Origin of the sequence: Pelagibius litoralis, assembly GCF_011683915.1 — a bacterium.
In the GTDB taxonomy this organism is placed as follows: Bacteria; Pseudomonadota; Alphaproteobacteria; order Kiloniellales; family Kiloniellaceae; genus Pelagibius; species Pelagibius litoralis.
This window is the reverse complement of the sequence record NZ_JAAQPH010000030.1, coordinates 1-50,238: the sequence shown is the minus strand read 5'-3', so window position 1 is coordinate 50,238 and position 50,238 is coordinate 1. Positions and strand designations below refer to the sequence as shown.

Genomic DNA, 50,238 nt, shown 5'->3' with positions numbered 1-50,238 from the left:
GCCAGCGGCGACGACGTGGTGGCGGGCGATGCCCAGGCGATCTCCACCGGCGGCGGCAAGGCGACGTCCCAGGCGACCAACGGCAACGACTCCGTGGTCGGCTCGGTCGGCAACGACATCATCTCCACCGGTGGCTTCGACAATGCCAACGGCCAAGGCGACCTGGTGGCCGGCGACTCCATGGCCGTGAGCACCGAGGACGGCGGTACGGCCGATGCCTATGGCGACAATACCGCCTGGAACGCGACAACGGCCGGCAACGACAGCATCACCGCCGGCGAAGGTAACGACACCATCTCCGGTGGTGCCCTGGCGACGGCGGCGGCGGCGGCCCTGGCGGTTCAGACCAATCTTGCCGAATTCGGCGGTTCCGCCGGCAACGACACGATCAATGCCGACAGCGGCACCGGCGGTTACGGCGACGAAGTCGCGGGCGATGCCATGGCACGCTCGGAATCCGCCCACGCCCAGGCCAATGCGGTGAACACCGCCGGCCTTCAGGGTCAGGGCGGCTCCGCCGGCAACGACAAGATTGATCTCGGCTCCGGCGCCAACAAGGCTGCCGGCGACGCCATGGCGGTGAGCGAGACGGGCACGGCGACGGCCGATGTCGACAACACCGCCTTTGATCCGAGCGCGGTGGCCGGCGACGACACCATCAACGGCGGTTCCGACGGCGACATTCTCGGCGGCGGCAGCCAGGCGCGGGCGCTGGGCACTGGCGCGGATGCCGGCATGGCCACGGCGATCACCGACAACCTGGCCTATGGTGATGAAGCCCGGGCCGGCAACGACGTCATCAATGCCTTCGAGGGCGCCGACACCATCGCCGGCGATGCCCATGCGCTGTCCTTCGGCGGCGACGCCACGGCGACCGGCACCAACACCGCCGGCGACGGCGGCGAGGGCGGCGACTCCTTCAACCAGGCCGGCAACGACCTGATCGTCACCACCGATGGCGGCGAAGGCGCCGGGGATATCATCTCCGGTGGCGCCCAGGCGGGTGCCGCGGGTTTAGCCTATGCCGAGCAGACCAACCTGGCCCTGGGCGGCGAAGGCTTCGGCGTCAACAACAAGGCCGGCAACGACACCATCTTTGCGGCCGGCGGCGACAACACCGTGGCCGGCGATGCCCAGGCCATCGGCCTGGCCGACGGTGCAATGGCGCAAGCCTACTCGGTCAACACCGCCGAAGGCGGCGAGGGCAACCTGGCCGGCAACGACACGATCTCCGCCCTTGAGGGTGCCGACATCATCGCCGGCGACGCCCAGGCGATCTCCGACGGCGATGCCTACGCGAAGACCAACAACTCGGCCATCAACGGCTTCCTGAACCGGGCCGGCAACGACACCATCACCTCCGGCGATGCCGGCGACTATGGCGATCTGGTGGCCGGCGAGAGCCAGGCGATCAGCGCCAGCGGTATGGCTGAGGCCTACGGCGACAACGTTGCCACCGGCGACATTGTCGATGCGGGCAACGACTCCATCACCACGGGCAGCGGGGATGACACCATTTCCGGCGGTGCCCAGGCGATTGGCGAGACCTCGGCCTTCGCCAAGCTGGTGAACATGGCGACCGGTTTCTTCGCCCGCTCCGGCAATGACTCCATCCAGGCCGGTGAAGGCGAGAACTATGTGGCCGGTGAGGCCCAGGCCATCGCCAACAACGGCGATGCCACGGCGGTCGGCGAGAACACGGCCAACACGGCCAACAGCTTCGCCGGTAACGACACCATCGTGGCCGGTGATGACAACGACAGCATCTCCGGCGGCGCCCAGGCGGTTGCCAGCGGTGCGGCGACGGCGACCAACACCAACCTTGCCTTCGGCGGCGGCGTGGCCGGCGACGACGACATCACCTCCGACGGCGACGCCAGCGGCGACGACGTGGTGGCGGGCGATGCCCAGGCGATCTCCACCGGCGGCGGCAAGGCGACGTCCCAGGCGACCAACGGCAACGACTCCGTGGTCGGCTCGGTCGGCAACGACATCATCTCCACCGGTGGCTTCGACAATGCCAACGGCCAAGGCGACCTGGTGGCCGGCGACTCCATGGCCGTGAGCACCGAGGACGGCGGTACGGCCGATGCCTATGGCGACAATACCGCCTGGAACGCGACAACGGCCGGCAACGACAGCATCACCGCCGGCGAAGGTAACGACACCATCTCCGGTGGTGCCCTGGCGACGGCGGCGGCGGCGGCCCTGGCGGTTCAGACCAATCTTGCCGAATTCGGCGGTTCCGCCGGCAACGACACGATCAATGCCGACAGCGGCACCGGCGGTTACGGCGACGAAGTCGCGGGCGATGCCATGGCACGCTCGGAATCCGCCCACGCCCAGGCCAATGCGGTGAACACCGCCGGCCTTCAGGGTCAGGGCGGCTCCGCCGGCAACGACAAGATTGATCTCGGCTCCGGCGCCAACAAGGCTGCCGGCGACGCCATGGCGGTGAGCGAGACGGGCACGGCGACGGCCGATGTCGACAACACCGCCTTTGATCCGAGCGCGGTGGCCGGCGACGACACCATCAACGGCGGTTCCGACGGCGACATTCTCGGCGGCGGCAGCCAGGCGCGGGCGCTGGGCACTGGCGCGGATGCCGGCATGGCCACGGCGATCACCGACAACCTGGCCTATGGTGATGAAGCCCGGGCCGGCAACGACGTCATCAATGCCTTCGAGGGCGCCGACACCATCGCCGGCGATGCCCATGCGCTGTCCTTCGGCGGCGACGCCACGGCGACCGGCACCAACACCGCCGGCGACGGCGGCGAGGGCGGCGACTCCTTCAACCAGGCCGGCAACGACCTGATCGTCACCACCGATGGCGGCGAAGGCGCCGGGGATATCATCTCCGGTGGCGCCCAGGCGGGTGCCTACGGCCACGCCGCGGCGACACAGACCAACCTGGCCCTGGGCGGCGACGGCGGCGAAGGCTTCGGCTTCGGCAACAAGGCCGGCGACGACACCATCGTGGCGGCGGGCGGCGACAATATCGTCGCCGGTGACGCCCAGGCACTGGGCCTGCCCGGCGTGGCGGACACCACGGCCACGGCACTGTCCTTTAACACCGCCGACGGCGGCGAGGGCAATTCGGCCGGCAACGACACCATCTCCGCGCTGGAAGGAGCCGACATCATCGCCGGCGACGCCCAGGCGATTGCAGACAGCACGGCGATAGCTGCTGTTACCAACATGGCGACGACTGGCAACGACAATCGGGCCGGCAACGACACCATCGATGCCGGTGAAGGCAAGAACACGCTGGCCGGCGAAGCGCAGGCGATCTCCTACTCGGCCGATGCGGATGCCGACGGTATCAACACAGCGACCGGCTACGGCAATGAGACGGGTGACGACCTCATTATCTCCGGCGATGCCGACGACACAGTCTCAGGCGGCGCCCAGGCGATCGCGGCGACGGTTGCCGATGCGTTCCAGCAGAACATCGCCAACAACAGCGCCGATGCCGGCAACGACACCATCAATGGCGGCCTCACGGCCAATGGCGGCGAAAACGAGGTGGCGGGCGACGTCCAGGCGATTTCCGGCGATGTAGCGACAGCCTATGGGATCAACTTGGGCAACGGCGGCGAGGCCGGCAACGACGAGATCACGACGGGCGATCAGAACGACAGCATCTCCGGTGGGGCCCAGGCCAAGGGCGTGAACACCGCCACCGCCACGCAGAACAACACTGCGCTGGCCGGCGGCGATGCCGGCAGCGACGTGATCACTGCCGGCAATGGCGAGAACCGGATTGCCGGTGACGCCATGGCGCAGGCGACGGGTGACGGCGGCACGGCCACGGCGACGGCCAACAACATCGGTGCGGGCGCGGGCAACGACACCATCAACGGTGGCGACGACAACGACACCATCGCCGGCGACGCCCTGGCCATCGGCGACAACGTCTCCGCGACCGCCAACAACGCGGGCGGCGGCAACAATCTCATCATGGCAGGTGCCGGTACCAACAAGGGCGGCGGTAACACCTGGACGGTGGAAACCCTGGGCGGCTCCACTTCGACGACCAACAACACGGCCAACGGTGCGGCGGTCATGTCGGGCAACGACACCTATGTCGGCGGCGGCACCAACCTCTTTGCCGGCGACGCAGGCGAAGAATCGGAGGCCGGTGTGGCCAACGCCGAGACCAACAACGACGCCGACACCGGCGGCTCGGCGGGCAACGACACCATCACCACGGTCGGTGGCAACGACACGCTCTCCGGCGGCTCCCTGGCCCTCGGCGTGACCGGGGCCATTGCCTCCGTCCAAAACCTGGCAGACACGCTGGGCACGGCAGGCAACGACACCATCACCTCCGGTAACGAGACCGGTAGCGGCGGCGACGACGTGGCCGGCGATTCCTGGGCGAAGGCCGACAACGAGAACGAAGGCGACATTCTTGCCGAGGTCGACAACACGGCGGCGACCGGCGGTTCGGCGGGCGATGACTCCATCGACGCCGGCGAAGGCGACAACCGGGTTTCCGGTGAAGCCACGGCCGATGGCCCGGGTGCCGAAGCCAATGTGGAGAACACCGCGACGGGCGACGACTCCGTGAATGGCGCGACCGCCGGCAATGACAACATCGTCACCGGCAGCGGCAACGACACGGTTTCCGGCGGCGCCCTGGCGGCCGGTGCGATGGCGCTCGCCACGATCATCAACAAGGCGGCGGCCTCTCTCGGCCTGGCGTCTGCCGGCAACGACACCATCGCGGTCGGTGACGGCGCCGACAAGGTCGCGGGCGATGCCCTGGCGACGGGTGACGATGCGGTCTCCTCGGCGACCAACGAAGCCACGGTGACCGGCGACGACACGGTCGAGGCCCAGGCGGGCAACGACAGCATCGATGCCACGGTCGGCAACACCGGCGACGTGCTGGCGGGCGATGCGGCCAGCATCGGGACCGACAGCGGCAACGCCACGGTGATCAACACCGCGGACGTGGCCGACGGCAACACCGGCACGGCAACGGCGGGCAGCGACACCATCAACGCTGGTGGCGGCAACGACACCGTCTCCGGCGGCGCGCTGGCGGAAGGTGAAGACGTCCTGGGCGTCCAGGCCCGGGCCGACAACACGGCCACGGTCGGTGCCACGGGAACGGCCGGGGCCGGCAACGACGACATCAACCTCGGCGGCGGTGCCGACATCGCGGCGGGCGACGCCCTGGCGACAGGCCTTGACGGCAGGGCGGTGGCCAATAACACGGCGACCTCTTCCGGCGGCACGGCGCTGGCCGGTAACGACGATATCGATGCCCTCACAGGCAGCGACGGCGACGTTCTTGCCGGCGATGCGGCCAGCACGAATACCGGCCGCGGCAATGGCACCGGCGGCAGTGCCAACGCGAACAACAAAGCCTTCGCCAGCGACTACGGTGATGCAGCGGCCGGTGACGACACCATCCGGGCGGGCGACGGCAACGACACGATCTCCGGCGGTGCGCTGTCGGCGGGCGAAAACGGCCAGGCCAGCACTAACAATAGTGCTACCGCTGAATTCGGCGGTACGGCCTCCGCCGGCTCCGACGATATCTTCGGCGGCGCCGGCGAGGAGATCGTGGCTGGCGACGCTCTGGCGACAGGCAGCGAAGGTGGAACTCTTGCCCTTAACACTGCCACGGCCCGCGTCAGCTTCGATCGCGGCAACCTGGCCGAGGCCGGCAACGACCTGATCGACGTCAGTGACGATGAAAAAGGCGACCTTGTCGCCGGCGAAGCGGCTTCCACGAGCGATAGCAGCTTCAGCGCCCGGGCGTTCAACACGGCGGATGCAGTCTTCAACAGCAACACGGCCAGGGCCGGCAACGACACCATCCGGGCGGGTGCCGGCAGCGACACCCTCTCCGGCGGCGTGCTGGCGGCGGGTATCGCGGCGGTGGTCGGCGATGTCGTGGCCGATATCGACAATAAGGCGACGGCGAACTTCACCGGCGCGGCTGCCTCAGCCGGCGATGACTCCATCGAGGCCGGCGCCGGTGCCAACACGGTGGCGGGCGATGCACTCGCGACCGGTGAGAAGGGCAAGGCCGACGTCAATAACAACGCGGCTGCCAGGAACGGGGCCACGGCCACGGCGGGCAACGACACCATCTCCGCTGGCGACGACGACGACGTCATCGGCGCTGACGTCCTGGCGACCGGCGTCGACGGTGTGGCCGTGGTGCTGAACACATCCTCGGCCAGCTCTTTCGCTTCGGCGGGCAGCGACAGTGTCAATGCCGGTGGCGGCAACAACGTGGTGGCCGGCGATGCGGCGGCGACCGGTGTCGGCGGCACGGTGGAGCAATCCAACGTGGCAACGGCGGGCGAGGGCGAGGCCCACTCCGGCGACGACGACATCACCACCGGTGACGGCAACGACAGGATCGCCGGTGAAGCCCTGACGATCGGCAGCCTCGACGGCAGCAATTCGGCCAGCACCACCGGTGCGACCGGCGCGGCCTATGCGGGTAACGACACCATCACGGCGGGCAACGGCGAGAACACCGTCTCCGGCGGTGTGTTGAGCGAGAGCGGCGACGCCGCCATCGACAACTCGGCCGATGTGGTGATCCACGGCGGTGAAGCCTATGCCGGCGACGACGAGGTGCGTACCGGCACCGGCAACGACCTGATCGCCGGTGAGGCCATGATCACCGACCCGACGGGTGACCTGACGGCGACCGCCAACAACGACGCCAAGGCGACGGCGGGTGGGGAAGGCTTCGGCCTGGCCTCGGCCGGCAACGACCTGCTGGTCGCCGACAAGGGCGATACGGCCGGCGAGTACGGCAACGACACCGTCTCCGGTGAAGCCCTGACGGGCCCCGATGCCGGCGGCAACGGCAATGGCGCGACGGCCAACAACTCGGCCACCGCCACTCAGGGTGACGACGGCATCGCGCTGGCACTCTCCGGCAACGACAACATCGTGACCGGCTACGGCGACGATGTGGCCGCCGGCGAGGCGCTCACCATGAGCGAGCTTGGCGTTGCCCTGGCCAACAACGACGCCACGGTGAATGCCGACGGCGCCGAGGGTGCGGCGGTGGCCGCGGCCGGCAACGACATCATGGAAATGGATGACGGCAACAACACCGCCGCCGGTGACGCCATGGCCACGGGCGAGAACGGTTCCGCCCAGGCCGACAACGACGCCACGGTGGACAATGCCTTCGGTGCGGCCCTGGCCGGCAACGACATCATCCTGAACGGTGAGGACGGCAACGACACCCTCTCCGGCGATGCCCTGGCGACCGGTGCGGGCGGAACGGCCCTGGCCGACAACACGGCGAGCGTGACGGGCACCGGCGAAGGCGACATCGACTTCCTGGATCTGGGCGGTTTCGGTAGCTTCATCGGCGAGCTGGAGCCGGGCCTGGCCCTGGCCGGCAACGACGTCATCTACGGCGGCGGTTACGGCGCTGGCGACGGCGGCGAAGGCTTCGGCGGCGACCTGATCGCCGGTGACGCCCTGTCGTCCGATGCGGCCGGCGGCAATGCCGATGCCAACAACACGGCGACGGTCAGCGGCCTCAACGGCGGTGTCGGCGTGGCCCTGGCGGGCAACGACATCATCGTCACCGACTACGGCAACGACACCATCGCCGGCGATGCCCTGGCGGCGGGTGCCGATGCGGATGCCACGATCAACAACACGGCTTCGGTGATCGGCGGCGACGCCGGTGCCGTCGGCAGCCTGGCGGGTGCCGGCAACGACATCATCTTCAGCCAGAGCCTCGGTGAAGATCCGTTCGCGGGAAATGAACGTGGTGACGGCTTCGGCGGGACCGGCGATCTGATCGCGGGCGACGCCATGAGCCTGGGTGAGGACGGCGATGCCACGGCCAACAACACGGCCACCATCGACCCGACCGACAATGCCTATGCCACAGTCGCGGTGGCGGGCAGCGACCTGATCTTCGCGGGTCAGGGCAACGACACCCTCTCCGGCGGGTCCCTGGCACAGGGCGACGGCCAGACGGCGACCACCAATAACGAAGCCTCCGTGAACGGCGGTGCCGAGTTCGGCATCAACGTGGCGGTGGCCGGTGGCGACGTCATCGACTACGACGGTGGCTTTGGCGGCTTCGGCTACGACGGTGGCGAAGGCGGCGACCTGGTGGCCGGCGACGCGCTGGCGACCGGCGATGCCGAGACGGTCGAGGGCGAAGACGGCCCGACCGAGCAGGCGGCCCGGGCGGAAGCCAACAACACGGCGACAGTGACCCTCACCGGCGGCGAAGGCTACGCCTCCGCCGGCGACGACGGCATCGGCGCGGCGGCCGGCGGGCTCTTCGGGGTCGGGGGCTTCGGCCCCTACGGTAACGTCCTGGGCTATGTCCTGGATGAGATCGCCGGCATCGAAGGCGGCGAGGGCAATGACACCATCTCCGGTGACGCCCTGGCCTCCGGCGCAGACGGCGTGGCCGAGGCCAACAACATGGCCACGGTTGAGGTCACGGTGACCGACAGCGGTTTCGCCTTCGGTTCGGCCACGGCGGGCAACGACGTCATCGACGGCGGCAATGGCGACAACCTCATCGCCGGTGACGCCCTGACCTCCGACGAAGACGGCGGCGACGCCACGGTGAACAACACCGCGACGGCAACGGGCTCGGCAGACGGCGCGGAAGGCTTTGGCGACAGCGTCGCCCTGGCCGGCGCCGGCAACGACTTCATCCTCGGCGGTTTCCTCAGTGACACCATCTCCGGCGGCGCCCTGGCGGCCGGCGAGGATGCCACCGCCATGGCCAATAACTCGGCCACGGCAACGGCCCTGCCGGGCAGCGGCTTCACCTTCGAGGGGGCCGAGGCCGGCAACGACACCATCCTGGGTGACGGCGAATTCGGCTTCGGTTCCGACATCCTGGCCGGTGACGCCCTGGCGACCAACCGCAACGGCACGGCCACGGCCAACAACACGGCTATGGCGATGGCGGCGGTTCTCGGTTTTGGCGCTGTAGCCTCTGCGGCGGCGGGCAACGATGACATCAGCGGGGCCGGCGGCCAGGACACCATCGCCGGTGACGCCATGACCTCTCACGAGGACGGCGGCGATGCCACGGCCAACAACAAGGCCGATGGCGAGGGCGATACCTTGGTCTTCGCCTTTGCCGGTGACGATTCCATCGATGCGGGTTCCAGCAGCGATGAGGTGGCCGGTGACGCCCTGGCGGCGGGCGAGGGTTCAGAAGCCCTGGTCAACAACATGGCGACCGCGAGTGGTTTTGCTGTGGCCTCTGCCGGTAGTGACCAAATCGAAGGCGAAGGCAGCAATGACACCATCTCCGGCGGCGCCCTGGCGACCGGCGCGGATGGTGTGGCCAACGCCAACAACACGGCCACGGCTTCGGGTAATGGCGTTGCCCTGGCCGGCAACGACTTCATCAGTGGCGGCGACGGCGACGACCTGTTGGCCGGTGACGCCATGACCTCGAATGACGAGGGCGGCAATGCTACGGCCAACAACCTGGCGACCGCGAACGACTTTGCCGAGGCCGCGGCCGGCAACGACCTGATCTTCGGCGGTAGCTCGCAGTTCGACCAGGATAACAGCAACGACACCATCGCTGGTGACGCGCTGACGGTGGCCGATGGCACCAATGCGGAGGCCAGGAACGATGCGATCGTTAACGATCTCGGCGCCGGCGCCAAGGCGGGTGATGACACCATCTGGGCCGGCAACGGGGACAATCGCGTCGGTGGCGATGCGGTGACCCTGGGCGAGGGCGCAGTTGCGGAGGCCATCAACCAGGCCGCCGGTGCCGGCGCTTCGGCGGGCAACGACGAGATCAACGTCGGTGACAGCAGCGGCGCGGTCGAGTTGGTCCAGCCTGGCGGCGATGGCGGCGAAGGTTGCGCGGTTCCGCTCTCCAGGATCTCGGGCGATGCCCTGGCCACCGGTGACGACGGCGAAGCCTTTGCCACCAACACGGCACTGCTTCTTGCCGGTAACGAGGACGGCGATCACGAGGCCGGTAACGACACCATCAATGCCGGCAACGGCGGGCACACCATCGCGGGTGACGCGCTGGCGACCGGCGAAAACGGCAACGCGACCGCCAACAACAACTCAGGCAACCTGAATGCGGCGGCGGTGGCCATTGTCGGCAGCGACTCCATCACCTCGGGCGACGGCGATGACCTGATCTCGGGCGATGTGATGGCGACCGACGGCGGCACGGCGGCCCTGACCAGCGATGGTGACAGCGCGCCCTTCGGCTCCAGGGTCAGCTCCGACACCATCGACGGCGGTGGCGGCAACGACACCATCGCGGGCGATGCCCTGTCCATCGGCGGTCTGGCCTTCATCAACGGGGCCGGCGACGACTCCATCGACGGCGGCGCAGGCAACGATCTCATCGCCGGTGACGCCCTGGCGCTGAAGGGCGGCACGGTCCAGATGGACGACGACCAGGACGCCGGCAACGACACCATCGACGGCGGCGACGGCAACGACACCATCTACGGCGACTCCAACGACGTGAACGACGACGTCGGCGGCGACGACGTGCTCTACGGTGGTGCCGATGACGACCTGATCTACGGCGGTGCCGGCAACGACTTCCTCGACGGCGGCACAGGCAACGACGAGCTTCACGGCGGATCGGGCACCGACACTCTGGTCGGCGGAGAGGGTAGCCAAGACACCCTCTACGGCGGCGAGGATGGCGACCTGATGTACGGTGACAACCTCGGCAATGTCTTTGGTGCCAACGGCGACGACGACATCCTATTCGGCGAGGGTGGTAACGACACCATGTACGGCGGTGGCGGCAACGACACCTTCTACGGCGGTGCCGGTGACGACCTCATGTACGGTGGCGAAGGCGACGATGTCTTCTACGTCGACTCGATCTTCGACGTGGTCTACGGCGGCGGCGGCAACGACACCGTGATCAGCACCGTGAGCGTTGATCTGGGTGACTTTGACGGTGTCGAAAGCGTGATCCTCGAGGGCGTCGGCGATGCCAACATCCTCGGCGACAACGATGCCAACACCTTGGAGGGCAACGACGGTAACAACAACATCCAGGGCCTCGGCGGCAACGACACGCTGATCGGCAACGGCGGCAACGACACCCTGAACGGTGGTGCCGGTGCCGACTCCATGATCGGCGGCGACGGCGACGACTTCTACTTCGTCGACGATGCCGGCGACGATGTGGTCGAGGACTCGAACGAAGGCAACGACACCGTCAGTTCCTCGCTGGTTACCTACACGCTGACCGCCAACGTCGAGAACCTGATCCTGACCGGAGGGGCGATCCGAGGCATCGGTAACGGCGAAGACAACGTCATCACCGGCAACGGCCTGGACAATGTCCTCCAGGGCCTCGGCGGCAACGATACGCTGATCGGAAACGACGGCAACGACACCCTGGACGGCGGGACCGGCGCCGACTCCATGACCGGCGGCGACGGCGACGACTTCTACTTCGTCGACAATGCCGGCGACGTGGTGACCGAGTCCCCGAACAACGGGACGGACACCGTCTTCGTCTCGTCTATCCTCAGCTACACGCTGACGGACGACGTCGAAAACCTGACCCTGAGTTTCGTCGGCGGCACCGTCGAGGGCATCGGCAACGATCTGGACAACAAAATCTTCGGCAACGAGCTCGACAATAACCTTGAGGGCCTGGCCGGGAATGACACCATGCTCGGCAGTGGCGGCAACGACACGCTGGACGGTGGTGACGGTGACGACAGCATGAGAGGCGGGACCGGCGACGACACCTACATCGTCGACTCGGCCGGCGACACGGTGGACGAATTCTTCGGTTCGGGGACAGATCTGGTCATCAGCTCGGTTGACTTCGACCTCGATACCGATGTGTCCGGTGGTGACGTGGAGAACCTGACCCTCGTGGGGACGGCGACCACCGGCACCGGTAATGATCTCGACAACGAGATCACCGGCAACGGCGGAGACAACATCCTGATCGGTGGGGCTGGTGCCGATACCATCATCGGCGGTGGCGGCAGCGACATCATCACCGGCGGTGCCGGCGACGACACCATGACCGGTGGTTCGGGCAACGATGAGTTCATCTTCGGGCTCGATGTGGCGGCCGGCGATGTGGATACCATCACCGACTTCGCGCTCTTCCCGGGTGAGACCGACCTGCTGGATCTGGGCGAACTGCTGACCGGGGTTACCGATACCGGGGCCTTCCTGACCCAGGCTGGCGGCCACATATCGATGAACCACGATGGTACCAGCACGACGATCACCATCGACTTCGACGGCACCGGGATTGGTACCGACACGTCGACCATCGTTCTGGAAGGTGTCGACCTGAGCATCGAAATAGGTGGAACCGATGCGGACATCATCCAGGCGATGCTCAATAACGGAAACCTGGACGTTCTCTAAGAGCAGTCCAGAGCTCCACAGCCTTAAAGGGGCCCGGCGGGAAACCGCCGGGCCCTTTTTCTTGGGCGATTCGGGCCGGGCCGTCGATCTGGCCGTCGATCTGTAGGTAAGCGGACAATCATCAGGTCTGCAGCCGCACCCGGCGCTTAAGCCTTCGCTGAAAGGGTGGGCTGCGGCCCTGGTCACGCAATCTGCTGGTTTGCATCGCAGCAAACACACACATAATTCTCTAATTGTCTCATTTAGATTCCTAGCTTTTCCGGGCTGATCGCCGGAGGTTTGCACGTCGGCGTTGCAGGTTTTCCGTCCTTGGCGGAAGGCCGCTGGGTGTGTTGTGCCGCCGGCGCGTGATGAACCGTTGTTTTGGACTGGCCGTTGCGGCCGGGCGGCAGCGCTGGATGGGAGTGATAGATGAGCCTGCAAACCGACGGAACAGCTGTGTCCGCAGCCGGGGGCGCCCCGCGCCCTGAGGGCCTTGCCGATGACGCCGGCCATGCAGTCAATCCGGCCCAACCTGGTCCCGCCGTTCGGGATTCGGAGCCCGGCCCCCTGGACGCCCCCCTGCTTGTCGTCGCCGAACAGGAAGTCATCATCGCAGAGGGCGCCCTGATCATCCTGGGCCAGGCCGGCGCGGGCCAGGTTCTGACCCAGCCCGGCCCCGGCCAGGTGATTTCGATCCCCACCCGGGGCGGGGCCAACTACGTCATCGGCTTCGATCCGGCGGGCGCGCGGGTGTCGACCGAGGGCAACGACCTGATCCTGAATTTCGATGACAGCGGCGGCCGTCTGGTCTTCAGCGACTTCGCCGACGCCCTCAACAGCGGCGCCGGGCCGACCTTCCAGATCGGCGGCCTGACCCTGGCCGGACAGGCGATCTATGGGCAGGCCCTGGCGCTCACCACCCCCGACCTCAGCCTTGAGGTCGCCGCGGGCGGCGGACCCGGCCCTCTTGGTTCGGGGGGTACCTATGACGACAACCTCGGCACCATCATCGATCTTCTGGCCGGGCAGGGTGTGATCGACGCGACGGCTGGGGATTCCGAGACTGTCGTGATCCCCGAAGACGAAACGGTCGACGATGAGACCCTGCTGCTGCTTCAGGCCGCGGTAGGCCCGGAAGGCGAAGGCGTGCCGCCCAGCCTGCTGGTCAATGAGATCGGGGTTTCCGCCGCCCTGGATATTCCCGCGCTTGGGGATGATGACGCCGACACGGGGAGCGTCGTATCCCTGGCCGCCGAAGAAACCGCAATGCTCTATGACTTCGTGGAGCTGACCAACGCGACCGGCGCCGATACCGTGACCGTGGCGACCAGCCTGGAGATCCTCAATCCCGGCGGCGCGGTGGTCACGCTCGCCTTGCCCGACGGCATCACCATACCGGCGGGCGGCTTTCTGGTGCTCTATCAGGACGCGGCGGCGGGTGACGGCGGCGACGCGACGGTTGTCGGCCGGGTCTTCGATGCCGCCGGTGCCGTGGTCGACGGATTCGAGATTCCCGGCGCGGCGCCCTGGGCGCTGGGCGACGACACCGCTGCGCCTCTCGGCGTGAACCTCGTCTTTGACGCTACGGACTCGCTGGACAGCTTCGCCGCCAACCTGACGACCGCCGAGCTGGGGGTGCTTACGGCGCCGGTCTGGGCGGCGAACGGGCTGGTACCGGCAAACCTGGATCTCGGCTTTGAGACCTTCAACGGTGGCTTCACCAGCGACCACCAGGTTTTTTCCCGTGTCTTCGACCCAGCGGCCGATAGCGACAGCGAAGCCGACTGGACCACCAACGAGACGCCCACGGACGGGCAACTCAATACACTGGACGGGGCGGAGGGCAGCGGCCCGCTGGACCCCAATCCCGCCGATCCGCGGTATGACGACCTGAACCCGGGCCAAATCAACCCGGACCCGATTGCCGGGCAAACCATCCTCGCCGCTGTTGGCGATGCCGGCGAGGTGCTGGAGGGCGGGCCGGGCCCGGACTTCCTGTTCGGCGGCGCCGGCAACGACACGCTCCATGGCGGCACCGAGGCTTTGACGGCGGCGGCCGGTTACGGCGGGGAAGGCGCGTCTTTCAGCGACCACAACGACCTGCTCTCCGGCGAAGCCGGCGACGACCTGTTGTTCGGCGGCGCCGGCGGCGACTACCTGATCGGCGGTGCCGGCAAGGATTCTATCGGGGGCGGCACCGGCGACGACCGCATCTTCGGCTACGCGGCGCCCATCGGCGGTGTCGACGACGATTTCAATCCCGGTAACGGCCGCCAGACCCAGGCCGATCTGATCTCCGGTGACGCGCTGGGCAGCGACGGCGGCGAGGGCGTTCCTGTCTCCTCCGGCGCGCTCCAGCGCGGCGGTGGTGACGACACCATCGACGGCGGCCTTGGTGACGATCTGATCGCCGGCGAGGCGGCGGCCTTTGCCCAGGCTTTTGCTTTCGCCGAAGCGACCAATGAGGATCAAGCCGATCCGGCGGCCTCTGCCGGCAACGACAGTATCGCCGGCTTCGATGGTTACGACAGCATCGCCGGCGAAGCCCTGGCGGTTGCTTTGGCATCGGACGCTGGGGCCAGCGTTGAGAACAGCGCCGATCGGGGTGGTGCTGCGGGCAGCGATACCATCCAAGGCGGCGGCGCGCGCGACGTCATCGCCGGCGAGGCTCTGGCGGAAAGCGGTGCCAATACCAACAGCGTGACGGTCCTGAACACCGCAACGGATGGGCGCGCCGGGAACGACAGCCTGGAGGGTAACAGCGGTTACAACCTGATAGCGGGTGAAGCTATCCTGTCCGGCTCAAGAAGCGCTGATATGGTCGTCGAGAACCAGGCGGATGGATCGACGGCCTTTGCCGGCAACGATACCCTGACCGCGACCGAAGGCAACGACAGCATGGCCGGAGAGGCCTATGCCGCGGCTTTCGGCCTGGAGGTCGATGTCCAGAACACCGCCACCGCCGGCGGCTCCGCCGGCAACGACTCGCTTTTTGCGGGAGACGGCAACAACAAGCTTGCGGGCGAATATCTGTCCATCGGCGACCCCCGTTTTGTCGGCGATATCTTCACGACAAATACGGGAACGGACGGCGCTGCCGGGAACGACACGATCTCCAGCGGGTCCGGGCAGGATGTGATCGCCGGCGAGGTACTGGATGTCGGTCGTTTCGCAGAGACCGAAGCAACCAGTACGGCGAGCGGTGCCGCGGGCCTGGCCGGCAGCGACCGTATCTCTGATGGTGGCGGTAACGACCTCGTCGCCGGCGACAGCTTGGCCAGAAGTGTTGAAGGATCATCGGCTGAGGCGAGCGCCCGCGCGACCGATGGGGGCATTGCTTCCGCAGATCGTATCAGCGGGGGCAGCGGTAACGACAGCATGGCGGGCGATGCCCTGGCCTCTTCGACGCGCGGCACGGCGGCTGTCAGTACGACAAACGACGGTCAGGGCGGTGCTGCGGGCGGTGATACGATCCTGTCCGGAACGGGGGCGGACCTGGTGTCCGGCGACGCCCTGGCCGTCGCCTCCACGACCGCCGATGCCGTGGCGAACAATACCGCCGATGGCCCCGCCTCCGCGGCGGGCAACGACAGCCTGCGCGGGCTCGACGGCTTCGATACCGTCGTCGGTGACGCCCTGGCCGTCGGTGGCGCTGCCGCGACGGCAATGGTCGAGAACACGTCCAGCGGTGCCAGCATCGTGGAGGGTGCCGCCGGTGCGGATACCGTGCGCGGCGATGGCGCCGCCGATACGGTGTCCGGCGACGCCCTGGCCGTGGCGAAGGGTGGTAGCGCACAGGCGACTGTGGTGAATACGGCGGATGGCGGTACAGCGGGCAGCGACCTGGTCGACGGCCAGGGCGGCAACAATCTGGTATCCGGCGACGTCATGGCGGAGGGTGATGCGGCTTCGGTCGCCGAGGTCGAAAACACCGCCGACCCCAATGGTTCGGCCGGCAGCGATACCATCGTCAGCGGAGACGGGCGAGACACGATTGCCGGCGATGCGTTGGTCCGCGGTGGGGGAACGGCGCGGGTGACCAACATTGCCGTGGCGGTGGGTGCGGCGCTGGTAGGCAACGACATCATCGTCAGTGCCAATGGCCAGGATGTGATCTCCGGGGATGCCCTGGCCCTGAACGGCGGCACCGCCGAGGTCGTCAATAGTGCGGCGCCGGGCAGTACCGGCAGTGACAGCATTGCCAGCGGCGGGTCGAAGGACACCATCGCCGGCGATGCGCTGAGCGACGGTGGTATCGCCCGGGTGAGTTATGGCGGCGACGACACCATTGACGGTGGCGCGGCCGGCGACCTGATATCCGGCGATGCGCTGGCGTTGGGCGGCGGGACGACGGAATTGCGCGATGGCGGCGACGACTTGGTCTTTGGCGGTAGCGGCGCCGACACGATTTACGGCGATTCCAATGGCGACGAGACGCTTGGCGGTGACGACTCGCTCTACGGCGGCAGCGATGCAGACTACTTGGCCGGCAATTCCGGCGACGATCTGCTGGTCGGCGGCGAGGGCGACGATACCCTGATCGGTGGCTTGGGGGATGACACCCTGACCGGAGAGGCCGGCGCCGATAGTTTCGTTTTCGGTGGTGTCGGAGGACCGGCGGGGGAGGGGGACGATGTGATCACCGATCTCGCGGCCTCGGAGGATCGCCTGATCTTCGGCGATGTCGGCAACCAGGACGGCGATGGGGATATTGACCTCGACGACCTGCTGATGGCGATCACCGGCGTTGCCGACGGCGGTGCGGGCGCTGACGTTACACTCACCTTTGCCGGTGGCGGTTCCGCGACCTTCGTGGGTGTCGGCACCGGCGCCGTTACCAGCGTGGTCGATCTGGTGAGCGATGCGGCGAGCCAGATCGTGATTGTCTCGTGAGGAAACGACCGCGGGTACGATAGGCCGGCGATGGTCCCCCAGCGGTACCCGGCGCGCTGTCGCGGCTGTCCTCCTGCGCGTTCAAGGGCTGCCGCCAGGCTTCCCGGTCAAGACAATCGGCCTTGGCGACCATCGGGTTTCGGTCGAATTGCCCCATTCGTTGAAACATTCCCATGAGGCCTACGATTAGCGCCGTCGTACGGGAAATGCCCTGCTGAATGCTCGAATGCCGGTGCGGCAGTTCTTGCCATGTATGTCTACTTCGGGGGAGTTGCTTCAGTTTTCCATCAACTTGGTAAATAGCGCGCCCTATTAAGCAATTAAGTGTTCGCGGCAGCCAAATAAGTAAATTGGTGAACGCTATTTTGGGTAGATTCTATAGTTAATAGATCGCGTTAAAGATATTTTTAGATTGACTTGAACCTAACGATCCTTAGGTTCGACGCATAGCAGATCCAGGGGTGGATCACCCGGGCGTTTGGGAAAGCGCCCCCGGGACCAAAGAGGATTTTTGGGCCCGAGTTGCTGGAGTTTTGCTATGTCTGATTCCCTGCTGCCGTCGGTCGCGGCGACCGAATCGAGCGCGCTTGACGCTGCTTCCAACGAAGTTTCCACCCAGATTTCGGTGACAGAAGCGCCCGGCCTTGAGAGCACGGGTGTTGGTACGGCCGCCCTGAAAGGCCAGGCTGTGGCGCCTGTAACGCTGGCGCCCCCGGCCCCCGGTGAAACCCTGGTTGTGGCCCCGCAGGCGGGCGCAATCTATGTCCTCGATTTCATGCCCCAGGACGCCACGGTACAGAGCGATGGCGACAACCTGATCTTCGTCTTCGACGATTCAGGCGATGGCGGCGCCGATCGCCAGATCGTGTTCGAGAACCTGGCCGAGCTGACGGGCGAGGGCGAAGCGCCCACGTTCCAGATCGCCGGCACGTCGTTCTCGACCGATGTCCTTTTCAACCAGGCGCAGGTTCTGGCCGGTGTATCCGATCCGCTGGAGACTGCGATAGGTGAGGATGGCGACGCCCTGGGCGGCGGCGCGACGGCCTACAGTGACAATCTGGGCGATGTTATTGAACTGCTGACTGCACAGGGCGTCATCGCGCCGACGGAACTCCAGTTCGGCCTGGCTGCGGTTGAAGACGACGCCATCTTTCTGGCCGCCGAAGCTGAAGAGGAACTGGTGGTTCCCGACATTCTGATCAACGAGATCGGTGTCAGCCTTTTCCAGGTCGTCGAGGTGCCGCAGCCGGACGGGGGCGTCGATCCGACCGATGGTGTCCGAAGCTTCATCGAACTAAGGAACGTGACGGGAGAGGGGGCGGAAACCGCGGACTTGACCGTACAGATTATCAACCCCGACGGCGAGCTGATAAACCTCGGCATTCCGGGCGGTATCGTCATTCCGGACGGCGGCTTCCTGGTGCTTTCCCAGGTCGCCACGACCGAAGGTGAGTTGTTCATCGAGAACTCGGTCCAGGTCTTTACGGCAGATGGTCTTCTGGTCAGCGAATCCGTCTTTCCCGGCGGAACGCCCTGGAACCTCGGTGCCGATACCACGGAGCCGCTGGCGGTGAACCTGGTCTACGGGTTGGGCGGCGAGGATCAAACCGGTGTCGATACCTTCGCGGCCAATCTCGAGGCTGGCGACCTCGGCCCCCTGGCCAGCCCGAACTTTGCCGCCGTGCCGGGCGAACCCGGCCTTGGGGCACCGCCGGCCGGCTTCGGCTCGCCCCTGCTGAACCTGAACTTCGATACCTTCAACGGGCTGTTCACCGGCAACACGCAGGTCTTCTCGCGCTTCAATGCTGAGGATAGCGACAGCCAGAACGACTGGACGACCAACCAGGTTCCGGCCGACGGCAATTTGAACAACACTGATATAACCGACAGCGGGGCGCTGGTCTTGAGTGGCGCCGCCGGTAATGCGGGTATTATACACGTGAGTGGTTTCGGCGTGGTCACCTTGCTGGTGAGCGAGGCGGACGTCACGGCTGTAACCTTCGAAGCCAATGCCAGCTTCGCCGAAAGCGGAATCGCGGCTGCACCGGATGGAACCATCTATTTCACTGATGCCGTTTCCGGAGATATCCTGCGGCTGCCGCTCGGCGGCCAGGTCGAGGTCTTTGTCGAAGCAGGCGATATCACCGGCATCACCGGGGCGGGGAGCTCTGATCCGGAAGACCTGATCTTTGCACCCGATGGACAGCTATACCTGGTCGACGAGGAAACCAATTCGATCCTTCGGATCGACCCGGCGACGGGCAATGTCTCCTCTCTGACCAGTGAGAATCAGCTCATCGGCTTGGCTCCCTTCAATGCCATCGACAATCTGGGCGGACTCGTCGCCAGTGCCGACGGCACGACCCTCTACCTGGCGGTCGACGGTGATCCCGTTGACGGTATCGTCGCGATTGATGTCGCCACCGGCCTGCCGAGCATTGTGGCAGAGGGCGCGCCCTTCGATGACATTCACAGCTTCATGGCCCTGGCTCCGAACGGGGACCTGATCGTCGCTGACAATGACGGTGCGGGTGAGCTGCTTCATCGCGTCACCCCGGACGGCACCGTAACGACCTTTCTGAGTTCGGCACAGCTGATTGCCGCGACTGGTGGTGGCGTTGACCTGCAAGGAGGCTTCTGGTTCGACGCGGATGGCAACTTCTTCCTGACGGCCCTTCATACCCAGTCTATCTTTGTCTTCATCAACACCGACCCGGTCACGGGTGAAGTTAATGCCAACGGTGTTGAACTGTTTTCAACAGACGACATCATCAATGCCCTTGGCGCGGCCGACCTGCTTGGCGGGGCGGTGAACTTCCCCTTCCCGGTTGAGGCGCCGGGACTTGTCGCGGCCAACAATGCGGACCGGCTGAACGACGACCTGAACCCGCAGCAGGACAATCCCGACCCCTTGGCCGGCCAGAACTACCTGCAGGTTGCCGACCTGGAAGTCGGGGAGATTCTGGAGGGTGCCGGCGGTCCGGACTTTCTGCTCGGCGGTGCCGGCGCGGACAGCCTCTATGGCGGCAGCCAGGACCTGGTTGCCGATCAGGCGGCGAAAGTCGAGGATCAACTGACAGCAATTGCTGGCGGTGCCCTTCCCTCAGAACTTGAGCCCGGCGCCTACTTCAGCGACCACAACGATTTTCTGTTTGGCGATGCCGGCAACGACGCGCTCTACGGCGGTGCCGGCGGCGACCACCTGATCGGTGGGGAGGGTCAGGATTCAGCCGATGGCGGCAGCGGTAACGACCGTATCTTCGGCGACGGCGACCCCGACATCGGCGGCCTGCCGGAGCCGGAGGTCGGTCCCGTCCTCCTGAGCGACTACAATGACGTACTCGCCGGCGATGCCCTCAACAACCTGGACCCGGGCATTGCGGGCTTCGTCTTCGGCGGTGACGACAGCGTCTATGGCGGCCTGGGGGACGACCTGATGGCCGGCGAGGCTTTGGCCACTGGTGAGGACGCCGAGGTCTCCGTAGTCAACGAGGACATCCTTGGGTTCAGCGGTCCGCGCGGCAACGACTACCTGGACGGTGAAGAGGGCGCCAACACCATCGCCGGCGAAGCTCTGGCGATCGGTTCCGGAGAGCTTCTGGCCGAAGCGGACAATAACTCTGAGGACCCCGGGGGTGTCGGCAACGACCAGATCTTGGGTGGTCAAGGTGCGGCCACCCTGGCGGGTGAAGCCCTGGCGTCCGCGGACTCGGGTCTGGCTCAGGCCGAGGCTTCGAACAACGCAACCGCTGGCGCTGCGGGTGAGGATGTTATCTTCGGCAGCGATCAGAGTGACCGCATTGCCGGCGAAGCCCTTGCCGTCAATGACGACGGTGATGCAATCGCCTCGTTGGTGAGTTCGGCGCAGGGCCAGTTCACCAACGTCAGTGGCGATGTGATCACAGGCGGAGACGGCGCCGATACGATCGCCGGCGAGTCTTCGGCGATCACTGTTTCAGGTGCCGCTACTGCCACAGTCGGGCTCAGCAGCAGTTTTGACGGGACTGTCGGCAGTGACGACATCCAAGGTGGCAATGACGAGAGTGGAGGCGCCGGCAACGGCAACATGATCGCCGGTGAAGGTCTCGCGATCTCCGATGATGATGCGGCTTTTGCTGACGCGACCATCTTTGGTGGCCTTGGCGCAGTCGCCGGCGATGACAACATAACCGGTGCCGCTGGGACGGACTCTCTCGCTGGCGAACTGCTGGCATCGGCCGACGCGCTGGCTAGCCTTGGTTTGACAATGGACGCCGTGGACGGATCTGCCGGAAACGACAGCATCGTTGCCGGTGATGACAGCGACGTTCTTGGCGGTGAGGTGATCGCCACAGGCGGCAGCGCCGACGTGACGGTTGCTCTTGGCGGTGAAGAAGACGCCACAGTCGGCGATGACAGCCTGTTTGGCGGCGCCGGGGCGGACTCCCTCGCCGGTGAGATTTTCGTTGATGTCGATGGTGCCTTGACCGGCAGCCTCGCACAGCAATCATTGGCGGCGGGGAACAACTCGGTTGGTTCCGATGAGATCTTCGGTGGTACCGAAGGTGACGACATCGCCGGTGAAGTTCTGGCCGAGGTCGGCGCAGAGTCTGTGTTCAGTCTTTCTAACACCGGCTTAGGCGCCGGCCTTGTCGGCAGTGACAACATCTCCGGCGGTGGTGGAAACAACCTTAACCGGATCGCCGGCGAAGGTCTGGTTGTCGGTGCGCTCGCGCTTACAATCGCGAACTCCGCCGAAGCGGTCGCCGCCTTTGTCGGCAACGACACCATCGTGGCGGGCAACGGCAGCAATACCGTTGCCGGCGAAGGTCTGGGTTTCGAGCTTGACGGCGCTGCAATGACGATCACGAACACTGCCGAGGCCGGTGCCGATGCGGGCGGTGGTGGCGACCCCAACGGTTCCGCCGGTAACGACTCGATCACGCTGGGCAACGGCGGAGACGGTGATGTCGGTAACATCGTTGCGGGCGAGGGTCTGATCGAAGGCGCCGGTGCGCTGACGGTCAATAACGTCAACAACACCGCAGTTCTTGGCGTTGCGGGCAGCGATACCATCACCAGTGGCTCCAACAACGACTGGATCGCCGGTGACGGTCTGGCCACCCAAGGCGGTAATGTGACCGTGAACAACGGTAACGGCGCAGAGGTCGGTGGCGATGACAGCATCGTTGCGGGCGCTGGAGCCGACCTGATCTCCGGCGACGCTATGGTCGTCGACGGCGGCGGTACCGCCACCACCAATGACGGCGGCAGCGATACGATCGAGGGCGGGGCGGGCAATGATCGCATCGCAGGTGACACCCTGGCCCTTGGCGCCGGTAGTGTCGGCAACTCGAACTTCGGCGGGGACGACCTGATCTATGGCGACCGTTCTGACGGCGACGGCGGCGCGGGCGACCTGATCGCCGGCGACCTCCTGGTCTTGGACGGTGCTACCGGCACTTCCGACGGCGGCGGCAACGACGTCATTTACGGCGGGGCCGGCAATGACACGATCTTCGGCGACACCAATGCCACTGATATTGATGGCGGCAACGACACCATCTTTGGCGGCGACGGCGACGATGAAATCTTCGGCAACAGTGGCGATGATGATCTGGACGGCGATGACGGCAACGATACCATCTTCGGAGACGCCGGCAACGATACGCTTCTTGGGGGCGTCGGTGGCGACAGCCTTTTCGGCGGCGACGGCAACGATGAGCTCAATGGCGGCGCTGGCGAAGACTTCCTGGACGGTGGCATCGGCAACGACTCCCTGTTTGGTGGCAGTGGTGCCGATGATCTTCTCGGCGGTGCCGGTAACGATACCCTTAGCGGCGGCAACGGCGTTGACAATCTGAGTGACGGTATAGGTTCGGATCTGATCCGCGGGGGAGGGGATGGCGACATCATCGATCTTGCGGCCGATGGTTCGACAGATACCATCAGCTTCTTCGATATCGACGACGCCGGCGACGTGGTAACGGGTTTCGATGCTGGGGACCCGGCGGCCGGCGGCGATGTCCTCGACCTGATCGAATTGCTGAGCAACAATAGCGACTTCGTTGGGGTTGACCTTGGTGCTGCAATTGGCGGCGGTTACGTTGAGCTCATCGACAACAATGGAAACGCGGAGGTCTATGTCGATCTCGACGGGAACGGTGGGTTGGACGTCCCGGTTCTCCTGGCGACGCTGAACGGCATTGACCTGGGCGCAGATCCGACGGCTCTCGACCTCAATGTCCTGGTCGCTTAAGTCGCGGCAATGCAAAGTTGAAGTGACGACAGTATCAGGTTTGAAAACAGGTCCGGCGGGCAACCGCCGGGCCTTTTTCTTTCGACCTTTCGGGTCATGCGGCTTTGGACTAAGAAAGGATTTTCAGGCAGGTCTCAACGATTTGCTTTACCGGGCGATGAGGGCCGCGGGCCTTGATTTTACCGGCCAGCGCGGTGGCGCGCTCGGCCATGGCGCTGTTTTCGGCGACTTCCTCCAGGATGGCCGGCAGGGCGGCGTCGAGGTCCTTGTTGTTGAGCAGGCGTCCGACGCCCAGGTTGCTCAGGGCATCGCTGCTGAGGCGGGCTTCCATATGGGTCGGCAGGGTCAGTTGCACCCGCCCGCCGCTCAGCGCCGCACAGCAGGTGCCGTTGCCGCCATGGTGGATGATCATGGTGGCGCGGGCGATGATGTCGGTCATCGGTTGGGGTTCGCGATGTACCGTCAATCCAGGGCGGGTGAGGGCCTTGGCCACCTCGTCGGTCATGCCGCGGGCGAAAACCTCGCCGGACATGGAACTGGCGCGCAGGCCTCGCAGAAAGGCCTTCGTCTTCTTGTGCTCCAGGCTGACGTAGGCGAAGAAATGGGGCTTTCCCGGCAGCGCTTGAGGTTGCTGCAGGCCCTCGACCGGGCCGATCACCGGGTCCTGGCGTAAGGTTGTATAGGGGTCCAGTTCCGGCAGGGTGCAGATCAGGCGGCCGGCGGTGCGGAAGGGCTCGGTGACGCTTTGCGGCACGGGCCGTCCGTTCTGTTGCTGGACATACTGCATCACCCGGAGCACATGGGCCGGGTCCACCAGGTGTTTCCGGCCCTTGCGAAAAAACGGAAAGACGTCGCCCTCGGCCGGCGGCAGGGTAAAGCCGTCGGCGACCTGGACGGCCGGGCGTTGCTGGAAACAGGCGAGCAGGCAGACCGGGCTGTGATCGCAGATCACCAGATCGGGGTCCACCTGGTCGATCAATCCGCACCAGGCCAGCATGCCGGCGTGCAGGGTCTGGCGGCGATAGAAGCCGGAGTGGCACATGATATCGAGATAAGTGCCCATGGGAGCCGGGTTCGCTACGCCGGGAATGCGTTGCACCAGATCGGGCACCGGCAGGATGGGGCGCCTTTCCCTGGCCAGCAGGACGGCGTTTTCCTTGATGTTGCGCAGGAAGAAGATGACCTCGTGGCCCTCGGCTTCCAGGGCATGCACCACCGGCATCAGGCGGTGAACATGGCCGTGCCCGGCACCAAGTTCATAGCCGACAAGAATTTTTGCCATCTGTCGTCGGTCCTCTGTTCTCTTCGCTGACGGCCTAGCTCTTGCTCAACATCTTCTGGCAGGCTTCGACGATGTGCTCCATGGGTCGAAAGGGGCCTGCCGCTTCGATTTCCTTGGCGATGATGCCGGCGCGCTCGGTCTTCTTCGGGTCGTTGATGGTTTCTTCCAGCAGGGCCGCCCCGTCGGTCTCCAGTTCCTTGGCGCTGGCCATACGGCCGACACCGATGCGTCCCAGCGCCTGGCTGTTGAGCAGAGTCTCCTCATGGATCGGCAGGGCGAGTTGGATGCGCCCGGCACTGCAGGAGGCCAAGGACATTCCGCTGCCGCCATGGTGTACCGTCATCGTCGCGCGTTTGAGGACCTGATCGATGGGCTGCGGGGTCTTGTAGAACGTCAGCCCGGGCCGCAGGTACTTCTTGGCGGTCTCCTCGGTCATGCCGCGGATGTAGGCCTCCGCCGGCAGCTTGGAGGCTTTGAGGACCTCCAGGAACTTTGGTGTGATCCGGTGCTCGATACCGAGGTAGACGAAAAGCGCGGGCTTCTTGGGCATCGGCATCGGGGCCTGCAGCCCCTCGGTCGGGCCTATAACCGGGTCCTGGCGGAGGTCTTTATAAGGGTCCATGCCGACGAGAGTGCAGACCAGCCGCCCCGCCGTGCGCAGCGGTGCGGTCACGCAGGGCACTTTGGGGCCGCCGAGGCGCGCCTGCACCTCGTTCATCACAGACACCAGATGATCGGTGTCCACCGTCGCCTTTTTCTTTTCCCGGAAAGGCGGAAAAGTGTCGCCCTGTGCCGGTGGAATGGTGAAGCCGGAGCCGACCTGGACGACCGGGATGCGGCCGTAAGCGGCAAAGCAGGTGACCGGACTGTGATCGCAGATGATCAGGTCGGGGCGCAGGTGATCGAACAGGGTTCGCCAGGAAAGGGTGGCGGTAAAGAGGGTGTCCAGCTTGCCGAACCCGCAATAGGTCATGATATCACTATAGGCACCCATGCGCTTGGGCTCGCGCTCCGCCGGGTTCGGCGCTACCAGATCCGGGGTCGGTATGAAGGGGAGGGGGTTCTTCGTGATCTGCGCCCGGCAATCATGAGGGTTGCGCAGGAAGAAGGTCACCTGGTGCCCCTGGGCGGCCAGAGCCTCGGCAACCGGCACCAGACGCCGGTAGTGCCCCAGATTGTCGCCACGTTCATAGCCTATCAGGACTCTTGCCACGGTCTCACTCGTATCCGGTTGACGGGAACTGAAACGACGCCGACCGACTCCGGCCAGCCTGTTGAAGTAGCGCGGCAAAAATAAGCTTTGGTTAACGAAGCCGCAATGATTTCAGCGAGGTAGCGGCTCGCCGTTCAGGCGGCTTGTTTCCAGAGATCCTCAAGCTGGTGGATATGGCGCTTCACACCGGAGCGTTCCGCCAGCTCGAAGCCCCGCTCCCTCAACTCCTGCGGAAAGGGCAGGGAGACGATCTTTGCCGCTTCCTCCACCGTGTCGAAGACGAAGCCGCAATCAAGCCGCTCCGCATCAGCTACGAAGTCCTCTGTGCCGATCCGGCGGAAACCGTTCGCCGGACCTCGAGTTTTCTCGGCCTCGATCCGTCTGAAGACCGGGTGATTGACACGGTGCCGCCGATCCTGCGGCAGAGCGATCCGCAAAAGGCCGGATGGCAGGCGCGCTATCTGGAAGAGGTCGCCAAGCGCGCCTGAAACCACTCTGCCCTAACCGCGCGCGGGCTTGCCTGTCGAAGTCTTGCTCTTGCGGGGTGTGGCCCGGGAATTACGCGACTTCGGCTTCGCTTTGGGCTTGGCCTTGCTTTTCGCGGCTACCTTGGTCTTTGCGCTTGCGGCAGTGGAGCCTGAGGGCCTGGCCGCCGCCCGGTAGCTCGGCTTGCCGGGCTTGCTGCCGGCAACCGGGCGCTTGCCGGCAACCAGGTTTTCGATCAGCTTCAACTGCTCTTTCAGGCACTTCTCAAGATCGTAGTTTTGCAGAACGGTCGCCCGCGCCTTCTTGCGGATGGCCGCCATGCGGTCCTTGTGGCCCAGCACTTCGTCGACCCGGTTGGCGATCGCCTCGTGGTCGTAGAAGTCGAACAGCAGGCCGTTGACGCCGTCCTTGATGACCTCGGTCACCGGGGGCGTGGCGGAAGCCAGAACCAGGCACTCCGACGACATGGACTCCAGCATCGACCAGGAAAGGACAAAGGGGAAGGTGAGGTATACGTGAACGGCCGAAACCTGAATGACCTGCAGATAGGTCGAATAGGGGACCCGGCCGAGGAAGAAGACACGGCTCAGATCCAGGTCGACTTCCTGCAACAGTTTGTTGCGATAGGTTTCGCCGTTCGGCAAAGCCCGGCCGTAGCTCACCTCGTCGCCGCCGACGATGATGATCTTTGCTTGGGGCCGGCGTTTCAGGATTTGCTCGGCGGCGCGCATGAACTGCGGGAATCCGCGATAGGGTTCCAGGTTGCGGACGACGAAGGTGATGACTTCCTCACCCTGGCGCAGCGTCGTGACGGCACCGTCGGTGTTCTTGATCTCTAAGCTGGCGTCGGGATTGGCCTTGCATACTGCGGTGTCGATACCGTCGTGAATCACCGAGATCTTGTGGCGATACTCTTCGGGATACTGTCCATACTGCCAGAGCGTGGGCGCCATGCCGGCATCGGCGGCTTCCAGGCCCATGAACTGGACGATGTTCTTCGTGCGGATCCGGCAGTGGGTGTCCAGGGTAGTCGGAACGTCCGGATCGAAGCCGACATCGGCGCCGACTGCGTGGTAGTAGAACTCGAAGAAGTTCAGCAGCGGCGTATCTGGAAAGACATCCTTGAGGTAGAGCGTTTCGCCCCAACCGGGATGACCGATGATAATGTCGGGAACAAAGCCCTTGCTCTTCAGCTCCAGCGCCTTGCGGGCCACTTCCTGGCCGTGGAGGATGCCGCGCTCGGCCTCGCGAATGTAGCGATGCGTCGATTCCGCCGGTTCCCGGTTGGGCTTGTAGATCACCTTGTGAATATTGGGGAGCTCGATCCCCTCACGTTTGGTGATAAAGACGACCGTGTTGTCCTTATCCGCAGCGAGCCTCTGGCAGATGTGCTTGTACTGCCCGGGCATATTCTGGTGGACGAAGAGATATTTCATAGCTTTGGGCCTTCCCGTTGCCCGATTCTGTAGGGATACGGCAGTGAAAACCTATACAAGTTCCATCAGATTCGGCCAATAAGCTCAATTTTGCGTAAAGCTTCCGGCGATCAGGCGATGGCTTGGCAGGTCTGTCTGGATTATCGCTGCCGGATGAGGGAGGGGGAGGGCGAGCCTTTGGCTGAAGCCCTCAGTGCCTAAAGGTTGGAAAGCGCCTCATCGAGGTCGTCGCCTTTGGCAGAGCCTTCCAGCCGGTCCTTCTCCGCGGCGCGGGCCTGGATCTGCTCCAACGCCTTGGCGAGCTGAAGGGTCAGGTGCTTGAGCGATGCCACCGGCATGAGAAGGCTTCCGGTGGTCTGGGACTCAAGCTCGGCCTTGTCGTCCTTGCGCCGTAGCTGAACCAATTCAATGCGCACCACGCCGTTGGACACCACGACGGAGCCCGTCCCATCAGCAAATATATCGGTCATGAATGATCGTCCTTCTATGCCTTGCTCAAATCGTAAACTGAGAAAGATCCCGTGGCCGCCAGGAACCGCGACCGCGGGGCCCCCTGGATAACAGGCTTGCCGCCGTCAATCCAGGGGCACTGACCTGCCTGCCCCCGTTTCGTTTCCTACCGCGTTGTCGCCAGCAAGAGCCGCCCGAGGGTGGCAACCGATGCCCGGCCATTCTTTGGCAGTCCTTTGTCGGTCTGGAAGCGGCTGACGGCCAGTGCCCGGGCCTCCTCGTTGGCGCGGAGATTCTTTGCTCGCAGATAGCCAAGGCGGAAAAGGAGGCTGTCGATCGTGCGCAAAGGAATCATTGCCGCTTCGCTGTTGGCCTTGGGCGCCTGCCCGATCCGCCACCGCGCCGAGGTTTTCGACAAGGCGGAAGTGGCATCGCGCCGACCGCCGTCCGGATGAAACAGGCTGAGGGACAGTACCCCGGCGACGGCCTCGCCCTCGGATCTTTTCAGATCGATGACATGCAGGCCAACGGCATAGAAGGAACCATCCGCGAAGAGCAGGAGGGGGGAGCCCGAATCGCCTTTGATGACACTGCAATTGTGGGTGATCAGTCTGCCGCTCTGGCCGATGCCCTGTATCTCGCAACCCCAGTCGGCGGTCATGACGTGAGCGCGGTCGCGCCGATAGCCGGCCTGCATCAGCAAGGCCTCTCCGACCTTGATGCGCGACATCATCAGGCTGTCCAGCTTCTTGATCCCCAACCATCCGGCTTTCAACCCAAGGGGCCTCTCAAGCGTGAGAATGGCCCAGTCGCGCACGGCCGACTGCGTTGTCGCACCGTCGGCATAGGAAAAGGCCTCGGCCCGTTTGTAGCTGGCGACTTTGGAATGAAGGATGAAGCGATCACGCTGATAGCCGGCGACAAAGTGGATCTCTATCGCACCGCGCCAACGGCCGGCCCGCGGATCGAAGAGGCAGTGCGCGGCGGTCAGAACGTGTCTCTCGCTGATCAGAAAGCCGGTGCAGTGACCGCGCCCGCCGGCGTTGACCCGGCCAATGGCGCTCCAGGGATACTCCATCGCGTTGATCTCGACGCGCTCGGAATTGTCGGCCGCCCTCACGCTCCCCGAAGTGCCGACAAGCAGCATCAGAAGGCCCAAGGCCCCGATGATGGAGCGCATACCCGTAGGGATCATCAGTATTGCCTATCAGCCAGTTGCTATGCTGGCGATCAGTCTTTCACCGGGAATGGTCGCTGCCACCTGTCTCAATGCCTCGATTACCTTGGGGTCGTAGCGGTTTGAGTTCTCCTGCAGAATATCCAGGACGGCGGCTGGCGCAAGGCCCGAGCGATAGGAGCGCGGTTCGACGCGGGCGCAAAAGACATCGCAGGTTCCCAGGATTCGGGCAGCCAGGGTGATTGCGTCGCCCCCAAGGCCCTTGGGATAGCCTTTGCCGTCCAGGCGCTCGTGCATCTGTGAAATCGTCTCCACCACCGGAAGCTCGAAGTCGATTCCCCCCAGCAGCTGAACGGCATGCTCCACATGGGTTTCCATCTGACGGATCTCGTCTTCCGACAGGCGAGCGGGCTTTGTCAGCAGTTCCTGGGGGATCGCCAGCTTGCCGATCTGCGACAGGTTCGCGGCCAGCTCCAGGGTGGTCAGCTCATCCGCATCGCAGTCGAGTTCTTTGCCGACGGATACCGCAAACTCGGCAACCCGGCGGGAATGCCCGGCAAGATAGGGGTCGCGCAGCTCGATGGCGCGCACCAGCGCGGAGACCATCTGTTCAATGGCGCGCTCTTTTTTGCGTTGCTGTTCCACCAGTTCCGTAACGTCGCGCGTCACCGAGACAATGCCCTGGGAGGCACCGTCCGAATCGACGAAGGGCACCTTTGAGATCTGCAGGTGGCGCAGAGAGGAATCGAAGTAGACCTCCTCGTCGGTGGTAATGGCTTCCTGGTTCTTGACGACGCGCCGCTCGGTCAGGGCCAGGCGCTTGGCTGTGCCCCGCCCGAAGATGGCGGCATCGTCCAGGCCGACGATGTTTTCCGGATCGCGGCCGACCGCGGCGGCAAAGGCCGGGTTCACGTAGCGATAGGTGCCGTCCGCCGCTTTCAGGCCGATGTGCTCCGGGATCGTGCCGTTGATGCTGTCGAGCAGCTGCTTTTGCGCATGAATGCGGTTGGCCAGGTTCTGGTACTGACGCGCCAGCGTTTCATTGTGCAGGCTTGAAAGGCGCCACCAGAAGGCGCCGAAAGCGATCGCGACCGCAATGACGACGAGACTGGCGACCACGATGGCGGCGGTGGAGTAGGTTGCCAGCGGGCCCTCGGCAGCCGCGACATCAAGCTCTTCGACGACCCACCAGGTTGGGCCTGAGACCATAGCGCCGGCCGAGTAAACCTGGCCGGGACCGGAAAGCGAGCTGCGGCGCCCGAAAGGTACTTCTCCCTCGGCAAGGTCGAAACCCTCCAGCGATACGCCCTTTACCGCGTCGGCAGAGCCGGGTGCGATCTGGAACAGGGCGTTGTTGTCGAGCTGAATGAGCGCGCGGCGGGCACCGGGGCTGGCCAGCGGATCGACCGCCAGGATTTCTGAAAGCCCGCTTGCCAGGGGGGCCACCAAGACAAGGACGGCGACCGGCCTCGCATCGCTTGGTTCCACCTGTGCGGCGAAGACCGGCATCGCCAGGTCCATCACCAGCCCGGCGGGCAGGGTGCGGGCAGGGCCGAAGACCGACTGTCCCCGCTCGAAGCTTTGCATTGCAAGGGCGTGCTGGTTGCCGGTGAAGCTTGCCGAGCCGCTGGAAGTAACAAAAGCATCTCCACTGCGTCCCACCAGATAGGCGGCGAGAAAATCGGCGTTCGTGGAGAAGTCACTGATGACGCGTTCGATGAACGGCAACTGCTCGACCAGGGGGACGCCGAGACCGCTGTCGTCGTTCGGCGTGGCCACCATGCGGGACATATCGCCGCCGGCAAGGTCCATCTCCGCCGCAAAAAGGCGGATCAGCTCGCTTTCGACCACCGGTTCGGCGAGACGTCGGGTTCCCTGCAGCCAGGTCGAAATGACTTCGGCCTGGCCCGCCGCCGTGATCTGAAGGCGCTCGGAGACCTGCTCCATGAGCTGACTGCGCTTTGCGTCGATCGTCAGCTTGGGCACGAAGACGGCCGCCAGGGCGATAACCGCCAGCACGATTCCGCCCAAGAGCAGGACGCGCCAGCGTCCGGGGTGCTCGGGGCTTGCGTCGACTGCCGAGAAGTCCAGCGCTTCCGCCGCGTTTGATCCTCTATTAATCATGAATACGTTATCTCATAGAGGAATTAACGATTGTTTACAAAGACGCCGTGCGTTTCTTGTCATAGAAGTGCGCCCAGCGCTTGGTCTCGTTCATCGAGTATTGCGGCACGTAGTGGCGGTACTTTTTGTGAGGGAAGATGAGATCGGTCAAGCTGTCGAGAATCAGGATGTCGTTTGGCTGATAGACGGCCAAAACCGCATGGCCGATGCGGCGGATCCGGTCCATCAGGATCACCACCCGCATCTCGTCGTTGCTCACGCCGAGGTCCCGCAAGGCAAAGAACTTGGCGATCGAGTAGTCTTCGCAATCCCCGGAGCGTTTCATGAACTCCAGGGGGGTGGCCCAGAACTCGCTGACGCCATACAGCTCTTGATCGATCTTGTAGGGCCAGCGGTTGAAGTACTGATTGACCGTCTTCAGCATGGCAGCGCGGGGCTTGCCCTTGGCCGCAAGGGCGACTTCACGCCAGGATTTCAGGCCCGCGGTAGTACAGGCAGCGGGATTGTTGAGGCAGGCCTGAAAGCTGCTGCGCTCCTTCTTCATCTTGGACAGTACCCGCGCCCACTGCGGCAAGGCCTTAAGGGTGGCCGAAGAGATCTCCGTGGAGCCGAAGAGGGCGTTGCCGGAATTGCGGGTCGACTTCATAAAGTCGCCGAGGGATTGCGCTGCCGCCGGCTTCGCCCAAGCGTCCAGCACGAGGCCGCCGGCGGCGGTCCCGAGCATCAAAGCGGACGAACGAAGGAAGGCGCGGCGATCCAATGGCCAGGCTCCCGAGATTGCTGCGCTCCGCACCGTCGTGCGGTCTACGCGACCATGAGGATCTTCTGGAGATCCCACCCGAGAGCATCGCTGTTTTGCCTTAATGTAGATTTTCGAAAGATGGTTTACGCCGTCACACCTAGGTGAGGCGCATTTATGGCAAATCCTGGGGTTCGCTCACCGTTCTTGGTAAAGATGCAAAAAAGCGCCGCCAAGAGAAATGGCGGCGCTTTCAGCGAGGCGTGGGCTTCGGAACGTCCTAGATCGGATCATGTTTTGACGGAACCACTTCGTGGTTTCGACAAAACATGTGAATCCGATCGACATCAAACAGTTAGAGCAGATTCACCGGCTTGATGGATCGCTTTCAGCGATTCCATCCAACCCGGTTCTGCTCTAGCGTTCGCGCAGGGCCGACCCTTTGGCCTTCAAGATCGGTTTCAGCAGATAGTCGAGGACCGACTTCTCGCCGGTCAAGATCTCTGCGGTGACGGTCATGCCGGGAATGATCGGCAAGACCTCGCCGTTGCGCAGCAGCTGGCTGTCCTCGGTACGCAGATAGACCCGGTAAAAGCTCTCGCCCTCTTCGTCCTTGATGGTATCGGCGGAGATCCGCTCAAGGGCGGCGCTGAGGCCGCCATAGACCGAGAAATCGTAGGCCGAGACCTTGATGATGGCGTTCTGGCCGGGGCGCAGGAAGGCAATGTCGGCGGGACGCACCTGCGCTTCGACAAGCAGGGTGTCGTCGAGCGGCACGATCTCCATGATATCCTCGCCCGGCTGGATGACGCCGCCGACCGTGGTGCGCTTCAGGTTCTTGACCGTTCCGCGAACCCGCGACTGAACCGAGGTTCTGGTTACCCTGTCCTGGCCGGCAAAGAGCGATTGGGAGATTGACTTGATCTCGGCACGTATGCCGTTGAGTTCGTCGGAAGCCTCGGTCTTTGTGGTCAGGACCATCTCTTCGATCCGCTGCTCCGCTTCTTTCTGGGCCGCCTGGAGACGCGGTATAGCGGTGCGAATGGTCCGGATCTCACCCTCAAGGTCCGCGACCTGACGGTCGATCCGGATCAGGTCGATCCGCGGCATAACGCCTTTTTTGACCAGGGGGGCGGTGATGGCCAGTTCCTCGCGCGCGAGGCGCAGGCTTTGCTCCAACTGGCGCCGACGGCTACCCATTTCGGCCACTTCCTGCTTGCGCTGCGTGGCTTGGGATTCGAGCACCGAGACCTGCGCGGCCAGTTGGCGCTTGCGGGCATTGAAGAACCGCTTTTGGTCCGAGGCGACGATGGGCGCCTGGTCCAAGACCGTCTCGGGGAAGGTGATTTCTTCTTTTTCGTCAAGCTCTGCAACCAGCCGCGCCTCGGTGGCCTGCAGGCTGAGATACTGCGATTGAGCATCTTCCAGGTTGGCGGTGGCAATGGTGTTCTCAATTCGCGCCAGCACATCGCCGGCCTCTACGATGTCGCCCTCACGGACCAGAATTTCGGAAAGGATGCCGCCTTCCAGATTCTGAATAACCTGCGTTTTGGATGAAGGGATAATGGTGCCTTCACCGCGGGTCACCTCATCCAGCACGGCGTTGTGGGCCCAGATCCCCATGACGGCGAAGAACGCCACCGACATGAGCGTGAGGATGTATGCAAACCGCCGGCCGCGCTGACGCGTCGCCGCATGCACGTCGGGCATGTAATCCAGATCGTCCCGATCGAAAACGCCTTGTGTACTCATTTCACTCAATCCTTCATCAAGCCGCGGTGATCCGCGGGCCTGCTTACGCCTATCAAACCTGGGTCAGACCGCAAAAAAGGTCTTTGATCTGTCCCAATTGTCCTCAACCCCAGACGCCGTCCAATTCTCTCGAAATGGGCGCCCTTAAGTGTTGGTCGCGCGGATCTGGCCCTGCCGCAGGGCACGCAGGACATCGTCCTTCGGACCGTCGGCGACGATTTTACCGTTGTCGATAATCAGCAACCGGTCGACCAGCGTCAGCAGCGAACTGCGGTGGGTGACCAGGAACAGCGTCTTGCCCGGCAGCATCGCCTCAAGGCGCCGCTTGAAGGCAGCCTCGGAGGCGTTGTCCATGTGGCTGGTCGGCTCGTCGAGAAGAATAATCGGCGGATCCAGCAACATGGAGCGGGCGATCGCCACGGATTGACGCTGTCCGCCCGAGAGTGACATGCCGCGCTCACCGACCGGCAGGTCGAAACCCAGCGGATGGGTTTTCAGGAAGTCGCTGACGCCGGCGATGTCGGCGGCACGCAGGATCGTCTCGTCGTCCACGTGGGGCGCGCCGAAACAAATGTTGTCGCGCACTGATCCGAAGAACAGATAGTTGTCCTGCGAGACGTAACCGATGTTGCGCCGCAGATCGGCAGGGTCGATCTGGCGAACATCGGTACCGTCCATCAGAACGGCCCCTTCCATCGGCTCGTAGAGGCCGACCATCATTCTCGATACCGTGCTTTTGCCGGAGCCGATACGGCCCAGCATGCCGACCCGTTCGCCCGGCTTGATTTTGAAAGAGAGGCTGTCCAGCGCCTTGGTCTCCTGGCCGGGATAGCTGAAGGTCGCCTGCTTGTATTCAATCTGTCCGCTGAGGCGCGGGCGATGCAGGAAGGTTTTGTTGTGGGCCCGCTCGACGGGGGCCTTCATCAGGCCGTCGAGGGACTTCAGTGCGACGCGCGATTGCTGCAGGCGGGTCAGCATGGCGGCGACCGCGCCCAGCGGCGCCAGGGCGCGGCCGGTCAGAATGGTGGCCGCGATCAGCGCACCCATGGTGATGTTGCCGGCGGCGATTTCATGGACGCCGTAGACAATGACGATGACGGTCGCCATTTGTATGGAGACCTGCGCGAAGGTCGTGGCGATGCCTGAGATGAAGCGGGCCTGACCCGAAGAGGCGGCGGACAGACCGACGAAACGCTCCCAGGATTTCTGGACCCGACCCTCGGCCGCGGTGGCTTTGATGGTTTCCAAGCCGTCGATGGTCTCCACCAGCAAGGCGTGCTTCTGGCTCGCCTCGCGCTGGCTTTTCTCGACCACTGAGCGCAGCGGGTATTGCAGGAACAGACCGGCGAGGATCACCATGGGTACCATCGCCAAGGGCACGATGGCGACCGGGCCCGACACGATGTAGATCACGCCGATGAACAGGAAGATGAAGGGCAGGTCGACCAGGGCGACCAGGGTGCCGGAAGTGAAGAACTCGCGCAGCGACTCGAACTCGCGCAGATTGTTGGCCATGGCGCCGGTCGACGCGGGCTTGGCGTCGAGGCGCGTCGACATCAACTGCTCCAGCAGCCGGCTGGCGATGATGACGTCGGCATTCTTGCCGGCGATGTCGACAAAGTAAGTGCGCAGGTTGCGCATCACGAACTCGAAGCCGAACACCGTGACCACGCCGATGGCCAGAACCCAAAGGGTCTCGATGGCCTGGTTGGGGACCACGCGGTCATACACGTTCATGATGAACAGCGGGCTGGCGATGGCAAAGCAGTTGATCAGGATCGATGCCAGAAAGACGTGGCTGTAAATCGGCCAGAACTGCCAGAGGGTGCCCCAAAACCACGCCCGCGGTTCGGCCAGCTTGGTTTCCGGCGCGCGCTCATCGAAATGGGCTTCGGTGCGTGCGAAGATGGCGTAACCGGAATACTGCTCCTGGAGCGCGGCGATCTCAACGGACTTGGACGTGCCCCCAGCCTCCGGCAGCAGGATATCGGCAAAGCCGTTCACTAAGCCCACCAACACGCAGCAACTGCCACCCTTGAGCAGCAAGATGCAGGGCAGGGTCACCGGCAGGATCTTGGCCAAACGCGGCCGGCGCACAACCCGGGCCGACAGGCCGGCACGCTCGGCGGAACGCACCGCCAGATCAGGCGTAAAGGCTTCCTGTGCGTGCGGCAGACCGGCCTTCAGGGCCTCGACGGAGATTGGCCGTTGCAACAGCCCTGCCAGGAGAGAAAGAGAACGGACCAGCGGGTCCTCAAAATCGACGGTGGAAGCAGGTACGTCCCATTCCTGGGCGGCCTTGTCTTCCATGACGTCCTTGGGCCGCAAAGTCGCGCCAACGGCTGCGGTCTTTGTGTCGTCCTGTGCGGCGGTCTCGGATTCGGCCAGATTTGCCGACATCGATGATTTACCGGTGGTATCTAATGCCTCACTCACGTCGGCGATATCCTTAACAATAGAGGAGCCTGTTTGGGATTGGTCGTGTTCCCGGGCTCCTTGGTTCTCATGGTTGACTTCATGGTTTGCTGTATCCCGAGCAGGGTCAGGCCCTTCTCGGGTTCCATCTTCGCCGGTTTCCCGGCCTTCGGGAAGTTTCAGGTCCGGGTCGGTCTTGTGCAGATCCTTCTCGTCCTGTCCCAGCGAGGTCCTCAGATCGGCTTCCTCATCCCCCTCGGCGATGTCTGGTCCGATGGAGAGGCTGGGATCCGGCGAAGATTTCGGCCCGCCATGCGAGCCGCCATCTGCGCTGAGGTCCTTGCGCTTGGCAATCGTATCGTCGCGGGCGGCCATGCTTCCCCTACCGCTCTCTCATTTGACGTTTCCGTTCCAAAGCTTCCGTCGGATCAAGGCTTGCCTGCATACCGGCGGACTGAGTGGCACAACGGTGCCTTGTCCTCAGATCCAAAGACCTTCTGGCCCAAACCTTCACTACAGTTATTACGAATTTGCAAAGAGCTAGGGTTCAGACCTGCTTACAAAACTGAGAAAAAATAGCTTCGCTTCATTCGAAAAGGGTTAATAGCATACTTTACTGCCTCGGCCAGGGGAAACGCCGGGCCGAGGTGAGGCAAATGGTCCACCCGCTCCAGGGACTGGTTTCCCGCTACTTCCTTGTTCCAAACCGTCGCCAGGCATTCTTTGGTCTTTGACCAGACCGTAGCCCCCCAGGGGTCCGGCGACTGTGCGGTTTGTCACAGCTTTATGGCATCATCAGGGCGCCGAGCATTCTGCAGGATACCCTAAAAGAGGTCTATCTGGCTGATTTCGCCAGGGATTCCTTCTGTGTGGTTTCGCCTCAGGCGTGAATACTTGATTATTGTGCAATTATTTAAAGTTCTGCATGGCAGTATTCGAAAGCCCGGGCCTATCGGCCCGACGCAAAAAGAAGGGCCGAAGGAAAACCCGAGGCTCTTCACTTGACGATCAACCGTTGACAGAATCGGCAAAGAGCCCTTAATGGCAGAACGGTTCAGTCAGCTGGCGAACGTGAGGCGATCATCATCTTCGATTGCTTAAACGAGCAATTCGCCAGTCGCTTGGACTTTTGTCTTCAGAGCTTGCAGTAGTGCTCTGATCGTATGACTGTTGTAAAAATGTCACGGTGTGGCAAATCAGACGGCCTTATCCTAATTAACCCTGTTTCGCCTTGTGGGCGTGCGTTGACAGTCAAACTGGAAACAGGTTACAAGTCGCGCATATTTCTAGATTTGTTTGCCTTTCGTCCATATCGGGGCGGTGAGGTCCGACACGGGGGAGAGGTATTAGATGCAAAGTTTTAAGTCGGGGGAAGCTAGCATGCGCTGGTCTCGCAGGACGAGTTTGAATCACTTTAAAGCGGCACTTCTTGGTGGCGTCCTGGTATTGCCTTTCGCTATGTCGGCAAATGCCATGTCGCTGTCCGAAGCTGTGCAGCAGGCGATCTCCACGAACCCGGATATCGGGATTGTGGCGAGCAATCGCGAAGCGGTGGATCAGGAGTTGCGGCAAGCCCGCGGCCTCTATTTGCCTCAGATTGATGTGGCGGCCGGTATCGGTATCGAGAATTTCAACGATACGACGTCGCGCGCTAATAACAACGGCGGCACCGAGACGACGAATCGTCGAGAGTCGTCAATCACGCTTCAGCAGCGGCTTTTTGATGGCTTCGAAGCGGGCGCCACGGTTGAGCGTGAACAGTCGCGTGTCGAATCCGCGGCCAACCGGGTGTACGAAAACTCCGCGGTTCTCGCCCTTGACGCTATCGGCATATACCTAGAGGTCTTGCGTCAGCGGGACTTGGTGAAGCTGGCTGAAGACAACGTCGCCTATCATCAGCAGGTGCTGAGTGCTCAGCGCCAGCGGCTGCAAGGCGGCGGCGGCAGTGAAGCCGACGTAGCGCAAACAGAAGCGCGCGCAGCCCGTGCAGAGAACACGCTGATTGAGACTTTGAACGATCTTCGTGACTCCGAAGCGGTGTTTACGCGTATTGTCGGTTCTTTCCCTGGCAATGACCTGACCTATCCGGAATTCCCGGGCGGGTCTTTGCCGGCGGAGTTGGACGAGGCGGTTCAGTTGGCCGTCCGCAACAATAACACCACCAAGATCTTCGAAGCCGATGTGCGGACTGCGGAAGCTGAGATTGAGCTTGCCGAGGTGCCGCTTTATCCGGCGATCACCCTGGAAGCCCAGTCTGAGTACAACGACGGCACGTCCGCCCTGGACACCTACGAGTTCAACAACCAGGTTATGGTGCGCGTGCGGTGGAATATCTTCCGCGGTGGCATCGACCGGGCGGCTCGCCAGGAAGCGCTCTTCCGTCTGACGGAGAGCAAGAACAGGCGGTATCGTTCGGTTCTTGAGTCGCAGCAGGAAATGAGGACCTCATGGTTCGCGCTTGAAGCAGCTCGTGAGAGCATTGAGGCTCTTGAGACTGCACGCGATTTCAACCGTTCGACCCTCGATGCTTACGAGCAGCAGTTCGAGGTCGCCCAGCGTACCCTGCTGGACGTGCTCGACGCTGAGAACGAGCTTTTCGTCTCCGAAGGACAGCTTGTCACCGCTCAGACCAACGAACAGCTCGCATCCTACCGGGTGCTTGGTGTCGGCGGTATCTTGCTTGAGACGGTCGGCGTATCTGCGCCCGAGCAGGCGGTCGTCGAGGAGAAATCCTGGGCCGAGGGCTTGGTCGACTAATCACCTTTCGTCTGCCGCTCTCAAGCGGCAGACCCAGTGGTTGCTTGTGAAGCGGCGTCTTCTGTGAAGGAGGCGCCGCTTCCTTTTTTGTCGGCTCTTTCCTACTTGAAGGCCCATTCCCGGGGGGTGAGGGTAGGGGTGGCCTGTCTGCCGACCGACGGCCAGTTGATCAGCCAAAAGGCGGAAAACAGCCTATTTCGGCGAAAGAAAAGGAAAATTAACCTAACTTTCCGACTGTCGGTACCGCAGAACGGTTGTTCTTTCCCCGTAGAGGTTCTATTTTGAGAGGGAAACAAACTGTAAACTAGGCCGAAAGGTGGCCTTTAGGTATGAACGACGGCAAGCCAGTAGTGGATATGCCACCAGCCCCCGTCAGCGCGGAAGCCGCGGCTGACCAGGGGTTGCTGCTTGACGTCGAGCAGGATCGGCTGCCGCTGGTGATTATCGAGCCGGGGGCACCATCGCCGGTCGAAGATCCCGACGCCGATTCAGTATTGCTGGAACTCGATGATCTCTTGCCGGATCCGGAAGGGGAGGTCGTACTCTTCACCGGAGATGACGTGTCGGTCAACATCCTGACCAAAGAGACAATCACAGGCTTCGGGGTTGCCGACGAGCATGTCACGGCGTCGGGCGTCGATGTGACGGGGCTGAACTTCTACAGCTTCGAGGGTGGCATGACCGTTTACAGTTCAAGCGACGTGCTGATCATCAACGACCCCAACGTTTCCTGACGTTCTCTATTTATCCCCTGGTTTTCTACTCGTCCAGTGAGGCGCGGCTCGGTGGAACCGGCAGGTTTCCCGAGAGGCTGGGTCGTTTGGCCTGGAGTGACAGCCACATCACCGCGTAAAACTCCTGATAGGTCTGCGAGCGCAGTGCCAGAATCGTTGCCTGAGCGGCATTGACCCGCCCCGGCGCCACGTAGAGCAGTTTGGCCTCGGACTTGGCCTCACGTCCGTTGACCAGGTCCTGCCATACCTCGCTGAGAGATCGCCGGGTTCGAATCTGCACAAGAGTGGTCAGTTCGGCACCGATGACCGCCACGTCGGCCGGGCCCAGCCATTCGCCGAAGGCACTGTTGTAAGCGATCACGGTCCGGTATCGCGACAAGATGAGGCCCGGATTAGGACAGTTCGTCACGACATCCAGGAGGCCGTGGTGGGTCGGGCCCAGCGTCTCCCGGGCCAGGGCCTGTTCACCCTCCAGCATGCAGAATACCCGCAGGTAGGATGAAAAATTAGGGCCGTCGTAGCGTTCTGCCAGTTCGGCCACGAACCTTCCGAGTCTCAGTCGCTGGCGCTCTGCCAGAACCTCCAGGGTCTGCCAGTAAATCGGCTCAAGCCGGACCGAATAACGCTTGTTGCGATATTGGACGATGCGCGGCTTGGGGGCCTGATTCCCGAATGTCTTAGGTGGTGGGATCTGCAATGAGATTAATCTACCCGCTCTGAAGCACAAGGAAGATTACTCATACATAAATATAGCGTCAGCCGCAAGCTGCTGGTGCGGGCCGCAGGCTATGCTTGGGGTTAGGGGCGGCCAATCAGTCTGTCAGGGCAGCATGATGTCGTCGTGGTCGCCGATGATCCCGCCGAGATCTGAGAGGTTGCTGCGCAACTTGTAACGTCGGGCCAGCTTCTGCTGGGCAGGGGCGGGCAGGTCCGTGAGCATGAAGACGCGCTTGTCGATCAGCACTGTGATGACGTCCTCGATAACTCGGATGAACTCCATGTCCGAGGCCTCAAGTTCGGCTCGGATCTGGGTCTCACCCAACCCATTGTTGAGAAAGGACACCAATTCCGGATCGTCGAGCGCGACCTGTTCATAGGCCATCTCGGTTTCCCGTTCCTGGACGTCGGCAATCTGTCCGCGGTCGTCTCGCGCCACATAGGGCATGGCGATACTCCTTTCTCTTGGCGACAAGCTATTCGGCTAGTGGTTAACATTGGGTAAGCGGGGCCGGCAGCGCGCCGCCAGGTCGGCGGGCTTTCATGCTTTTTGCTTGCTGCGGTGCGCCAGTTGACGAAACTACGTCCAAACCTTTCTTTGCCGAATCGCCCAGGCCATGCCGCTCATCGTCAGTAAAGCCAACACCAGAGATCCAGAGTTCGCCGAGAACCGACGGGCCAATCAGGCCTTGGTCGCGGATCTGCGGGCGCAGGTCGAACGGACCAAGCTGGGGGGTGGAGAGCGCGCCAGGGCCCGCCATGCGGACCGCGGCAAGCTATTGCCACGGGAAAGAGTTCGCTGCCTGCTGGACAGCGGTTCCCCCTTTCTGGAGCTCTCACAATTGGCGGCCCATGGCCTCTATGGCGACGAGGTGCCGGCGGCCGGTCTGATTGCCGGGATCGGCCGGGTCTCGGGCCGCGAGTGCCTTGTGCTGGCCAATGACGCAACGGTCAAAGGGGGCACCTACTATCCGATGACCGTGAAGAAGCATCTGCGGGCCCAGGAGATTGCCGAGCAGAATCATCTGCCCTGTATCTATCTGGTCGATTCCGGCGGTGCCAATCTTCCCAACCAGGACGAGGTCTTTCCAGACCGCGACCACTTCGGCCGCATTTTCTTCAATCAGGCCAACATGTCCGCCAAGGGAATTCCCCAGATTGCCGTGGTCATGGGGTCCTGCACGGCAGGGGGCGCCTATGTGCCCGCAATGGCGGATGAGAGCATCATCGTCAAGGAACAGGGCACCATCTTTCTGGGCGGGCCGCCCCTGGTGAAAGCCGCGACCGGCGAAGTCGTGACTGCGGAGGAACTGGGCGGCGCCGATGTCCATACCCGCACATCAGGCGTGGCCGACCACTATGCCGAAAACGATTCCCATGCCTTGTCGATCGCCCGGCGCATCATCGCCTCGTTGAACCGGTCCAAGCCCCGGACGTTGGAGGTTTGCGAGCCCCGGGAGCCGCACTACGATCCGGCGGAGCTTTATGGCATCGTGCCGCGGGACCTTCGCAAACCCTATGATGTAAGAGAGGCGATTGCGCGCATCGTCGACGCAAGTGAACTCGATGAGTTCAAGGCCCTCTATGGCCAGAGCCTGATCTGCGGTTTTGCCCATATCTGCGGCTATCCCGTCGGCATCCTGGCGAACAACGGCATTCTGTTCTCTGAATCGGCCCTGAAGGGTGCGCACTTCATCGAGCTCTGCAGCCAGCGCGGGATACCCCTGGTGTTTTTCCAGAACATCACCGGCTTCATGGTCGGGCAGAAGTATGAAGCCGGCGGTATCGCCAAGGACGGCGCAAAGCTGGTCACTGCCGTTGCCTGTGCGAAGGTGCCCAAGTTCACCGTCATGCTCGGGGGCAGCTTTGGTGCCGGGAACTATGGCATGTGCGGACGCGCCTACAGCCCGCGCTTCTTGTGGATGTGGCCGAATGCGCGCATCTCGGTCATGGGCGGAGAACAGGCCGCCACCGTGATGGCCACCTTGCGCCGCGAGGCGGTCGAAGCAAAGGGTGGGGCCTGGCGCGACGATGAGGAGGAGGCCTTCAAAGCGCCTATCCGTGCCCAGTACGAAGAACAGGGCCATCCTTACTACGCGACCGCGCGGCTCTGGGACGATGGGATCATCGATCCCCTGGATACCCGCATGGCATTGGGCCTGGGGCTCTCGGCCGCGCTGAACGCCCCCATAGAGCCGACGCGCTTCGGCATCTTCAGGATGTAAGGCCATGACCTCGCCGTTTTTCGTTCAGGCGATCGACCCGCGCGGGGTCGCGCGCATTACCCTGACCCGATCCGAAGTCCACAACGCGTTCAACGATGTTCTGATCGCCGAACTGACAGCGGTTCTGGAAGGTCTGAGCCGGGATGATCGTGTACGGCTGGTCGTCTTGTCTGCCCAGGGGCGGAGCTTTTCGGCCGGCGCCGACCTCAACTGGATGAAGGCGATGGCCGGATTCTCCGAGGCGGAGAATCGTGACGATGCCCTACGGCTGGCGCGGCTGATGCAGTGCCTGAACGAGTTGCCGAAACCAACCCTTGCCCTTGTCCAGGGGGCCGCCTACGGCGGCGGCGTGGGCCTGGTGGCCTGTTGTGATATCGTGGTTGCGGCGGAGGAAGCGAAGTTCTGCCTTTCAGAGGTCAAGTTGGGGCTTACCCCTGCCGTCATCAGCCCCTACGTCGTCGCGGCGATCGGTGAAGCTGCCGCCCGCCGTTACTTCCTGACCGCGGAAGCTTTCTCGGCCTGGGAAGCCCAGCGCCTGGGGCTGGTTCATGAGGTGGTCGAAGGGCCGGCCCTCGAGCAGAAGGGGCGGCAGATCGCGGCGGCGCTTTTGGATGGCGGGCCAAAGGCCCAGACGGCGGCCAAGGACCTGATCTTCGCCGTTAGCAAGACAGGCGCGCAGGACGTGCTGATCGAAGAGACGGCGCGGCGCATTGCGGCCGTGCGTGCTTCCGACGAGGGACGGGAAGGGATCACGGCATTTTTGGAGAAGCGTAGGCCCGGCTGGCAAGAGGATTGAGTCGTACCATGCAGAAGCCCGATCGCTACTGGCTGCCGGGATTGGTTTTAACGCTCGGCCTCTATGTCCTCGTCTCCCTGGCCGTGGCCGAGACGTTCGACCTTTTCTTCGTGGTCATGCTGGCTACCCTGGTTGTCTGCGTCACGCTTTTCTACCGCCTCTTCCCCGGCAGTTATTTCACCACGATAGCCCTGGCCAACTTTCTGTCGGTCTATGCCTGTCTCTTCATTTTCTTTGTCACGTCGAACTTCGCGGCCGCCGGGGATTGGACGCTGAGACTTTCCTTCGTGCTGCCGATCCTTGCTTTCATGGCCGGCGTGTGGCTGCGCCGCGGCGCCATTCACCGGCTGGTCCGTCATGAAAGCGACGCGCGGGTGCACTACTCGCCCCGGGTGTTTCTGTGGCTCATACCGGTCTTTGCGGTCGGATTGGCCACTTTCCTGCTGCCCCACCGGCAACTGGAAAGCGAGACCGTCAATCTCATCCTTCTTGCCAGCATGGGGCTTATCTCCCTTCTCGTCCTGACGGTCAGCCGCGATGTCACGGCCTTTCTCCTGGAAACCGGGCTGCTTTTCGAGGACTTCTTTGCGCGCGCCTCGGCGCTGATGGCGCCGACGCTCGCTTTCTTCACCTACTATTCCTTCGTGGTCATTGTCTTTGCCGGTATCTACAGAATAATAGAGCGCATCATTCCGGGGCCGCATTTCATGATCGCAGGCGAAGCCCGTTCGATCACCTTTGTGGAAAGCCTCTATTTCTCGATCATCACCCTCAGCACTGTCGGCTATGGCGATCTCGTGCCGCTCAGCATGCTGGTCAGGGCTATTGCGTCCCTGCAGATCGTGATCGGCGTCTGGCTGATCATCTTCGGATTTTCCGAGGTGCTGCGTTTCGCACGTGAACACCGCCTCCACGGTGGCCAGAAATAGGGAACAGCGGCAAGCATGCATGAGCCGTCACATCTGACCGAAGTCCTGGTTTTCCTCATCGCCGCGGTCTGCGTGGTGCCGCTGTTTCGCTGGGCGCGATCCAGTTCGGTTCTTGGCTACCTGGCGGCCGGTGTGCTGGTCGGCCCTTCGGCGCTGGCGCTGGTAAAGGATCCCGACAGCGTCCTGTTCCTGGCCGAATTCGGCGTCATCTTCCTGCTCTTCACCATCGGCCTGGAGCTCTCTGTCGAGCGGTTGAAGGTGTTGCGGCGCTTTGTCTTCGGCCTTGGCGCCGCCCAGGTGATTCTGACCGGGGTTTTGTTTGGTGCCATAGCCATATGGTTCTTCGGCCAGACCGTGGAAGCCGCCGTGGTGATCGGGGGCGGCCTGGCGCTTTCCTCGACCGCCTTTGTCGTTCAGATGCTTGTCGAACGCGGCGAAATGGCCTCGCGCTTCGGCCGGATGTCATTTTCCATTCTTCTGTTTCAGGATCTGGCGATTGTGCCGCTCCTGGCGCTTTTGCCGCTTATGGTCGGGCCCGATGCCAATCTTCTGGAGGCGCTGGGCCTTGCCGCCCTCAAGGCCCTGGGGGTGGTCATTGCCGCCCTGGTGATCGGCAGGCGGGTGCTCCGCCCGATCTATCGGGTCATTGCGGCCAGCCGGCTGCAGGAGCTTTTTGTCGCGGCCACGCTGCTGGTGGTGCTGGGGGCGGGCTGGCTCATGGCGCTCGGTGGCATCTCCATGGCCCTGGGGGCATTTCTGGCAGGGCTGCTGCTGGCCGAGACCGAGTACCGGCATCAGGTGGAGGCGGACATCCGCCCCTTCAAGGGACTGCTGCTCGGGCTTTTCTTCATGGCCGTCGGTATGTCGATCGATCTCTCTCTTGTCGCGCAGGAATGGCCGCTGGTGCTGAGCGGCCTTGTCGCGCTCATGCTGATGAAGAGCGTAATCACCACCCTGCTTTGCCTCGCCTGGCGGCTGCCGAAGGACGTGGCGCTCAGGGTCGGGCCGCTGCTTTCCCAAGGCGGAGAGTTTGGTTTTGTTCTCTTTGGCACGGCGATGATTCTGGGCCTCTTGGATCGGGAAACCGGGCAGGTCCTGCTGGCCGTTGTTGCCCTGTCGATGGTGGCTACACCGGCCATGGGGTGGCTCGGCGGGCGGCTCTCCAGGTGGGCGACGCCGGCACCGGGCGTCGGCCTCGGGAACCTGGAGGAGGAGACGGAGGATACCAGCGATCATGTCATTATCGCCGGCTTCGGCCGGGTCGGTCAGACTGTCGCCCGTGTCGTCTCTGCCTGCGGTCTGCCCTATGTAGCCTTGGATCTGGACCATGCCCGGGTGACCCGTGGCCGCGGCGAGGGCCTGCCGCTCTACTACGGCGACGCCTGCCGCGTGGAGGTGCTGGAGGCCGCGGGGGTCGAGCGCGCCAGCGCCGCGGTGATCACCGTGGACGGTTCCGTTGAGGCCAGCCGGGCCGTCGCGGCTTTGCACAGCCGCATGCCGAACCTGCGGATTTTCGTCAGATCCCATGACCTGCGCCATGCCCAGCGGTTGGAAGAAGAGGGCGCTGCGGCGGTGGTTCCTGAAACGGTGGAGGCCAGCCTGCAACTGGGCGGAATCCTCTTGTCTGCCGTCGGGGTCGGCGCCGATGATATAACCCGGGTGATGAGCGATTTCCGGGCGGATAACTATGCCCTGCTGGAAGACCTGGGAGAGCCCGCAGCGAAGGCCGCGCCGCGTGAGAAGTAGGGGAGTCTGAAGCTTGTTCGAAAGCATCCTGGTTGCCAACCGCGGCGAGATTGCCTGTCGTGTCATCCGCACCGCCCGGCGTCTGGGTCTGCGCTGTGTCGCGGTCTATTCCGAAGTCGATGTCGATGCCGCTCATGTGGCCCTGGCCGATAGTGCCTATTGCATCGGGGCGGCCCCGGCGGCGGAGAGTTATCTGAAGGCTGCCGCCATCATTGCGGCGGCCAAGGCTGCCGGTGCCCAGGCGATCCATCCCGGTTACGGGTTTCTCTCGGAGAACGCGGATTTCGCTGAAGCCTGCCAGGCCGCCGGGATCACCTTCGTCGGCCCGCCGCCCGCCGCCATCCGGGCCATGGGCTCCAAGAGCGAGGCCAAGGCGCTGATGGGAAAGGCCGCGGTTCCCCTGGTGCCGGGCTATCACAGCGATGTCCAGGGCGCGGAGGCCCTGCAGGCGGAAGCGCAGAAGATGGGCTTCCCCTTGATGGTCAAAGCCTCCGCCGGCGGCGGCGGCAAGGGGATGCGCGTTGTCGCGGCGGCGGATGACTTCCTGACCGGCTTGGAGGCCGCGCGGCGTGAAGCCAAGGCCGCCTTCGGCGATGATCATGTCCTGCTGGAACGCTACCTGGCGGCGCCGCGGCATATTGAGATCCAGGTCTTTCGGGACAACCACGGCAATGCCGTGCATCTCTTTGAGCGCGACTGCTCCTCGCAGCGCCGCCATCAAAAGGTGGTCGAGGAGGCACCGGCCCCCGGCCTGTCCGAAACCCTGCGCCAGGCGATGGGGGCGGCTGCCATCGACGCCGCGGCCGCCATTGATTACCGCGGCGCCGGTACGGTGGAGTTCCTCTTCGACGGCGATGCTTTCTACTTCATGGAGATGAACACGCGTCTGCAGGTCGAGCACCCGGTGACCGAGATGATCGCCGGCGTCGACCTGGTGGAATGGCAGCTCCGGGTGGCGGCGGGGGAGGCCCTGCCGCTTTCCCAGGATCAGCTTGCGATTACCGGCCATGCCATCGAAGCCCGGGTCTACGCCGAGGACCCGGCCAATGGCTTTCTTCCGTCGACAGGCAGCCTGCTGCATCTTGAGTTCCCGGCCGAAGACATGGGGCTGCGGATCGACAGCGGCGTGCGCCCGGGCGACGCTGTGTCGGTGTTTTATGACCCGATGATCGCCAAAATCATTGCCTGGGGCGAGGACCGGGCGACGGCGCTGCGGCGCCTTGATCGTGCCTTGTCGAGGACCGAGATTGCGGGCGTGGTCAGCAACGTTGCCTTTGTCCGGGCGATCCTGGCCCATCCGGTTTTCCAGCAGGGGGCCCTCGATACCGGTTTCATCGATCAGCATCGCGAGGCTCTGCTGCCGGCTTCCGGGCCGGTGCCGGACAAGGTGCTGGCCGCCCTGACGCTGGCTGAGATGCGCTGGCGCAGCGGGCAGGCGCGCCTTGCGGCGGCCGGGTCCGATGATCCGCATTCCCCCTGGCAGCTGACCAATGGCTGGCGCCTGAACTCGGAAACCCATACCGACCTGACCTTTCTGCAGGGTGAGGACGTTTATTCTGTCACCTTGCATTTTCGCCCCGAAGGACTGGGCCTTGTCCTGCCGTCCGGCGAGTATGCCGTGAGCTTCGAAGAGATTGCCGAGGATCACCTGGCGATCCGGCTGGACCGGGAGTCTTTCCGCGCCCGGATCCTGCGGGAGGGGCCGCGACGCTGGGTCCTGGTCGATGGGGCGGTTCACATTCTGGCGTTGCAGGATCTGCTGCACGGGGTGCCGGAGGATGTGGCCGGCAGCGGTCGCATTGCTGCCCCGATGCCGGGCAAGGTGATGGCGGTTCTGGTGCAGCAGGGCGATCAGGTCTCGCAGGGCGCACCGCTGCTGCGCCTGGAGGCGATGAAAATGGAGCACACCCTGACGGCGCCGCACGACGGCCGGGTCGATGCCCTGAATTGCGCCGCCGGCGAGCTGGTCGACGAAGGCCATGAGCTTGTCGTACTGGTGGAGAATTGAGTCTGAGGCAGGAAGGCCATGTCTTTTCCCAAAACGGTGGAACTCGTCGAGGTCGGGCCGCGCGACGGCCTGCAGAATGAGCCGAAGAACCTCTCGGCGAAGGTGAAGGTGGAACTGATCGAGCGCCTGGCGGCAGCCGGTTGCCCGGTCATTGAGGCGGGCGCCTTCGTCTCCCCGAAGTGGGTGCCGCAGATGGCCGATACGGCCGAGGTTCTGGCTCGCCTCACCCGCAAGTCCGGCGTGCGCTATCCGGTTTTGGTTCCCAACGAAAAAGGCCTGGAGGGTGCTCTCGCCGCAGGGGTTGAGGAGATCGCCGTCTTCGCCGCCGCCTCGGAGAGTTTTTCCCAGCGCAACATCAATTGCTCGATTGCCGAAAGCCTGGAGCGCTTTGCCCCCGTGGCCGAGCGGGCCAGAGGCGCCGGTCTGCGCTTGCGCGGTTATGTTTCCTGCGTGTTGGGTTGTCCCTATGAGGGCGCGGTTCCGGTTGCCAAGGTGGCCGAGGTCGCGCTGGCTTTGCGCGGGCTGGGTTGCGACGAGATTTCACTGGGCGATACCATCGGCGTTGGCACCCCGCAGCGGGCCCGCGATATGCTGGCGGCGGTCGCCGACCAGGTGCCGATGGACTGCCTGGCGGTTCATTTCCACGATACCTACGGGCAGGCCCTGGCCAATATTCTGGCCTGCCTGGAATTGGGCGTGGCGACGGTCGATGCCGCGGTGGCCGGGCTTGGCGGATGTCCCTATGCCAAGGGCGCTTCGGGCAATGTTGCCAGCGAGGATGTGGTCTATATGCTCGACGGCCTGGGCATCGGGAGCGGCATCGATCTGCAGAAGCTGGCCGGGGCGGGCGCCTTCATCTGCGAGGCGCTGGGGCGCTCCTCGACCTCCAAGGTGGCTCTTGCTCTGGCCGGCCGATCGGCTTAGGTCAGAGGTGTTGTCTGAAAGCTGAGTGGTACAGGGTTCTATGGCGCTTCACCTGATGAAGCTTTGCGTCGGTGTTGAAACGGTCGAGCAGTTGGAGCAGAGCCAGGCGCGGCGGCTGCGCCGGGGCCAGAGCCTGTTCCACGATACCCGCATGATGCCCAAGCGGGCCGATGAGATCACCGACGGCGGCTCGCTCTACTGGGTGATCAAGGGGCGTTTCCAGGTGCGCCAGGCCATTGTCGACATCACCCGCGAGACCGACAAGGAGGGGCGGGGCTATGCGCGCCTGCACCTCGGGCCCGATCTCCACCGGGTGGTGCCGCGCGGCCATCGGCCGTTCCAGGGGTGGCGGTATATGGATGCGGCCAAGGCCCCCCAGGACCTCGATACCGCGGCTGTTGGCAGCGAGGATCTGCCCCCGGAAATGCAGGCCGAACTGCGGGCTTTGGGAATTCTTTAAAAAAGTAGCAGCGGGGTGTCTTTCGGCCTGGACAGGCCCCCGGAGACCCCCTATATACAGCGTCGCCGACAGGGAAACCCAAGCGGTTTCGCGGCGGCTTCCAGAGAACGAGTTTTCCACAGCCCTTGGGCGTTGAAAACGCGTCTTCTTATCGGTATAGTGTCCGCCCTAATTTCTGCTTTTTCGAGAGTGGTGAAGCGGGCGATTGCTCGACAGGTCGCTTTTGCGCGCGCTTGGTTCGGGCCTGCTGTTTGACATTGTTGATGATGGAAGGGATACGCGGGCGGCGGGCTTGTTGTTGAGCTTGGATTGTCTGGGGTTTTGGTGTTTTGGCACTGGGGCCTTTTGATGTTCGCGTATTCGTAATATAT

25 protein-coding genes are annotated in these 50,238 nt (G+C 63.7%); 13 read left to right on the top strand and 12 right to left on the bottom strand.

Annotated elements, in window-relative coordinates:
* Nucleotides 1-15 precede the first annotated feature (15 nt).
* The 3 genes from HBA54_RS25875 (at nt 16) to HBA54_RS29535 (ending at nt 23,497) form a co-directional block, all read left to right on the top strand.
* Nucleotides 16-12,384, top strand: coding sequence for a hypothetical protein (locus tag HBA54_RS25875; RefSeq protein WP_205944923.1), 12,369 nt, complete (start codon nt 16-18; stop codon nt 12,382-12,384).
* 411 nt (nt 12,385-12,795) lie between these two features.
* A complete protein-coding gene (locus HBA54_RS25870) occupies nt 12,796-17,259 on the top strand; it encodes a beta strand repeat-containing protein (protein WP_167230646.1) in 4,464 nt (1,487 codons plus the stop codon).
* Nucleotides 17,260-17,797: 538 nt separating this feature from the next.
* Complete coding sequence (locus tag HBA54_RS29535) at nt 17,798-23,497, top strand: beta strand repeat-containing protein (RefSeq protein ID WP_167230643.1); 5,700 nt, start codon at nt 17,798-17,800, stop codon at nt 23,495-23,497.
* A 109-nt stretch (nt 23,498-23,606) separates the two neighbouring features.
* On the opposite strand, the gene HBA54_RS25860 is transcribed toward HBA54_RS29535, so the two are convergent.
* Both HBA54_RS25860 and HBA54_RS25855 read right to left on the bottom strand, forming a co-directional pair.
* Nucleotides 23,607-24,779, bottom strand: coding sequence for a glycosyltransferase (locus HBA54_RS25860; protein WP_167230640.1), 1,173 nt, complete (start codon nt 24,777-24,779; stop codon nt 23,607-23,609).
* Between the two features lie 34 nt (nt 24,780-24,813).
* The gene (locus HBA54_RS25855; protein WP_167230637.1) at nt 24,814-25,992 is read right to left on the bottom strand and encodes a nucleotide disphospho-sugar-binding domain-containing protein; all 1,179 of its coding nucleotides are present in this window, start codon (nt 25,990-25,992) and stop codon (nt 24,814-24,816) included.
* A 173-nt stretch (nt 25,993-26,165) separates the two neighbouring features.
* Here HBA54_RS25855 and HBA54_RS29965 point away from each other — a divergent pair, with 173 nt between their 5' ends.
* Nucleotides 26,166-26,480: a Stf0 family sulfotransferase gene (locus HBA54_RS29965; RefSeq protein WP_167230634.1), complete on the top strand. Its 315-nt coding sequence runs from the start codon at nt 26,166-26,168 to the stop codon at nt 26,478-26,480.
* A gap of 12 nt (nt 26,481-26,492) precedes the next feature.
* On the opposite strand, the gene HBA54_RS25845 is transcribed toward HBA54_RS29965, so the two are convergent.
* From HBA54_RS25845 to HBA54_RS25815, 7 genes are all read right to left on the bottom strand, one after another.
* Entirely contained in the window at nt 26,493-27,914 is a 1,422-nt protein-coding gene (locus HBA54_RS25845) for a glycosyltransferase family 4 protein (RefSeq protein WP_167230631.1), read from the bottom strand.
* Between the two features lie 197 nt (nt 27,915-28,111).
* Nucleotides 28,112-28,384, bottom strand: coding sequence for a hypothetical protein (locus HBA54_RS25840; protein WP_167230628.1), 273 nt, complete (start codon nt 28,382-28,384; stop codon nt 28,112-28,114).
* 146 nt (nt 28,385-28,530) lie between these two features.
* Nucleotides 28,531-29,559 carry a trypsin-like serine peptidase gene (locus HBA54_RS25835; RefSeq protein ID WP_167230625.1) on the bottom strand — a complete coding sequence of 343 codons (1,029 nt, stop codon included), beginning with the start codon at nt 29,557-29,559 and terminating at the stop codon, nt 28,531-28,533.
* Nucleotides 29,560-29,571: 12 nt separating this feature from the next.
* Entirely contained in the window at nt 29,572-31,665 is a 2,094-nt protein-coding gene (locus HBA54_RS25830) for an HD-GYP domain-containing protein (RefSeq protein WP_167230622.1), read from the bottom strand.
* Nucleotides 31,666-31,699: 34 nt separating this feature from the next.
* Complete coding sequence (locus HBA54_RS25825) at nt 31,700-32,425, bottom strand: transglutaminase-like cysteine peptidase (RefSeq protein WP_167230619.1); 726 nt, start codon at nt 32,423-32,425, stop codon at nt 31,700-31,702.
* 396 nt (nt 32,426-32,821) lie between these two features.
* On the bottom strand, nt 32,822-34,156 hold the full coding sequence (locus HBA54_RS25820; protein WP_167230616.1) for an HlyD family type I secretion periplasmic adaptor subunit: 1,335 nt from the start codon (nt 34,154-34,156) through the stop codon (nt 32,822-32,824).
* 144 nt (nt 34,157-34,300) lie between these two features.
* Nucleotides 34,301-36,946 (bottom strand): type I secretion system permease/ATPase, encoded by a 2,646-nt coding sequence (locus HBA54_RS25815; protein WP_205944922.1) that lies wholly within the window; start codon nt 36,944-36,946, stop codon nt 34,301-34,303.
* A 1,005-nt stretch (nt 36,947-37,951) separates the two neighbouring features.
* Here HBA54_RS25815 and HBA54_RS25810 point away from each other — a divergent pair.
* Together HBA54_RS25810 and HBA54_RS25805 are read left to right on the top strand one after the other, a co-directional pair.
* Nucleotides 37,952-39,328, top strand: coding sequence for a TolC family outer membrane protein (locus HBA54_RS25810; protein WP_167230614.1), 1,377 nt, complete (start codon nt 37,952-37,954; stop codon nt 39,326-39,328).
* A gap of 329 nt (nt 39,329-39,657) precedes the next feature.
* Nucleotides 39,658-40,062 carry a hypothetical protein gene (locus HBA54_RS25805; RefSeq protein WP_167230611.1) on the top strand — a complete coding sequence of 135 codons (405 nt, stop codon included), beginning with the start codon at nt 39,658-39,660 and terminating at the stop codon, nt 40,060-40,062.
* A 25-nt stretch (nt 40,063-40,087) separates the two neighbouring features.
* Here the strand turns inward: HBA54_RS25805 and HBA54_RS25800 are convergent, their stop codons facing one another.
* Complete coding sequence (locus tag HBA54_RS25800) at nt 40,088-40,759, bottom strand: ribbon-helix-helix domain-containing protein (protein WP_167230608.1); 672 nt, start codon at nt 40,757-40,759, stop codon at nt 40,088-40,090.
* A 123-nt stretch (nt 40,760-40,882) separates the two neighbouring features.
* Nucleotides 40,883-41,227, bottom strand: coding sequence for a hypothetical protein (locus HBA54_RS25795; RefSeq protein WP_167230605.1), 345 nt, complete (start codon nt 41,225-41,227; stop codon nt 40,883-40,885).
* Nucleotides 41,228-41,396: 169 nt separating this feature from the next.
* On the opposite strand from HBA54_RS25795, the gene HBA54_RS25790 reads away from it, so the two are divergent.
* Genes HBA54_RS25790 through HBA54_RS25760 form a run of 7 tightly spaced genes read left to right on the top strand, consistent with a single transcriptional unit; the run spans nt 41,397 to nt 49,867 of the window.
* Complete coding sequence (locus HBA54_RS25790) at nt 41,397-43,004, top strand: carboxyl transferase domain-containing protein (RefSeq protein ID WP_167230602.1); 1,608 nt, start codon at nt 41,397-41,399, stop codon at nt 43,002-43,004.
* Nucleotides 43,005-43,008: 4 nt separating this feature from the next.
* Complete coding sequence (locus HBA54_RS25785; protein WP_167230600.1) at nt 43,009-43,800, top strand: enoyl-CoA hydratase/isomerase family protein; 792 nt, start codon at nt 43,009-43,011, stop codon at nt 43,798-43,800.
* Between the two features lie 8 nt (nt 43,801-43,808).
* A complete protein-coding gene (locus HBA54_RS25780; RefSeq protein ID WP_167230595.1) occupies nt 43,809-44,729 on the top strand; it encodes a potassium channel family protein in 921 nt (306 codons plus the stop codon).
* Between the two features lie 15 nt (nt 44,730-44,744).
* Nucleotides 44,745-46,475, top strand: a complete 1,731-nt coding sequence (locus HBA54_RS25775; protein ID WP_167230592.1) for a monovalent cation:proton antiporter-2 (CPA2) family protein — start codon at nt 44,745-44,747, stop codon at nt 46,473-46,475.
* A gap of 13 nt (nt 46,476-46,488) precedes the next feature.
* Nucleotides 46,489-48,483 (top strand): acetyl-CoA carboxylase biotin carboxylase subunit, encoded by a 1,995-nt coding sequence (locus HBA54_RS25770; RefSeq protein WP_167230588.1) that lies wholly within the window; start codon nt 46,489-46,491, stop codon nt 48,481-48,483.
* Between the two features lie 18 nt (nt 48,484-48,501).
* Nucleotides 48,502-49,407 carry a hydroxymethylglutaryl-CoA lyase gene (locus HBA54_RS25765; RefSeq protein ID WP_167230585.1) on the top strand — a complete coding sequence of 302 codons (906 nt, stop codon included), beginning with the start codon at nt 48,502-48,504 and terminating at the stop codon, nt 49,405-49,407.
* 25 nt (nt 49,408-49,432) lie between these two features.
* The gene (locus tag HBA54_RS25760) at nt 49,433-49,867 is read left to right on the top strand and encodes a DUF1489 family protein (RefSeq protein ID WP_322096123.1); all 435 of its coding nucleotides are present in this window, start codon (nt 49,433-49,435) and stop codon (nt 49,865-49,867) included.
* Nucleotides 49,868-50,015: 148 nt separating this feature from the next.
* Here the strand turns inward: HBA54_RS25760 and HBA54_RS28835 are convergent.
* The coding region (locus HBA54_RS28835; protein ID WP_205944921.1) for a hypothetical protein at nt 50,016-50,238 on the bottom strand (223 nt) is incomplete at its 5' end.

Coding starts and splice junctions, on each gene's coding strand:
- HBA54_RS25870 (WP_167230646.1), top strand. CDS start 12,796: ATGAGCCTGCAAACCGACGGAACAGCTGTGTCCGCAGCCGGGGGCGCC.
- HBA54_RS29535 (WP_167230643.1), top strand. CDS start 17,798: ATGTCTGATTCCCTGCTGCCGTCGGTCGCGGCGACCGAATCGAGCGCG.
- HBA54_RS25860 (WP_167230640.1), bottom strand. CDS start 24,779: ATGGCAAAAATTCTTGTCGGCTATGAACTTGGTGCCGGGCACGGCCAT.
- HBA54_RS29965 (WP_167230634.1), top strand. CDS start 26,166: ATGGCGCTTCACACCGGAGCGTTCCGCCAGCTCGAAGCCCCGCTCCCT.
- HBA54_RS25845 (WP_167230631.1), bottom strand. CDS start 27,914: ATGAAATATCTCTTCGTCCACCAGAATATGCCCGGGCAGTACAAGCAC.
- HBA54_RS25840 (WP_167230628.1), bottom strand. CDS start 28,384: ATGACCGATATATTTGCTGATGGGACGGGCTCCGTCGTGGTGTCCAAC.
- HBA54_RS25835 (WP_167230625.1), bottom strand. CDS start 29,559: ATGATCCCTACGGGTATGCGCTCCATCATCGGGGCCTTGGGCCTTCTG.
- HBA54_RS25830 (WP_167230622.1), bottom strand. CDS start 31,665: ATGATTAATAGAGGATCAAACGCGGCGGAAGCGCTGGACTTCTCGGCA.
- HBA54_RS25820 (WP_167230616.1), bottom strand. CDS start 34,156: ATGAGTACACAAGGCGTTTTCGATCGGGACGATCTGGATTACATGCCC.
- HBA54_RS25815 (WP_205944922.1), bottom strand. CDS start 36,946: ATGGCCGCCCGCGACGATACGATTGCCAAGCGCAAGGACCTCAGCGCA.
- HBA54_RS25810 (WP_167230614.1), top strand. CDS start 37,952: ATGCGCTGGTCTCGCAGGACGAGTTTGAATCACTTTAAAGCGGCACTT.
- HBA54_RS25805 (WP_167230611.1), top strand. CDS start 39,658: ATGAACGACGGCAAGCCAGTAGTGGATATGCCACCAGCCCCCGTCAGC.
- HBA54_RS25795 (WP_167230605.1), bottom strand. CDS start 41,227: ATGCCCTATGTGGCGCGAGACGACCGCGGACAGATTGCCGACGTCCAG.
- HBA54_RS25790 (WP_167230602.1), top strand. CDS start 41,397: ATGCCGCTCATCGTCAGTAAAGCCAACACCAGAGATCCAGAGTTCGCC.
- HBA54_RS25785 (WP_167230600.1), top strand. CDS start 43,009: ATGACCTCGCCGTTTTTCGTTCAGGCGATCGACCCGCGCGGGGTCGCG.
- HBA54_RS25780 (WP_167230595.1), top strand. CDS start 43,809: ATGCAGAAGCCCGATCGCTACTGGCTGCCGGGATTGGTTTTAACGCTC.
- HBA54_RS25775 (WP_167230592.1), top strand. CDS start 44,745: ATGCATGAGCCGTCACATCTGACCGAAGTCCTGGTTTTCCTCATCGCC.
- HBA54_RS25765 (WP_167230585.1), top strand. CDS start 48,502: ATGTCTTTTCCCAAAACGGTGGAACTCGTCGAGGTCGGGCCGCGCGAC.